The 57,671-nt window shown below is 59.8% G+C and carries 50 protein-coding genes, 2 tRNA genes and 1 pseudogene (1 of these 53 running past the window's edge); 23 read left to right on the forward strand and 30 right to left on the reverse strand.

What is annotated here, in order from left to right:
* Positions 1-280, forward strand: a pseudogene (locus H6F58_RS17995) (IS481 family transposase); the annotation flags it as partial.
* A gap of 48 nt (positions 281-328) precedes the next feature.
* On the opposite strand, the gene H6F58_RS12755 reads toward H6F58_RS17995, so the two are convergent.
* The 4 genes from H6F58_RS12755 to H6F58_RS18425 form a co-directional block, all read right to left on the reverse strand.
* A tRNA-Met gene (locus tag H6F58_RS12755) sits at positions 329-402 on the reverse strand.
* A gap of 309 nt (positions 403-711) precedes the next feature.
* Positions 712-785, reverse strand: a tRNA-Met gene (locus tag H6F58_RS12760).
* A 60-nt stretch (positions 786-845) separates the two neighbouring features.
* Positions 846-3,797 carry a UPF0182 family protein gene (locus H6F58_RS12765; protein WP_257745295.1) on the reverse strand — a complete coding sequence of 984 codons (2,952 nt, stop codon included), beginning with the start codon at positions 3,795-3,797 and terminating at the stop codon, positions 846-848.
* A 210-nt stretch (positions 3,798-4,007) separates the two neighbouring features.
* Entirely contained in the window at positions 4,008-5,126 is a 1,119-nt protein-coding gene (locus tag H6F58_RS18425) for a S16 family serine protease (RefSeq protein WP_195181901.1), read from the reverse strand.
* 181 nt (positions 5,127-5,307) lie between these two features.
* Here H6F58_RS18425 and H6F58_RS12775 point away from each other — a divergent pair, with 181 nt between their 5' ends.
* Positions 5,308-6,750: a zinc-dependent metalloprotease gene (locus H6F58_RS12775; protein ID WP_195181902.1), complete on the forward strand. Its 1,443-nt coding sequence runs from the start codon at positions 5,308-5,310 to the stop codon at positions 6,748-6,750.
* Positions 6,751-6,815: 65 nt separating this feature from the next.
* Here H6F58_RS12775 and H6F58_RS12780 read toward each other — a convergent pair whose 3' ends face one another.
* The 3 genes from H6F58_RS12780 to nudC all read right to left on the reverse strand — a co-directional run bounded on the left by H6F58_RS12780 (position 6,816) and on the right by nudC (position 10,484).
* A complete protein-coding gene (locus H6F58_RS12780; RefSeq protein ID WP_195181903.1) occupies positions 6,816-7,424 on the reverse strand; it encodes a M48 family metallopeptidase in 609 nt (202 codons plus the stop codon).
* A gap of 127 nt (positions 7,425-7,551) precedes the next feature.
* Positions 7,552-9,675: an ATP-dependent DNA helicase UvrD2 gene (locus H6F58_RS12785; RefSeq protein ID WP_146275469.1), complete on the reverse strand. Its 2,124-nt coding sequence runs from the start codon at positions 9,673-9,675 to the stop codon at positions 7,552-7,554.
* Positions 9,672-10,484 carry an NAD(+) diphosphatase gene (gene nudC / locus H6F58_RS12790; protein ID WP_171919910.1) on the reverse strand — a complete coding sequence of 271 codons (813 nt, stop codon included), beginning with the start codon at positions 10,482-10,484 and terminating at the stop codon, positions 9,672-9,674. Before nudC ends, H6F58_RS12785 begins: the two co-directional genes overlap by 4 nt.
* Before the next feature lie 298 nt (positions 10,485-10,782).
* On the opposite strand from nudC, the gene H6F58_RS12795 reads away from it, so the two are divergent.
* Positions 10,783-12,123 (forward strand): phosphotransferase, encoded by a 1,341-nt coding sequence (locus H6F58_RS12795; RefSeq protein WP_244652587.1) that lies wholly within the window; start codon positions 10,783-10,785, stop codon positions 12,121-12,123.
* 31 nt (positions 12,124-12,154) lie between these two features.
* Here the strand turns inward: H6F58_RS12795 and H6F58_RS12800 are convergent, their stop codons facing one another.
* The 3 genes from H6F58_RS12800 to H6F58_RS12810 are packed head-to-tail and all read right to left on the reverse strand — an operon-like array spanning position 12,155 to position 19,064.
* Entirely contained in the window at positions 12,155-15,469 is a 3,315-nt protein-coding gene (locus H6F58_RS12800) for an ATP-dependent DNA helicase (protein ID WP_195181904.1), read from the reverse strand.
* The gene (locus H6F58_RS12805) at positions 15,466-18,672 is read right to left on the reverse strand and encodes an ATP-dependent DNA helicase (protein WP_206693684.1); all 3,207 of its coding nucleotides are present in this window, start codon (positions 18,670-18,672) and stop codon (positions 15,466-15,468) included. The genes H6F58_RS12800 and H6F58_RS12805 overlap by 4 nt, the downstream gene beginning before the upstream one ends.
* A 2-nt stretch (positions 18,673-18,674) precedes the next feature.
* Positions 18,675-19,064, reverse strand: a complete 390-nt coding sequence (locus H6F58_RS12810; protein ID WP_146275477.1) for an MGMT family protein — start codon at positions 19,062-19,064, stop codon at positions 18,675-18,677.
* An 88-nt stretch (positions 19,065-19,152) separates the two neighbouring features.
* Between H6F58_RS12810 and H6F58_RS12815 the strand changes: the two genes are divergently transcribed.
* The 4 genes from H6F58_RS12815 (at position 19,153) to H6F58_RS12830 (ending at position 22,703) form a co-directional block, all read left to right on the forward strand.
* Complete coding sequence (locus tag H6F58_RS12815; protein ID WP_146275479.1) at positions 19,153-19,836, forward strand: 3'-5' exonuclease; 684 nt, start codon at positions 19,153-19,155, stop codon at positions 19,834-19,836.
* A 244-nt stretch (positions 19,837-20,080) separates the two neighbouring features.
* Entirely contained in the window at positions 20,081-21,073 is a 993-nt protein-coding gene (locus H6F58_RS12820) for an ATP-binding cassette domain-containing protein (protein ID WP_060702034.1), read from the forward strand.
* Between the two features lie 3 nt (positions 21,074-21,076).
* On the forward strand, positions 21,077-21,742 hold the full coding sequence (locus tag H6F58_RS12825) for a methionine ABC transporter permease (protein ID WP_060702035.1): 666 nt from the start codon (positions 21,077-21,079) through the stop codon (positions 21,740-21,742).
* Positions 21,743-21,854: 112 nt separating this feature from the next.
* Positions 21,855-22,703 carry a MetQ/NlpA family ABC transporter substrate-binding protein gene (locus tag H6F58_RS12830; RefSeq protein ID WP_171919419.1) on the forward strand — a complete coding sequence of 283 codons (849 nt, stop codon included), beginning with the start codon at positions 21,855-21,857 and terminating at the stop codon, positions 22,701-22,703.
* 170 nt (positions 22,704-22,873) lie between these two features.
* On the opposite strand, the gene hemL is transcribed toward H6F58_RS12830, so the two are convergent.
* The 8 genes from hemL to hemE form a co-directional block, all read right to left on the reverse strand.
* A complete protein-coding gene (hemL, locus tag H6F58_RS12835) occupies positions 22,874-24,181 on the reverse strand; it encodes a glutamate-1-semialdehyde 2,1-aminomutase (protein WP_060702037.1) in 1,308 nt (435 codons plus the stop codon).
* 5 nt (positions 24,182-24,186) lie between these two features.
* Positions 24,187-25,170: a porphobilinogen synthase gene (gene hemB / locus H6F58_RS12840; protein ID WP_060702038.1), complete on the reverse strand. Its 984-nt coding sequence runs from the start codon at positions 25,168-25,170 to the stop codon at positions 24,187-24,189.
* 20 nt (positions 25,171-25,190) lie between these two features.
* Positions 25,191-26,009: a uroporphyrinogen-III synthase gene (locus H6F58_RS12845; RefSeq protein WP_060702039.1), complete on the reverse strand. Its 819-nt coding sequence runs from the start codon at positions 26,007-26,009 to the stop codon at positions 25,191-25,193.
* Between the two features lie 11 nt (positions 26,010-26,020).
* Complete coding sequence (hemC, locus tag H6F58_RS12850) at positions 26,021-26,995, reverse strand: hydroxymethylbilane synthase (RefSeq protein ID WP_060702040.1); 975 nt, start codon at positions 26,993-26,995, stop codon at positions 26,021-26,023.
* Positions 26,992-28,197 (reverse strand): ferrochelatase, encoded by a 1,206-nt coding sequence (locus H6F58_RS12855; RefSeq protein WP_348536397.1) that lies wholly within the window; start codon positions 28,195-28,197, stop codon positions 26,992-26,994. The genes hemC and H6F58_RS12855 overlap by 4 nt, the downstream gene beginning before the upstream one ends.
* Positions 28,194-28,880, reverse strand: coding sequence for a hydrogen peroxide-dependent heme synthase (hemQ, locus tag H6F58_RS12860; RefSeq protein WP_060703421.1), 687 nt, complete (start codon positions 28,878-28,880; stop codon positions 28,194-28,196). The genes H6F58_RS12855 and hemQ overlap by 4 nt, the downstream gene beginning before the upstream one ends.
* 99 nt (positions 28,881-28,979) lie before the next feature.
* Complete coding sequence (gene hemG, locus H6F58_RS12865) at positions 28,980-30,536, reverse strand: protoporphyrinogen oxidase (RefSeq protein ID WP_195181905.1); 1,557 nt, start codon at positions 30,534-30,536, stop codon at positions 28,980-28,982.
* 98 nt (positions 30,537-30,634) lie between these two features.
* Positions 30,635-31,690, reverse strand: a complete 1,056-nt coding sequence (hemE, locus tag H6F58_RS12870; RefSeq protein WP_195181906.1) for a uroporphyrinogen decarboxylase — start codon at positions 31,688-31,690, stop codon at positions 30,635-30,637.
* Between the two features lie 148 nt (positions 31,691-31,838).
* Between hemE and H6F58_RS12875 the strand changes: the two genes are divergently transcribed.
* From H6F58_RS12875 to H6F58_RS12900, 6 genes are all read left to right on the forward strand, one after another.
* On the forward strand, positions 31,839-33,179 hold the full coding sequence (locus H6F58_RS12875) for a glutamyl-tRNA reductase (RefSeq protein WP_060702042.1): 1,341 nt from the start codon (positions 31,839-31,841) through the stop codon (positions 33,177-33,179).
* A gap of 138 nt (positions 33,180-33,317) precedes the next feature.
* Positions 33,318-33,941, forward strand: coding sequence for a TetR/AcrR family transcriptional regulator (locus H6F58_RS12880; protein WP_060702043.1), 624 nt, complete (start codon positions 33,318-33,320; stop codon positions 33,939-33,941).
* A gap of 64 nt (positions 33,942-34,005) precedes the next feature.
* Positions 34,006-34,227 carry a DUF3107 domain-containing protein gene (locus H6F58_RS12885; protein WP_022873951.1) on the forward strand — a complete coding sequence of 74 codons (222 nt, stop codon included), beginning with the start codon at positions 34,006-34,008 and terminating at the stop codon, positions 34,225-34,227.
* A gap of 121 nt (positions 34,228-34,348) precedes the next feature.
* Positions 34,349-35,800, forward strand: coding sequence for an RNB domain-containing ribonuclease (locus tag H6F58_RS12890; RefSeq protein WP_195181907.1), 1,452 nt, complete (start codon positions 34,349-34,351; stop codon positions 35,798-35,800).
* Positions 35,801-36,050: 250 nt separating this feature from the next.
* The gene (locus tag H6F58_RS12895; RefSeq protein ID WP_195181908.1) at positions 36,051-37,676 is read left to right on the forward strand and encodes a DEAD/DEAH box helicase; all 1,626 of its coding nucleotides are present in this window, start codon (positions 36,051-36,053) and stop codon (positions 37,674-37,676) included.
* Positions 37,677-37,813: 137 nt separating this feature from the next.
* Complete coding sequence (locus tag H6F58_RS12900; RefSeq protein ID WP_236995325.1) at positions 37,814-38,638, forward strand: DNA methyltransferase; 825 nt, start codon at positions 37,814-37,816, stop codon at positions 38,636-38,638.
* On the opposite strand, the gene H6F58_RS12905 is transcribed toward H6F58_RS12900, so the two are convergent.
* Positions 38,623-39,468: a PHP domain-containing protein gene (locus H6F58_RS12905; RefSeq protein ID WP_060702046.1), complete on the reverse strand. Its 846-nt coding sequence runs from the start codon at positions 39,466-39,468 to the stop codon at positions 38,623-38,625. The two genes, H6F58_RS12900 and H6F58_RS12905, sit on opposite strands and share 16 nt — an antisense overlap.
* Before the next feature lie 65 nt (positions 39,469-39,533).
* Between H6F58_RS12905 and H6F58_RS12910 the strand changes: the two genes are divergently transcribed.
* The gene (locus H6F58_RS12910) at positions 39,534-41,081 is read left to right on the forward strand and encodes an aminopeptidase P family protein (protein ID WP_060702047.1); all 1,548 of its coding nucleotides are present in this window, start codon (positions 39,534-39,536) and stop codon (positions 41,079-41,081) included.
* 87 nt (positions 41,082-41,168) lie between these two features.
* Here the strand turns inward: H6F58_RS12910 and H6F58_RS12915 are convergent, their stop codons facing one another.
* Positions 41,169-42,044 carry a general stress protein gene (locus H6F58_RS12915; RefSeq protein WP_195181909.1) on the reverse strand — a complete coding sequence of 292 codons (876 nt, stop codon included), beginning with the start codon at positions 42,042-42,044 and terminating at the stop codon, positions 41,169-41,171.
* A gap of 132 nt (positions 42,045-42,176) precedes the next feature.
* Here H6F58_RS12915 and H6F58_RS12920 point away from each other — a divergent pair, with 132 nt between their 5' ends.
* Genes H6F58_RS12920 through H6F58_RS12930 form a run of 3 tightly spaced genes read left to right on the forward strand, consistent with a single transcriptional unit; the run spans position 42,177 to position 45,175 of the window.
* Positions 42,177-43,427: a CBS domain-containing protein gene (locus tag H6F58_RS12920; protein WP_146275504.1), complete on the forward strand. Its 1,251-nt coding sequence runs from the start codon at positions 42,177-42,179 to the stop codon at positions 43,425-43,427.
* Positions 43,428-43,469: 42 nt separating this feature from the next.
* On the forward strand, positions 43,470-44,075 hold the full coding sequence (locus tag H6F58_RS12925; RefSeq protein WP_060702050.1) for a DUF1003 domain-containing protein: 606 nt from the start codon (positions 43,470-43,472) through the stop codon (positions 44,073-44,075).
* Positions 44,072-45,175, forward strand: coding sequence for an Mrp/NBP35 family ATP-binding protein (locus tag H6F58_RS12930; protein ID WP_146275506.1), 1,104 nt, complete (start codon positions 44,072-44,074; stop codon positions 45,173-45,175). Before H6F58_RS12925 ends, H6F58_RS12930 begins: the two co-directional genes overlap by 4 nt.
* 10 nt (positions 45,176-45,185) lie before the next feature.
* Here the strand turns inward: H6F58_RS12930 and H6F58_RS12935 are convergent, their stop codons facing one another.
* Positions 45,186-45,584, reverse strand: a complete 399-nt coding sequence (locus H6F58_RS12935; RefSeq protein WP_060702052.1) for a sec-independent translocase — start codon at positions 45,582-45,584, stop codon at positions 45,186-45,188.
* A 79-nt stretch (positions 45,585-45,663) separates the two neighbouring features.
* A complete protein-coding gene (gene sigE, locus H6F58_RS12940; protein ID WP_060702053.1) occupies positions 45,664-46,281 on the reverse strand; it encodes an RNA polymerase sigma factor SigE in 618 nt (205 codons plus the stop codon).
* A gap of 140 nt (positions 46,282-46,421) precedes the next feature.
* On the opposite strand from sigE, the gene H6F58_RS12945 reads away from it, so the two are divergent.
* Entirely contained in the window at positions 46,422-47,087 is a 666-nt protein-coding gene (locus H6F58_RS12945; protein WP_195181910.1) for a class I SAM-dependent methyltransferase, read from the forward strand.
* 66 nt (positions 47,088-47,153) lie between these two features.
* Here the strand turns inward: H6F58_RS12945 and H6F58_RS12950 are convergent, their stop codons facing one another.
* The 3 genes from H6F58_RS12950 to H6F58_RS12960 form a co-directional block, all read right to left on the reverse strand.
* Positions 47,154-47,321: a DUF3117 domain-containing protein gene (locus H6F58_RS12950; RefSeq protein ID WP_074439749.1), complete on the reverse strand. Its 168-nt coding sequence runs from the start codon at positions 47,319-47,321 to the stop codon at positions 47,154-47,156.
* A 123-nt stretch (positions 47,322-47,444) separates the two neighbouring features.
* Positions 47,445-47,789 (reverse strand): DivIVA domain-containing protein, encoded by a 345-nt coding sequence (locus H6F58_RS12955; RefSeq protein ID WP_060702055.1) that lies wholly within the window; start codon positions 47,787-47,789, stop codon positions 47,445-47,447.
* A 9-nt stretch (positions 47,790-47,798) separates the two neighbouring features.
* Complete coding sequence (locus H6F58_RS12960; RefSeq protein WP_060702056.1) at positions 47,799-48,572, reverse strand: TIGR00730 family Rossman fold protein; 774 nt, start codon at positions 48,570-48,572, stop codon at positions 47,799-47,801.
* A gap of 177 nt (positions 48,573-48,749) precedes the next feature.
* Here H6F58_RS12960 and H6F58_RS12965 point away from each other — a divergent pair, with 177 nt between their 5' ends.
* The 4 genes from H6F58_RS12965 to H6F58_RS12980 all read left to right on the forward strand — a co-directional run bounded on the left by H6F58_RS12965 (position 48,750) and on the right by H6F58_RS12980 (position 52,048).
* Positions 48,750-49,481, forward strand: a complete 732-nt coding sequence (locus H6F58_RS12965) for an amino acid ABC transporter ATP-binding protein (protein ID WP_171919658.1) — start codon at positions 48,750-48,752, stop codon at positions 49,479-49,481.
* A 31-nt stretch (positions 49,482-49,512) separates the two neighbouring features.
* Positions 49,513-50,340: a glutamate ABC transporter substrate-binding protein gene (locus H6F58_RS12970; RefSeq protein ID WP_195181911.1), complete on the forward strand. Its 828-nt coding sequence runs from the start codon at positions 49,513-49,515 to the stop codon at positions 50,338-50,340.
* A 137-nt stretch (positions 50,341-50,477) separates the two neighbouring features.
* Positions 50,478-51,155 carry an amino acid ABC transporter permease gene (locus tag H6F58_RS12975; RefSeq protein ID WP_060702059.1) on the forward strand — a complete coding sequence of 226 codons (678 nt, stop codon included), beginning with the start codon at positions 50,478-50,480 and terminating at the stop codon, positions 51,153-51,155.
* Positions 51,152-52,048 carry an amino acid ABC transporter permease gene (locus H6F58_RS12980; protein ID WP_060702060.1) on the forward strand — a complete coding sequence of 299 codons (897 nt, stop codon included), beginning with the start codon at positions 51,152-51,154 and terminating at the stop codon, positions 52,046-52,048. Before H6F58_RS12975 ends, H6F58_RS12980 begins: the two co-directional genes overlap by 4 nt.
* Positions 52,049-52,147: 99 nt before the next feature.
* On the opposite strand, the gene dapE is transcribed toward H6F58_RS12980, so the two are convergent.
* The gene (gene dapE / locus H6F58_RS12985; protein WP_060702061.1) at positions 52,148-53,233 is read right to left on the reverse strand and encodes a succinyl-diaminopimelate desuccinylase; all 1,086 of its coding nucleotides are present in this window, start codon (positions 53,231-53,233) and stop codon (positions 52,148-52,150) included.
* Positions 53,234-53,306: 73 nt separating this feature from the next.
* Here dapE and dapD point away from each other — a divergent pair, with 73 nt between their 5' ends.
* Positions 53,307-54,263, forward strand: coding sequence for a 2,3,4,5-tetrahydropyridine-2,6-dicarboxylate N-succinyltransferase (gene dapD / locus H6F58_RS12990; protein ID WP_146275516.1), 957 nt, complete (start codon positions 53,307-53,309; stop codon positions 54,261-54,263).
* Between the two features lie 54 nt (positions 54,264-54,317).
* Here dapD and H6F58_RS12995 read toward each other — a convergent pair whose 3' ends face one another.
* The 4 genes from H6F58_RS12995 to fdxA all read right to left on the reverse strand — a co-directional run.
* Positions 54,318-54,866, reverse strand: a complete 549-nt coding sequence (locus H6F58_RS12995) for a hypothetical protein (protein ID WP_146275518.1) — start codon at positions 54,864-54,866, stop codon at positions 54,318-54,320.
* Between the two features lie 203 nt (positions 54,867-55,069).
* Positions 55,070-56,350 (reverse strand): citrate synthase, encoded by a 1,281-nt coding sequence (locus H6F58_RS13000; RefSeq protein ID WP_022873974.1) that lies wholly within the window; start codon positions 56,348-56,350, stop codon positions 55,070-55,072.
* A gap of 98 nt (positions 56,351-56,448) precedes the next feature.
* Positions 56,449-57,564: a succinyldiaminopimelate transaminase gene (dapC, locus tag H6F58_RS13005; RefSeq protein ID WP_146275520.1), complete on the reverse strand. Its 1,116-nt coding sequence runs from the start codon at positions 57,562-57,564 to the stop codon at positions 56,449-56,451.
* A gap of 11 nt (positions 57,565-57,575) precedes the next feature.
* Positions 57,576-57,671, reverse strand: partial view of a ferredoxin gene (gene fdxA / locus H6F58_RS13010; protein ID WP_060703425.1) — the end only. 228 nt of this gene lie beyond the right edge of the window; the window shows 96 of its 324 coding nt (coding positions 229-324); its start codon lies off the right edge, out of view; its stop codon occupies positions 57,576-57,578.

Consider the following 57,671-nt stretch of genomic DNA (forward strand, 5'->3'; position numbering starts at 1 on the left):
CATCACTCGTGACCGCGAGTTCCGCATCCGGCATGACCGGATCGACAGCGACGGACAAGTAACGCTGAGGCACGACGGAAGACTGCGTCACGTAGGTGCGCGGAAAATACACAGGAGAAAGAAAAACGTGATGCTCATCGACACCGAAGAAGTGACGGTGATGGACGCAGAAACCTCAGAAGTGCTCAGCCGCCACGTTATCGATCCCAGCAAATTCTATTGGCCCGACAAACAGAAATCCCCCGGCCGATGGCCGAGGGAATCTGATAACTATTTGTAAAGCATGTCGTAACTCATCTGTAGATGATGTTACGACCCTTCACTTTTGTGGCGGGGAGAGGATTTGAACCTCTGACCTCCGGGTTATGAGCCCGGCGAGCTACCGAACTGCTCCACCCCGCGTCGGTAAATACAACATTACCAACTGATGAACTCAATAGCCAATCGAGCCAAGTGACCTTGATCGCAGGCCGCATTCGACCTTGGCTCGAAGGAACCCTCCACCCCAGATCCGAAACCGACTTAGGAATTCATCGCCCCTCGCGACAAAATTAATCTCGACAAACCCAGGCAGATTAAAACCGTCAATTACCGGTGGCAATCGACCACAATTCAATTCCGGACCGAGGCCGCAATTTGGTCCAGATATACAAAATTTGGTCCAGATATACAAAAATGGAGACCCTCGCGGATCTCCATTTTCGACTTTCGTGGCGGGGAGAGGATTTGAACCTCTGACCTCCGGGTTATGAGCCCGGCGAGCTACCGAACTGCTCCACCCCGCGATGACTAGACAATTCTTGCATCATCGCGGAGCGAAAGCAAATCGAGAGCCCCGTTCCCTGTTACCCCTCGGAGCCTTCGCTGGGTGCCGAAGGCTGTGGAGTCTCAGAGGAGCCGCTATCGTCCAGCTTCACTTCCCCGTCAACTTCGGTCCCGTTGATCGCCGCGTCGGCTTCCACAGCACGGTCCAAGGCATTCTGCAGCTGCTTCTGAGCCTCGCCGTAAGCTGCGAAGTCACCCTTGGCCAGCGCTTCCTGACCCTTCTTGATGGCCGCGTTAGCATCAGAAAGGGCAGTGGACAGCTTCTGTTCGTTGGACTGGCTTGGTGCCTTTTCCCCCTCTGGGCTGTCACCCGGTGAAACACCTTCTGTTTCACCGGTTACAGCACCCGAGTTGCCGCCAAATACTTCGTCCAGTGCTTCAGCCAATGTATCGGCGAAGCCAACCTGGTCACCGAAGGACACCAGAACCTTGCGCAGGGTCGGGTAGCTGGTCTGGCCTGAGGACTGGACGTAGACAGGCTGGACGTAAAGGATACCGCCTCCAACAGGCAAGGACAGCAAGTTGCCGTTCTTGACCTCGGAGGCGCCCTGGCGCAGCAGGTTCAGCTCCTGCGTGACGCGTGTATTCGTGTCGAAGTTCTGCTGGGCCTGGCCTGGGCCTGGAACTGCTGTGTCTCGTGGCAGTTCCAGCAGCCTGAGCTTGCCGTAGTCTTCGGACTTCACGCCGGCTTTTGAACCAGCGTCAGCTGATGCCGATAGGAAACCGAACAAGACGTTGCGCTGTTGCCCGTTGGAAGCTGCGGCGGGAATGAATGTCGAGGTCAGGGAGAAGCTGGCTTCGTCCTGGGTCGGCATCTTGAGCGACATGAAATATGGTGGCTGCTTGACTCCGGCGGTCGACGAGGTCGGGTCGTCAGGGACGGCCCAGGCGTCATTCGACTCGTAGAAAGCATCCGGGTTATCCACGTGGTACGTCGTAAGCACTTCACGCTGCACCTTGAACAGGTCCTCTGGGTAGCGGACGTGCTCAATCAGATCAGCGGACATATCCGTCAACGGCTTGTACGAGGTCGGGAAGACCTTCTGCCACGACTTCAAAATCGGATCCTCGGTGTCCCAGGCGTACAACTTCACCGATCCGTCATAGGCGTCAACTGTCGCCTTAACCGAGTTCCTCAAGTAGTTGACCCGACCGGTCATGGACAGGTCCTGGGCATTAGTCAGAGAGTCGGTAACGGCCGAGTCCAACTGCTTTTGCTGCGAATACGGAAAGTCGTTGGAGGTAGTGTAGCCATCGACGATCCATTGCACACGGCCATCAACGATCGCTGGGTATGCGCTGGAGTCCAGAGTCAGGTATGGAGCTACCTTGCTAACGCGGTCCCGGGGGTCACGGTCGTAGAGAATCTGCGATTCGGAATTGACCTGCTGGGAGAGCAGAAGGTCAGTTGAAGCGAACTTCAAGGCGTAGACCAAGCGGTTGAACATGTTGCCAACGTTGGGTCCGCCCTCACCGGTAAAGGTGTAGCGCGTGTCCTGGTTCTCGCCGCCGGTACCGGGACGGTCAAGCTCCTGGTCCGTCCAGCCTTCATCCGGCCCACCAACAACAGAGTACTCCGGTGAGTTCTCGCCAAAGTAAATGCGTGGCTCGTAGTCCTTGTCGCTGATCAAGTCACCTGAGGTTGGAATACCGCCCAACATGAAATCAGGTCGGCCGCCAGCGGCAACTCGATTGCCGTAGGCAGCGACAAGTCCATAACCGTGCGTGTAGTTGATGTGCTGGTTGACCCAGGTATCGGACGGGTCGACGTTCACTTCACGTGCCGCGATCACGGTGTCTTCTACCTTGCCGTCGATTTTGTAGCGGTCGACGTTCAAGTTCTTGGGGAACGTATAGTACCCGCGGAACTGCTGAAGCTGCGCGAAGGCGGTGGAGACCAGGTTCGGGTCCAACAAGCGAATATTGGCAGTGGTTGCGGTTTCCTCGGCCAGGGCATTTTTCTCGGTGGAGATCTTGGCGTCGTAGTCGGTGACTTCAACATCATCCAGGCCATAGGCCAAGCGAGTCATTTCGATGTTTCGATCGATATAGTCTCGTTCAAGTTCTCGCTGCGAAGGCACTACCTGGTACTGCTGCACCAGGAATGGGTAGACACCGCTGACCACGATCATCGTGACGACCAGCATCGCCGTACCGATCAGGGGAATCCTCCAGCGCCCATTGAACGCGGCAATGGCAAAGGTGATTGCGATCAGGATGGCGATAATGGCCAGAATCATCCGTGCAGGGATGACTGCGTGGACATCCTTGTAAAGGGCGCCTGCAACACGTCCAGACTGGTCGGTCAGCGTCTCATACTGGCCGATCCAGAAGTTGGCTGCCTGCAGAAGCAGGAAGACCGCAACGACGATAGCGGTATGAACCCGGGCTGCCTTGCCCACGGTGATGCCGCCACGTTCTTCGACACGAATGCCGCCGTAGAGGTAATGGGTCAGCAATCCGGCAACTCCGCTCAAGAGCACCACTGAAACGAGGAACCCGATAATGAGCGCGATAAACGGCAACGAGAAGATGAAGAAGCTCAAGTCCAAGTTGAACTGGGGGTCGTTATTCCCGAAAGGCGTCTGGTTGAAGAACAGCAGGACGGTCTGCCACTGGCCGGCAACTGCCACGGCGGCAAAGATTCCGACAACCAGCGGAATGCCCACCATGAGGAAACGGCGAATAGGCTCCAGCTGAGATTGGTAGCGGGACATGGAATCTTGCTGATTCGCATTCGGCGCGTATACCGGCCGGTGCTTGTAGGCGCTGCGCATCGAGAACCACATAGGCACAGCCATCAACACCAAGGCAATGGCGAAGATGATTAATTTGGCGACGCGTTCAGTCCAGTAGACCTGCGAGAATCCCAGCTGGTTAAACCAGAGGATATCTGCATAAAAGTTAGACAAGAAAACGAAGACCGCGACCAAAATAACCACCGCAAAGATGGTCAATGTCAGTGGCGACACCTTCTTGCCAGATGGGCTGGCAGGCCTCTGCGGTTCACGAGGCCTTGGCGGGCCTCCGAACGGACTATCCGATCCGTATGACACTATCTATTCCTTACCTTGGGTTCTCTCCGCTGTTGCCATCGGAGGAACTCGTGTACCTAATTCTTAGACGAGCGAGTACAAGCTTTGATTGCTGCGTCACATTCTTCCCCTGACGCTGGGCTAAATCTATTCACATGTCGAGAAGTCCGCTGGGCTTTCTCCGTCCGCGATTTTTGTCAGCGCTGTCCGAGCTTGTGAGAGCGTTGATATCTTCAGGACGTTCAACCCTTCGGGGACTCTTCCCACGACCTCGTTGCAGTTGTCCGCAGGTGCCAGGAAAATGGTCGCGCCCGCATTTTTCGCGGCAACCATTTTCTGGGCTATGCCTCCGATCGGACCAACATTCCCTTCAGCCGAGATCTCCCCCGTGCCTGCAACATGGTGATTTCCTGCCAACGAGCCTTCGGTCAGCCGATCAATAATGCCCAAGGCAAACATCATTCCCGCGCTGGGCCCGCCCACATTCTGCAGCCCAAATTGAACGTCTATGGGAAACTTGTGTTCGGTACTCAGGTAGATGCCCAGCTGGCGTTCGCCGTCGGCTTCGCCGGTTGTCACTGGGACAACGACTTCCTTGTAGTTGCCTTGCTTGTCCTTGCGGCCAACGGTGAGTTCTGCTGGCTTCTCCCCATTGGCATTGAGCGACTTCTTCAGCTCGTCCAGGGAGACGATTTCTTTTCCGTTGTATTTCAGAAGGCGATCGCCCTTTTCCAACGACTTGCTGTTGGCATCAGACGAAAAGTCCGCGACGGTAAGCCAAGTTTTGAAGTCATAGCCGAGTTCTGTAAGTGCCGCGGCAATTGCCAGATCCTGGGATGAGGTCATCATCTGATCGTTCTGCTCATTTTGTTGCTGCGTTGACGTGTTGCGAGAAATGATCGTCTCTTCAGGCACAACGTCCTTGGCAGGATTGAGCAATGCTTCAAGAACTACCGGAATCGTGACCCGGTTCTGCCCTCCGCCTTGGACATAAATGGTCAAGAGGTCTAATTCGCTCTGCGAGGGGTACGTCTTGTCCCCCTCAATCGAAATGACGTCTTTCCCGTTGTCCTCGTCTTTGCCCAGGGTGTTGAAGACTGGGCCGGGAGAACGAATCATGAAGTTTGTCGGCAGGAACAGCATGACGCCAATGAGCAGCAGTGCGAGAACGCCAGCACTGGTTCGTTTAATGGCTTTGGAACCTTGGGGTGCTCGGCCAAATTCGCCGACCACTTTCATCGAGTCCTGTGGTTCCCGTTCGTGCACTGATCTTGCTCCCGCCAACTATCAAAAAAGATGCGGATCCGTCCTTGCGAACTTCACCACTCTTAGCCTACTGAAGCTTGAGCTCTAAAGGCATCAGCAAGAAGGCGTATTCAGTGTGCCGAAAGCGAACTGTCGCCCAGATTCATGGGAACTAATTGCAAGGCACGGTAGTTTTAAAGGCATGGCACAGAACCCCCCGAATAACCGCCCCAACGGCGACGACGACGATAACAATCAGCAGGATCCTTTTTCTGCCATGTTTGGTCAGCTCTTCGGTGGCGGATTTGATCCCAACAATCTTCCTCCGCAACTTCGCGATGCGCTAGGCGCCCAGGGTGACCCCGAAGCGATGCAAAAGATAATGCAGCAGGCACAAGCAATGATGTCGGCCATGATGAGCAACAATGCTTCATCGGGTCCGGTGAACTGGAAGCTTGCCTCCGATACCGCGCTTCAGGCGTACGCCAGCGACGATCCAGCCGTGTCAGAATCACGTCAGAGCGCAATCAACGACGCTTCGAACCTGGCCGACCTTTGGCTGAATAACTCAACGTCTTTCGAATCCAATGGCTTGGTGACCGAAGCGTGGACGCGCAAGCGCTGGTACGACAAGACCTTGGCAACCTGGAAACAGGTCACCGAGCCAGTTGCCGAATCAGTGGCAACAGCGATCACCGCCGCCATGAAAGAACAAATCCCTGAAGAGATGAAGGGAATGCTCGGCAATTCCGATGGCATGTTCCGCAATCTGGGTGCCAGCATGTTCGGCATGCAACTGGGCACCGCCCTTGGCGGATTGGCAACGGATGTTCTTGGTGGCACCGACATTGGCCTTCCGTTGGCCGGCAGCACCCCCGGAATCATCGCCACCAACGTGGCGAAGTTTGGCGAGGGCCTGGAAATCCCAGAGCAGGAAGTGCTGCTCTATGTCATCCTTCGAGAGAATGCACATGCACGACTGTTCAATCGTGTTCCGTGGCTGAGTTCAAAGCTTATCGGCGCTGTTGAATCCTATGCTCGCGGCATTCACATCGACATGTCTCGAATTGAAGAAGCCGTTCGCGACATCGACCCTTCAAATCCTGAAGCCCTGCAGTCCATGCTGGGTGAAGGACTATTCGCCCCGCAGCGCACGCCGGAACAAGATAAGGCGCTCGAGAACCTTGAGCTAACCCTTGCTCTCATTGAAGGCTGGGTCGACCACGTAGTGTCCCTGGCAGCGGCGAATCTTCCGTTTGCCGAGCACCTGCGGGAGACCATGCGTCGGCGCAGAGCATCGGGCGGGCCCGCAGAGTCAGCTTTTGCCTCGCTAGTCGGCTTGGAGCTACGCCCTCGAAAGCTGCGTGAAGCAGCAGCCCTCTGGCAACACCTTAACGACGAGCGCGGCATCGATGGACGCGACGCCGTCTGGGATCACCCGGATCTCATGCCAACGCATGAAGATCTCAAAGATCCGACGACTTTCACTCAGCGTCGCGAGTTGGCGGATACCGAATTCGACGACTTTGATGTTGCCTTGGGAAAATTGCTGTCCGGTGGGTTCGACAATGTTGATCCCGAGAATGACGGCGCGGACCCGGAAAAGCCGACGGATCCGAATTCATCTGGAGACCCAGAGAAATAATCACCAGATCCAAGCAGTGGGGAGGAACGCAGTTGCGTTCCTCCCCACCGCTGTTTCAATTGCCACTATTCGGCGTCTTCGCCAAAACCATCGAGCTCGTCTATTGGCCCGCCTAGCTCCTTGGCATGAGAGTTGTAGCCAACGTGGAAAGCCTCAAGATACAAATCCGCTTCCGAACGCCGCGGAAATCTGTTGAGCAATTTCTGAAATTCAGGCCCATGTCCCGAACGTGGCGCTACCAGATGGGCCAATTCATGAACCAGGACATAGTCGCGGACCCATGAGGGCATTTGCTGGAGCTTTGACGAGAGCCTAATGCTTCTCTGCTGGTAGGAAGCTGATCCCCACCGCTTATTTTGGTTGGTAACCCATCGCACCGTTGTTGGCGAAGCCGAGCCGTCAAAGAAGTGCTGGTCCAGTTCGTGGGCCCTGCGTCCTAGCTCGGTGTCGGTATGCCCGGCATTTCGTCGTTGTCGACTTTGCCGGAATTTTTTGAGCATCTCATCAACGAACGAACGCTCAGTTTTCTCATCAAGCGCGGCTGGAACCTGGATAATCAAGGTTTCGTCGCGCCACTGCGAAGAGATGGTCTTTCGGCGCTTGGTGGAACGCACGACCCGCACCGGAATATCGTCATGGGCGACGAATTCAAAAATACTCGGTGAAACAGGCATTGAGCTGTACTCCTCACACACATGGTCAGTCGGATTCATGCTGCTTGCTGGCGCTTGAGCAGCTAGCCCCACGTTAAGGCTGAGGTGTCGGCAAGCAGCCCACCTCAACGCGGCATGTGAACAACTTCTATCCCCGGTGGGATTCAAGAACAGCTAGTACCGCTTCCCCATAGCGTTCGAGCTTGCTGCGCCCGACTCCCGCAATTTTCGATAGCCCCTGTTTGGAGCCAGGTTGATGTTCAGCAATGGACATCAGAGTGGCGTCAGTGAAAATGACGAAAGCCGGGACCGAATTTGAGCGGGCCACTTCGGATCGCCAGGTGCGCAAGGTATCGAACAAGGCCTCATCATAGGCAGCTGGGCAGGACGCGCAGCGCTTCAGCTTGCGTTCTTTTGCACTAGCCAAGAACGAACCGCAGTTGGAACAAACGGCCGGAATTAGCTTGTGTTCACGTTTCTTATAGGTAGTTTGCTGTCGGCTGCTAGCCTGGCGAACTGACTTGATCCCATCCAGGAAGCGAGAGGGGTAGCGATGCGCCCTTCCGCCCGGAGTGCGCGCTAGCGACCAAGACAGGAATAGATGCTTCCGAGCACGGGTAATGCCCACATAGAGCAGGCGGCGTTCTTCGTCAAAACCAGCCTGGTCCTTGGCATAGGAAATGGGTACCAGTCCCTCGCTGAGTCCAACGAGGAACACAGCATCCCATTCCAGGCCCTTGGCTGCGTGGAATGAAGCCAAAGTGACGCCATCCAGCGTGGGCGCATGCTGGATCGCTGCGCGATCTTCAAGTTCCTTAACCACGTCGTGCAAGGTCGCTTCAGTGCCCTGCTCAATTTTGAATGCAACGACTTCATCAGCCAGGCGCACCAGAGCGGACAATGATTCCCACCGTTGCCGGACGGCGCCGGTACCTCCGCTGGGAGCATTCGCCGAATAGCCATGCGAGGAAAGCACGTCTCGAACTAATTGCGGCACCGAGGTTTCGGCAGCAACGCTCAAGGCCGCCCGCAGGGCCAGCATTCCTTCTTTGACTTCTCGGCGGGAGAAGAACCGCTCTGCACCGCGCATGACATACGGAATCGAATGTGCGGCGAGCGCTTGTTCGAAAGCCTGAGACTGCCCGTTTGTGCGGTAGAGAATGGCAATCTCAGAGATGTCTTGCCCCTCTCCCCGCAGCTTCTTGATGCGCTGGGCAACTTCCTCTGCCTCGTTCTCATCGTCCCTGGCTTCAAAGAAATCCGGGTTTGGACCATGGTCGCGTTGTGCAATCAATTCCAGGGGCTCAGGCCAAGTGACGTTTCGATCCGGAACGGAGGACTCAATTCGCCGAGTCGAAAGCACCTTGTTGGCGAGGTTCACGACTTCGGGGGTGGAGCGGTAGTCCCGGACGAGCTTGACCACCTTGGCTTCCGGAAAACGCGTACCAAAGTTCAGCAGGAAGTCAGGGCGCGCACCGGTGAACGAGTAAATCGTCTGCGAAGCATCACCAACAACGCACAATTCATTTCGTTGCCCCAACCACAGATCGAGCAGCCGTTGTTGCAATGGAGAAACATCCTGGTATTCGTCCACAACGAAGTGACGATATTGCTGGCGGACATGTGCAGCTACCTTCTCGTTGTCTTCGAGAATGGCAATGGTCAGCAGGAGCACGTCTTCGAAATCGATAACCCCTCGGTCATCTTTGAGTTCTTCGTAGGTTTGGAAAATCCTCGCCATGCTTACCGGCTCCAGGCCATTGGGCATCTCACGAGTTGGGGCGATTTTCGCATAGCTTTCCGGGGTGTGCATCGACACCTTGGCCCATTCAATTTCTGCCGCGAGATCACGCACCATGGCGCGGTCGCTGGAAATACGCAGTCGGCGGGCAGCCTCTGCAATCAACGGGGCCTTATGCTCAACCAGATTTGGCAAAGTACCGCCAATGGCCTGCGGCCAAAAGTACTGCAGCTGGCGCAGCGCGGCCGCGTGGAAGGTTCTGGTCTGAACACCCGGCGCACCGAGCTGGCGTAAACGGGTCCGCATTTCTGCGGCAGCACGGGTCGTAAAGGTCAATGCAAGAACACTCGAGGGATTGTAAATACCCGTGTGCACTCCGTGCGCAATACGGTGGGTAATGGCCCGGGTTTTACCCGTGCCTGCGCCGGCCAGAATACACAATGGACCGCTGAGCGTTTCAGCTGCTTGCCGTTGTTCAGCGTCCAGTCCCGCCAGCAAATCCTGTACTGGTGGAGCATCGTGTTCTGTCACTTGTTTAGGGCCTCCGGAAGGGGTTCTCCGTACCAACTACGGATCAACGCATGTGCTATTGAAACGCCACGCGGTATGTCTATTGTTCCTGATTCCAGGGCAAGACGCAGATCCTCTCGGCTGAACCAGCGCAGATCCTTGATCTCGGCCCCATCAGGAATCAATTCTTCGCTGATAGCTTCAGCCGCAAAACCGAGCATCAGGGAACGCGGCAATGGCCAAGGCTGGGAGCCGCGGTAGGCCACGTCGCCTACATGGACACCAGATTCTTCAAAGATTTCTCGCCGAACCGCTGATTCCAGCGACTCCCCTGCTTCGACGAAGCCGGCGAGCACCGAATACATGTGCGTTCTAAAAGTGGCGTTGGCACCCAGCAATATGCGGTCGTGGCGGTCAATCACCGATGCGATAATCGCAGGATCGGTCCGGGGAAATAGCTCATGGTCATTCAAAACGCAGCGCTGTCCCCACCCAAAGGTTGAGGACCGGACCTCCGAACCACACTGCGGGCAGAATCGTTCAGAGCGGATCCAGTTGGAGATTGCCTGTGCTTCAACCAACAGCTCGGCTTGGACTTCGGAGAGGAACGTGAAGGCCTCACGCAGAGAAATCCAGCGCTCAATATCCGCATTCGAATAGTTTTCTGCGTCGACAATGGCCAAAACGTAATCGCTCGAGCCGGATGTGCCGAGATAAACCAGGCGATCAGAATCATGGGCCACGTAACTGGGCCCGTCCACAAAGTACAGTTCCATGCCGCAGGCGGCAGCGCCAAGATCGGAAATCAGCATGACCTTGGTGGAATTCATGGAAAGTTTCTCGCCAAGCAACTCCGGGTTCGGCCGTTCAGTGAGCGGACGCGAAATAAGCGACTGCGCAAAAGGTAGTCCCGTGATTGGAGTTTGATAGTTCTCTGCCAAAGCCATACTTCTAACTTAGTGCACTTGCCCCATCGCTCTCCTGTTTCAAACCGGGTGTGGATAGCCACGTTCGGCGAATTTTCACGTCAAGCCTGAACATTGCCGGTGAATCCCACCATATTCTGTGCGTCATTCAGCCTCTAAGGTCACGATCTCGCATACGGTGGAACATGTGAAACGCTCTGCCATGGAACTCGCCGCAATTGCCACCGCCGCCGTACCCGGATTAGCTCCGGTTGGTTTTGCGGCATTGTCAGACGACGCAGAAGATTTTGATTCAGCACTAATTGTCGACGCCCTCAAGCACCGGTGGCGTGTTCGCTCGCCGCGGCACGATGAGGCAAGCATGCGATTGGAAGCGGAGCTTTCCGCCCTGCGCGCGTTCTCGGCCAAAGTTCGGGCCTCGCTGCCATTTGCTCTTCCTTCGGTAGCGGGAACTGTCCGCCAGGGCTCACTGCGTACCTTCGTGTACAAGGACATGCCAGGACACGTTCCTGCCTTGGATGAGCTGGTTGACGAGGGCAGCAACTTGGCCAAGGCGCTGGGCCAGTGCATGGCGGCCATTCACCAGATCCCAGATGAAGCTGTGGAAGTGGCCGGCCTGCCGACCTACACCGCAGATGAAGTACGCCAGCGCAAGCTCAATGAACTCGATACCGCGGCGGCTACCGGCAAGGTGCCCAGCAGGCTGTTGCGCCGCTGGGAGCACGCCATGGAAGATGTTGCGCTGTGGCGGTTTAACGCATCCGTAGTGCACGGCGACTTCGATGAAGAGCAGCTGCAAATTTCTCACTCAAGCATTACTGCTGTTAAGGGATGGACCGACTTGCATGTTGGCGACCCGGCAGATGATTTTGCCTGGCTCTCGTCTATCGAAGACCAGAAGTTCACGGACCGTGTTTTTGAATCGTATGTCGAAGCCCGCGGCAAGGCCGCCGATCCACACATCATGCGCCGTGCCGCGCTGGCCGCAGAATTCGCTCTGGCGCAGTGGCTCGTCAAGTCGCTTGACTCCAAGGATCCACAGCGCATCGCCGAAGCTGATGAGATGCTCCAAGAGCTTGACCACAATATTGCCGAGTTCGGCGGGCAGCCTCTGTCAGTCGTCGAGGCGCCACGTCCCCTGGCTCCGCAGAGCAGCGCACCAGGGCCCAAGCCATCCGACGCGGACAAGGAAACTCCCGTAGCACCGAAGCCCGCCCCGCTTCCATCGGCGGGTTCGACCGCACCCCGGATTAATACGGCAAAGGTCACTGCCTTGTCGGACCAGGCAACGGATTCGGGCAATTCGCCATCTGCTGTGGCTGCGGGCCCCGAAGCGCCAGCCAAGGGCTCGGACGATGACGTGGAGCCTTCGCTGGCTCCGCATGCAGGCAAGGGCGCAGAAGACACCAAGCCCAAGGTCGAGTCGAATATCGAGTCCGGCGAAAAGCCGCCCGCGCCCAAGCCTCAAGAAGAGCCGAGTGCCTCGAAGACTGAAGCCGGCACAGCGAAACGCAAGGAAGACCAGGACGGCGCCGCAAAGTAACCCTCCGGGTTGCTTTGCGGCGCCAGCTGCCTCAGCCTTCCAGCTGTTCGAAGGCGCTCGATATCATCTGCTCCAGCTCGGCTTCATCCGACAGGTGCTCCGCACGCACCGTCACGCCGGCAGCAACATAATAGAAAGCTGCCTTGATGTCTTCCAGCGCAATTGAGTGCAGCCGGGACCATCCCAACCGGTACACCGCAAGCTGGACAAGCTTGCTCTTCAAGTCCTTGCCATGAGGGACTCTTCCAGTCTTCCAGTCAAGCAGCAGCCATGTGCCATCGTCCATCTGGAAGACTGCATCGATCCTGCCTCGCACTGCCACCGGGCCGACGCGCGTTTCCAACGGAACTTCCACATAGGCTGGTTGCAACTGGGCCCATTCGCTGGCCAGGAATGCTTCCTTCATTGATTCCAGGTCCAAGGCTTCATCAAGATAGCTGTCGGCCGGCTCGACAAGATCGCCCAGATCCAGCATCGAGGTCTTTTCGTAGAATTCCTCAATCCACGCGTGGAAGGCCGTGCCGCGTCGCGCAGCAAGTCCAGGCCGCCTTGGCACCGGACGGCGAAGATTCTCCAGTACCGACACCGGGTCCTCAGCCAATTCGACAAACAGCGAAGCACGCACATGTTCTGGTGCTTCAACGGCTCGTTCGCGATTGCCGAGGAAGGCACGCTGAGCGAGAAGCTTGTGCGCTTCTTCCGCCCATTGCTGGCCTTCGGTGGTTATCGGCTGGCTGCCGGGGTCTGCGCTGAGCACATCGTCGGCGATTTCCTGGATCACTGCGCGTCGCGAATACGCAAGTTCCTTGTTTTTGATTGCTCCAGTGATCCGAGGGCCTTCCAGCGGGTCGTAGGGCCACAAGGCTTCCAGAGGAGTCAGCCGGTTGGGGTTCTGCTCTGGCGCCTCGTCGTCCTCTACCCAGAGTCCAATTTCAGCTTTTGCCCCAGGGCCCTGGGCCAGCGGCAGCAGCGCGGAGAAGAACTCGGACGCTTCGGTGGGTTTGCTTCGCGTTGCGGTCCAGATGCTGCTGCTGCAAATGAGCAGCGATTTGGCACGCGTGACCGCAACGTACGCCAATCGGCGTTCCTCTGCAATGTGGTGGTCCTCGACGTGATCCTTGAACAGGGATTCAGCTTCCAATAGCTCCTTGAGCGCTGGCTGGTCGGTGTCCCACTGTGGCAGATCTTTGGCGTCGCCGCGCAAAGGCCAAGGCAGGGCCTTGTCGCCGCTGGTCCATCGGTCGGACTGCGAGCCGGGGAATACCCCGTCGTTTAATGACATGACGGCGACGGTGTCCCACTCCAGGCCCTTTGAAGCGTGGACCGTCAGCAGCTGCACGGCTTCTGGATCAGCATCCTCGCTGGGAAGCGGCAAGCCCTTTTCCTTTTCGGCCGCTTGCTCCAGCCACATCAGGAAGCCGGCCAGCTCAACGCGCGGAGCGTTGCGGCAGTACTCGCGGGCGACGTCGGCAAAGGCATCAAGGTTGGCTCGCGAGGCATCGCGGTCCACCCAGGGTCGAACAGCAACCTCGATATCGAGATTCATGGACCGTTCAACTTCGCGGATCAGCGTTTCCAGATCATCATTGGCCATGAGCCGCAGGCTGGCCAGCTCGTCTTTGAGCGCTGTGAGCCGGCGCCGGGCCTCTGCACTCAAGCTTCGGCCATCGGAGCTGCTCCAGCCCTCGGATGGCAAGAAGTCCAGTGCTTCAATAAGGCTGGCCGCATCATTGAGTTCTGCTCGGGCCGATTCGACAACTTCAGCGTCAAGGCCGCCATCGGCCGCGGCTGCCTTGGAATTCAGCCCATGGGAGCGACGCCGTTCGAGCTGGCGTGACCAGTCGGCGAATGCCGCGAGATCGGCAGTGCCGATGCGCCATCGTGCTCCGGAGAGCAGGCGCATCAGCTTGTCTGATCGAAGTGGATCCACCAGCACGTGCAGGCAAGCAACAAGATCGGCCACCTCCGCAGTGCTCAGCAGCCCGGATAGGCCCACCAGCTGGTAGCGCATGCCGCGCTCGGAAAGAACCTCGCCCATGATGCTCAACTGGCTGCGGTTGCGCGAGAGCACGGCGCTGGTTTTCGCGGCCTGCGGATCGTTCCGCTGCTCGGCGGCAATCAAGTCAGCGATGGCCTCGGCTTCCTGGCGAACCGTGGCACAGCGGTTGAGCACCACGCGCCCCGGCTGGGCAAAGGCGGAAGGTTCCAGTGGCTTAACGGTGACCGGCCCCGAATGGGCCGCTCCCCCGGCAGTGATCTGGTTGGCAGCGGCAAGCACGTTCACGGTATTGCGCCAGGCTATCGTCAGGTGCTTAACGTGGGCGATCTCGCGCTGTTCGCCGCGGACGATGGGAAAGGTTTCCGGGAACCTGAACAGCTGGCCTGCACTGGCCCCGCGGAACCCGTAGATCGATTGATTCGGATCGCCAACCGCGGTCACCGGATGGCCTTGGCCATAGAGCTGCGAGAACAACACCATCTGGGCATGGGAGGTGTCTTGGAATTCGTCGAGCAAGACCACCTGGTGGCTGGCGCGTTCGGCGAGCGCGGCCGCAGGGACTTCCTGTGCGATCCTCGCGGCGTGGGCGACGAGGTCGCCGTAGTCCATGACTCCCAATCGCTTTTTCTCGCGCCCGTATTCCTCGGCAAGTTCGGCGATGGTTGCCCTCGAGGCAAGCTTGTCGATGAGTTTCAGCGCTGCTTGCGTGGGAGCCTTGTCCTTCTCCGCATCCATGGGCAGTGCCCGCAATTTCAGGACCAGGTCGTCGATCCATTGATGTGCTTCGGGGACAACGGCCAGGTGCTCGGATGCTTCGGAACTGAAGGAGACGATGGCGTCGATGAGGGTGCTGCTCGCGCTGTTGAGGTGCTGGTAGTCCCCGGTGTATTTCTCCAGTACCGAATGCCCCAGCTGCCACGATTGGGCCGCGCCGAGCAAGGCGCTGTCTTCCTCCAGGCCGAGCCGAAGCCCGTAGTCCTGGACCAGGGTGTTGGCATAGGAGTGATAGGTGGACACCGCTGGGTCGAGGAAGTCGCGGGTATCCTCTTCGCTCAGCAGCCCGGTGGCCACCAGTTGTGCGATCTTGGCCCGGATTCGCAGCGACAGCTCCCCGGCGGCCTTGCGGGTAAAGGTCACGCCGAGGATCTGCTCGGGGCGCACCAGCTGGTTGGCTACCAGCCAGACGACCTTGTCCGCCATGGTTTTGGTTTTGCCAGAGCCGGCGCCGGCGATTACGAGCATCGGCTCGAGTGGAGCGGCAACAATCTCGGCTTGCTGCTCGGTGGGCGGGAACTTCTCGCCCAGGGCTATCGAGAGTTCTTGCGGGCTGTATTTGATGCTGCTCATGGTTCGGTGACCTGTCGTCCTTCGGCGCAAAGTGGGCAGATTTCCGGCAAGGTGCAGTTGCCCAGAATCCCCGAGGAACCGGCAACGTGGCGGGTAATGAATTCGCTATGCCCCATGAGGCTGGCAGCCTCCAGAATGAGGGTTTTCGCCCAGTCGTCCTCGGCCAGGGACGGTTGCTCCCTGATCGTGGGGCTTTTGGTATTGGTGCCAACGTAGACCAGCGATGCCCCGGCGGGCTGATCGGAAAGTCCGGCGGTGTCCGGGTTCTCCTGCAGCGCCCCTAGCTGGATGGCTGTTTGGTAGACGCCCAGCTGGGGGTGCTCCAGCGTGTCGCTTTTGCTTGGCGCCATGGAACCTGTTTTGAGGTCCACCACGGTGACCCTGCCGTTGGCGTCGGCCTCGACCCGGTCAATAATGCCTCGCAGCTGGACCTGCGTTCCATCAGGGGTGGGAACCTCGATTTGGAAGGGCATTTCACGGGCAACCAGTTCGCGGCCTTCTTGCCTCATGGCGATGCAGTATTGGGCGAACTTCTTGAGCATCAGGGTCGCCCGGTCAAAGTCGCGCTGCCCTTCCCAGTTATCCAATTTCTCCAGTTCCGGCCAGCGCTGCTCCAGGATCCGCTGGTACTCGGAACCGCTGGCTTCAGGGTGCTCTTCTGCTATGGAGTGAATCAGTGTGCCCAAGGACGCTGCAAAGTCATGCGCGGCCGTGCCACCGGCGCTTTGCACAAACCAATTCAGCGGGGACTTGACCAGCGTCTCGACCTTTGACGGTGAAACTCGTCGTGGCTGGTCCTCGGGAACCACCGGTGCGGTAGAAGACAACGGGAGCAAACCCCACCACTGCTCCGGATGGGCACCGCGCACCGGTTGCTGTGACGTGGCCAGCCGGGCCAGGACATTGACCGCGTCGCGATACTGCCCGACGGGGTCGGATCCCTCGGCAACCGGGATGGCGCCAAGCAGCGCGGCTTTGCTTGATTCGGCGGTATTGCGCAGCTGCGCCACAAGAGTTGGCAAGGAGCGTATGCGCGGCACCGCAGTAGTTGCCCGGCCCTCGGGCCCGGGCGGATCAACTAGATCCAGGAATGACGAGGGCTGGCTGTCTTCATTATCAACTGCGGTGCAGATCAGCTGTTCGGAAGCTCGCGACACCGCGTTGCTGAAACTGCGCAGCTCGTCGTTCCTGATCTGGCGCACCAGATGAGTTGGCGTGCGCGTGGCCAGGAATCCGATGCCGTGCTCGACAACGTCAGCTAGCGCGTTGGAGCCCAGCAGTTCGCCGCGCAAGCGCAGATTGGGCCACGATCCCTCTTGCAAACCGGGAATGAACACGATGGGCCATTCCTTGCCTGCGGCAGCTGCCGTGGTCAGCACGGTCACCATATGCCCGCCAGCGGCACGGGTGGCCAGGGAGTCCATCGGCAAGTCCTGACTCAGAATGTGCTCGATGAATTGGGGCACGCTGGCACCTGGCAGCTGGTCAACAAAGCGTTCAGCCGCTTGGAACAGCGAGAGCACCGCATCCAAGTCATGATCGGCCCGGCGCGCAGACGTTCCGGCGCCTAGCGCTTCCTCGCGCCAGGCTTGGGCCCGGCCGGAGGCTTCCCACATGGCCCAGAGCGCGGTCTCGGGGGTAGCAGTGCCACTGGCAAGCTCGGCATTCAGGGCTCCATACATTTTCAGCAGGCGTTGCAGCCCAAAGGCCGGCTTGCCAAGGTCTTGAGCCAGCTCGGGTTCCCGCAGGCAAGTTTCAAGAAGTTCCTGGCTGGAGCGGCGGCCGCCCTGGGCCGCCTCATGCTGGCGCAAAAGCTGGCGCAAGCGCCGGATTTCCAGTGCTGTGCTCATGCCGTAGCGGGATAGGAGCAGATTCTGCATCAGCAGCGGGTCATCAGCTGCCGAGTTGTTGAAAGCCAATTCCAGAAGGTCCAGCAGCGGGCGAACGGCTCCCTCGTCTTTGAGCGGGATTTCAGCCGGTGGCACTTGCACGGCGATCCCCTGCCCTTCAAGGAATCGGCTATAGGAACGAACCTGCGATCCGTTGCGAACCACGATGGCTATATCTGAAAGGCTCCGGTTTTCAAAGAGGCTCAACTGGACGATGCGCTGGGCGATGAATCGTTCTTCTAGCGTTGAATTCTCAAAAGCGAGTGCCTGGCATGCGTCATCATTGCCCGCCTGCCGCGGCTCAAGTGTTCTTCCCCGCAGTCCCGCGGCCAAAGGAACTCGTTGCACGATCCGTTCCCACGCCTTGGTGATCTGTGGCGGCATCCGGTAGCCATGGGCCAGTTCAAGCAATGTGGCTTCGGTGGTGCTCGTGTAATTCTGGGCGAAGCGATGCAGTTCGTCGGTACGGGCACCTCGGAATCCCTGAACCACGCTATCCGGTGCGGCGAAAGCCACCATGGGCCGGTCTTTGGCCAAGAGAGCCAAGAGCCGGTGTTGTGACAGCGTTGCTTCTTGAAGATCATCAACGAGGACCAGGGCTAGACGGTCCTGTTCGGCGTGGAGGAAGTCCGGGTGCTCTTCAAGCAATTCGGCGGCACGGGTAATGAGCCCGGCAGGGTCAAAGGCTTCCGCGCTGCCAAGGTCCAGCAGGTCGCGGTACTCCTGGTAGAAATGGGCGGCGGCAACCCATTCAGGCCTGGCAGCTTCTTCTCCACGCTGCTCGATATCGGCTGGTTCCAGTCCCAGCTCGGAAACACGGTCAAAGAATTCTCGGATCTCCTTGCGGAAACCACGAGTTTCTATAGCCAATTCCAATTCGCTGGGCCACTGCGGACCAGTGGTCAGGCCCGTGGCGTGCCCTTCGAGCAGGTTCCCGATGAGCGTGTCTTGCTCCGGCCCGGACAGCAGCCGCGGCGGCCTTTCCAGGAACGGCAAGAGCCCTTCTACGCGAGCTCGGCGGATGAGGTCAAAAGCGTAGGCGGACCAGGTGCGCACGACGGGCTCGGTGAAAGTTCGTTCGGCGCGGCGGCTCAAGTCATCGCGAATGGAAGCGGCGGTCAAGCGCGTGGGGGCAATAATCAACAGCGACTGCGGATCCAGTCCGGCGTCCAGGTGCGCGACGGCCGTGTTGATGAGGGCATTCGTCTTGCCGGTTCCTGGCGCACCGGCAACAAGCACCGGGCCACTTATCGTCCGAAGCTGATCCACGATGTCCTGCGCATCCGACCGTGCCTCATATCGCGTTTCATCCATGGTTATAGTTCATCATCCAATTCGGACATTTTGGGGTTGCCCAGTGACAGCCTGAGGATATCGATTTTCTCCCACTGCGACGGCGTGGGGTTCCAGCGGAGCTTCTTCATGTCTACTCGTCGACCCGGTTGTGCGAGTTGTTCGCTATCCCAGTGCTCGCTGGCTCTTGGACGGAGCGGTTCAGCAATATTTCCGTCGGCCCGCAACACGCGCCACCAGGGAGTTCCGCTGGGTGCAGCGGACATGGCTTTGCCTACCTGGCGTGGTCCGCCGCTGCCCAGGAGCTCGGCGATGTCGCCATAGCTGAGCACGGCACCTGGTGGAATCAGCTGGGCAAGTTGATATACGGCCTGAACGTAATCGAGCTGGCTTGGCGCTGCAGCATCTGTCATGGTCCTATTCTGCCAAGGAGCAGGCCTTGATCCACAACGGGCGCGTCTGGCCGTGGCAGTATCTTGATCTGCCTGTAGCGTTGTACCCATGAATGAATGGCACAAGGGCCTCGCAATTGGCTTTGACTTGGAAACTACCGGCGTCGACACCACCACTGCACGTATCGTGACCGCATCAGTTGTGCTGCTTGACGAACAAGGCAATGTGGTTAATCGCCGCGAGTGGCTGGTCAATCCGGAAGTTGAGATTCCTGAGGCGGCTACCGCAGTGCACGGGATCTCCACCGAGAAGGCCAGAGCAGAGGGCGCCCCGGCCAAGCAGTCGGTTCAAGAAATTCTGCAGCTGCTGATGTTCGCTTCTGAGCAATCGCCCATCGTGGCTTTTAACGCATCCTACGATTTTTCAGTGCTCTATCACGAGGCACTCAGGTACGACCTGCCGCCGTTCTTCCCGGGCAATGTCATTGATCCCTTCATCATCGACAAGCAGGTCGACAAGTTCCGCAAAGGCAAGCGCACCTTGGCGGCGGCGTGCGAGTTCTATGGCGTCGTCCTAGAAAACGCGCATACTTCCTTGGCCGATGCCATCGCCTGCGTGGCCGTCGCTCGGCAAATCGGAGAGCGCTACCCGCAGTTGCAGGTGGATCCTCAAGTACTTCATGGTTGGCAGATTGGCTGGGCGCGCGAGCAGGCTGAAAGCTTCCAAACTTACCTTCGGAAAACGAAACCAGATGCCGTTGTTGACGGCGCATGGCCGATCATGGAGGCGTAAGTCACAGGCACGCAAGACTCTGTGCCTGATATCACAACTTGGCTGGTCCCCGATGCGAGATTCCGCGGAAGTCAATAGTTCATGTTCTGTCACAAATCGAAGAATAATCTTCGAGCCGGACAGCTTGATGACTCCCAGCTAAGAATTTTAACCCGGTTTTCACACCCATTCGGGCGATTTTGTTCGATAATGGTTCAATGGAGGGTACTCTCTGTACCCAATGAGAACTAAAGGAACACGCCTAGTGATCACAGTCAGTGACCTGCGCAAGGTCTACCAGCAGGGCAGCAAGGATGTTGTTGCTCTTGATGGTGTCAGTCTTGAAGTCCCCACCGGGAAAATTCATGGCATCGTCGGACATTCCGGGGCTGGCAAGTCCACCCTTGTTCGTTGCTTGACCTTGCTTGACCAACCGACTTCCGGCACCGTATCCGTCAACGGAAAAGAACTGACTAATGTCAGCTCCGAGGAGCTGCGCAACGCTCGTCGTCGCATCGGCATGGTGTTCCAGCACGCTAATCTTTTTGATTCGCGTACGACCGAGCAGAACGTTGCCTACCCGTTGGAATTGGTTGGCACCCCGAAGGACCAGGTTGCCAGCAAGGTCGCCGAGCTATTGGAACTAGTCGGCCTCTCACAGTTCGCCAAGGCGTACCCTTCACAGCTTTCCGGCGGTCAGCGTCAACGTGTTGGCATCGCCCGCGCACTGACCACCGATCCGGATGTTTTGCTGTGCGATGAGCCAACCAGTGCTCTCGATCCGAAAACCACGGACGAAATTCTTGAACTGGTCAAGAAGCTGCGTGATCGCCTGAACATCACGGTGCTGATCATCACCCACGAAATGCACGTGGTGAAGCAGGCCTGCGACTCCGTTTCCCTGCTGGAAGGCGGAAAGATCGTCGAGCATGGCGACATCGAAGCCGTCATTACCAACGCTTCGGGACGCTTGGCTTCGACTTTGCTTCCGCTTCCTGGCGACGCGCCCCGCGCTGAAGGCTCAGGCCCGATCCTTGATCTGCTCTACACCGGCCAGCAGGCAACCGAGCCAGTGATATCCTCCTTGGCCCGCAAGTTCAACACTGATGTCAACGTCCTGGCCGGATCCGTCGAACAACTAGGTGAGCAGCAGTATGCACACCTGCGTCTGCAACTGACCGCGGACGCTGATTTGGAAGCTATCGTGAATCACTTGTCCTCCACCGGAATCGCAGTGACCGTGAAGGGAGCCAAGTAGATCATGGATTTCTTCACTCCAACAGTTCTCAAGGCCATGGGCACCGCCACAGTTGAAACCCTGCAGATGGTAGTCATCTCTGGAATTATCACTGTTGTCATCGGCTTGATCCTGGGCATCCTGCTGCACGTCACCGACAAGGGCGGGCTGACACCCATCCGCTGGCTCAACGTCGTGCTTTCAGCAATCATCGTCAACATCACCCGTTCGATACCGTTCGCCATTCTGATGGTGGCCCTGATCCCGTTCTCCGCGATGGTGGTTGGAGCTTCGCTGGGGCCCATTGCGGCCTCGGTCTCGCTGACCATCGGCACCATCCCGTTCTTCGCCCGCCTCGTTGAGACCGCACTGCGCGATGTCTCCACTGGCAAGGTTGATGCGGCATTGGTCATGGGTTCCACCAAGATGCAGACCATCCGCAAGGTGCTCGTGCCCGAGGCCATGCCCGGCATCATTGCCGCCGTTACCACCACCGTGGTGACGCTGATCGGCTATTCCGCGATGGCCGGCCTGGTGGGTGGTGGCGGCCTGGGCCGCATGGCCTACACCTACGGCTACACCCGCTACAACATGCCGATCATGCTCGCGACGATCATCATCATTGTCGTATTGGTGCAACTGGTCCAGATCATCGGCGATGCCATCGCCCGCAAGGTCGACCACCGCTAAGGCAACTCTAGATTTCCACCGGTCCTGCCGGTGGAGCCGTGGAATATGTCATGACACGGCAAACCTCACTCGCAACCGTGCCCCACGGCTCGAAACCAAAGGAAGACAAGCTATGCGCAAAAAGCTCGCACTTGCAATCACCGGCATCGCCACTGCGTTCGCGCTGACCGCCTGCGGCAGCAGCGACCCATCGGCAGACGCCACTGCAACTTTGGACCCGGCAAACCCGGTCACCATCAAGGTCGGCGCCAGCCCCGTCCCGCAGTCCGACATCCTGAACTACATTGACGAGAACCTGGCCAAGGATGCCGGTATCGACCTGGACGTCGTGGAAATCGACGACTATGTCACCCCGAACACCTCGCTCAATGAGGGCACCCTGGACGCCAACTACTTCCAGACCGAGGCCTACCTGAAGACCGAAACCGAGGAAAAGGGCTACAAGTTCGCGCACGGCGCTGGTATCCACGTGGAGCCAATGACCGCCTTCTCGAAGACCTTCAAGGATCCAAAGGACGTCGCCGAGGGCACCACGGTTCTGCTGAACAACGACCCAGTGAATCAGATCCGCGGCATGCGCGTTCTGGAAGCCGCTGGCCTGCTGAAGAACATTGCCGACGATGATTCCATCCTCACCGTCCAGGACGACAAGGAAAAGAACCCTCTGTCCCTGAAGCTCAAGGATGCCAACGCAGAGCAGGTAGTCCAGTACTACAAGAGCGACGACTCCATCGGCGTGGCCGTGATCAACGGCAATTTCATCGTCCAGGCCAAGCTGAACAAGGACGAAATCCTGGCTCAGGAATCTGGCGACAACAACCCTAACGCCAACTTCCTGACCTGGCGCGAGGGCGAAGAGACCCCAGCAATCAAGAAGCTTGACGAGCTGCTGCACTCGGATGAGGTTCGCGCCTACATCGAGAAGACCTGGACCGACGGAAGCGTCATCCCAGCGTTCTAATCCTGTCAGTCCTCCCAGGGCCACGACTGTCAACTGCCCGAGATCCATATGGATCTCGGGCAGTTTCGTTTGGTGCCGGGTTGTACATCGGTGGATGCAAGGCATAAAAAAACCGGGGGCAGTGGGCACCATGATCAGTTGGTGCCCACCGCCCCCGGGCGTAATGGCGCTTAGGCCTTGGCAGCAGCTGCGGCCTTGGCGGCTGCAGGCAGTGCGGCGAAGATCTTCTCCATCGCGGCATCATCGTGCGCTGCAGAGACGAACCATGCCTCGAATACGCTCGGTGGCAGGTAAATGCCGGAGTCAAGCATGGAGTGGAAGAACGGAGCGTAGCGGAACCCTTCCTGCGCCTGCGCATCGGCGTAGTTGTGCACGCCCTTCGCGGAGGTGCCGAAGGCCACCGAGAACAAGGTGCCAGCACGCTGGATGGAGTGGTCCAGGCCTGCTGCGTTGAAGGACTCGGTGATCGCTGCCTGCAATGCCTCGGACTGCTTCCCCAGGTGGGCGTAGACGTCTTCGGTAGCATGGGTCAGCTGGGCGATACCGGCAGCCATCGCTACCGGGTTGCCGGACAGGGTACCAGCCTGGTAAACCGGGCCCAGTGGCGCCAGGTAATCCATGACCTCTGCGCGGCCGCCCAGGGCAGCCGTTGGCAGGCCGCCGCCAATCACCTTGCCGAAGGTGTACAAATCTGCGGTCCAGTCCTCGACCTTGCCAGTCAGGCCCCAGTAGCCGGAGGATGATGCACGGAAGCCGGTGAGCACCTCATCGAGGATCAGCAGCGCGCCGTGCTTGCTGGTCGTCTCCTTCAAGAACTTGTTAAAGCCCTCTTCTGGAGTGACTACGCCCATGTTGCACGGGGCCGACTCGGTGATCACTGCGGCAATGTTGGCACCATGCTCGGCGAAGGCGGCCTCGATGGCTGCACGGTCGTTGTACGGCAGCACCAAGGTCTCGGCGGCCGTGGCCGCGGTGACGCCTGCAGAACCAGGCAATGCCAGGGTGGCAACACCCGAACCGGCATCAGCCAGCAGCCCATCAAGGTGGCCGTGGTAGCAGCCGGAGAACTTGATGATCAGGTCGCGGCCGGTGTAGCCGCGAGCCAAGCGCACAGCGGTCATGGTGGCTTCGGTACCGGTGGAGACCATGCGGACTCGATCCACACCGCCCATGCGGGATTTGATCAGCTGGCCGAGCTTGGCCTCATCCGGCGTGGAAGCTCCGAAGGACAGGCCGCGATCTACCGCGGCATGCACGGCAGCCTGGATTTCCGGGTGGGCATGGCCCAGCAGCGCCGGACCCCAGGAGCAGACCAGATCGACATATTCCTTGCCGTCGGCATCGGTCAGGTAGGCGCCCTTGGCCCCCACCATGAATGGCGGAACGCCGCCGACAGAACCGAAGGCGCGTACCGGGGAGTTAACGCCGCCGGGCATGACCTCGCGGGCCTCGGCAAAGAGCTGTTCAGAGTTCGACATCAGTCTTACTTACCTTCCTTGAGCCAGCCGGCAACTTCGGCTGCGTAGTATGTGAGGATTTGCTGGGCACCGGCCCGCTTGATGGACAACAGCGATTCAAGGACGGAGGACCTGCGGTCAATCCATCCGTTGGCGCTGGCCGCTTCGATCATCGAGTACTCGCCGGAAATCTGGTAGGCGGACACCGGTACCGGGGAGAACTCGGCCATGTCCCGCACGATGTCCAGGTAGCTCATTGCCGGCTTCACCATGATCATGTCGGCGCCCTCGGAAATATCCAATTCGGCTTCGATCACCGCTTCGCTGCGGTTGGCCGCATCCATCTGGTAGGTCCGGCGGTCCCCCTGCAGCTGGGAATCCACGGCTTCGCGGAATGGGCCGTAGAACGCGCTGGCGTACTTGGCGCTGTAGGCCAGCAGCGAAACGTCCTGGCGTCCTGCGGCATCCAGCGCCTGGCGGATGACACCGATCTGGCCATCCATCATGCCCGAGGGGCCGAGCATGTGGGCCCCGGCTTCAGCCTGGGCCACGGCCATCTGGCCGTAGATTTCCAGGGTCGCGTCATTATCCACGGCGCCGTTGGCATCGAGCACGCCGCAGTGCCCGTGGGAAGTGAATTCGTCCAGGCACACGTCGGACATGACGACCAGTTCATCGCCAACCTCTTCGCGCACGGCTTTGATCCCCTGGTTCAGGATGCCTTGCGGGTCCAGGCCGGCGGAACCGGTTTCGTCGCGTTCCTCGGGAATGCCAAAGAGCATGATGCCGCCCAGGCCGCGTTGCGCAGCATCATTGGCAGCGGCCTTGAGCGAGTCCATGGAGTGCTGGAAGACCCCTGGCATGGAGGTGATCTCGTTGGGCCGGCTCAGCCCCTCGCGCACGAAGGCGGGAAGGATCAGCTGGCGTGCCGACAGCTCATTTTCTGCGACCAGGCGGCGGATAGCTGGATTCTGCCGCAACCGGCGTGGTCGATGCTGGGGGAAACCCATGGCTCTTCTTTCTCTCGTGACTACTTGGTCTCTTCAGCTGCGGCAATGCCGTCGAGCTGAAGCAAATCCTTGGCCGCGCGGGCCAGGCCCTGCGGGGTTGGTTCTGCGGCGATCGCATGCACCGGCAGGCCTACTTCTGCCATGGCCTTGGCAGTGGGCGCACCGATCGCGATGGTGTGCACGCTGGGCGGCAGCCGGTCGCCGGCCAGCTGGGTAAAGCGCCGGGCTACGCTGGGCGCCGAGAAGACGACCAGGTCCATCTCAACCAGTTTCCCGCCAATGGCCCCGGGCGGCAGGATGTTCAGTGCCCCCTTGGCCGTGGAGCCATCCAGCACAGTGCCGGATGCGGGGGCATTGACATTCTGGTAGGCGATCACTTCATCCACCGTGACCGGCTGCCTGGCCAGCCCGTCAGCCAAGGCGGGACTGGCCAGGTCGCCATGCGGATAGCAAATGCGCGCGCCCGGCTCGGGATGCCACTGCTGCAGCATTCCGGCGGCCGATTGCAGTTGCGGCTGGACATCGGCCTTCCGGCCCAGCGTGGCGGCAATGGCCTGGCTGGTTTTTTCACCCACCGAGGCGATGCGCAACTGCGGTGGCAGAGGCCGTCCGGTCAGTAGCTGCCCGAGCACCTGCACGGTGCTCACCGAGGTCAGCACCAGCCACGAGTACTGCCCGCCGACAAGCCGGGTTGCCATGCGATCCAGGGCTTCGCGGTCCCGCGGCCAGATGGTTTCGATCAGCTGGGCACACCACGAAGTGATGCCCAGCTTGCCGAACTCGTGCACGGTGGCCTCAGCTCGCGCCGGGTTGCGCAGGATCAATGCGTGATAGGCCATGGTCAAATGATCTAGGCCAATCCGGCGATCACGGCCGCGCCATCGGCGATCATGGCACGAGCCAGGTCGCGGCCCAATTGCTGGGCGGAGGCGATGCCGGCGGCGGCAGTGCGCGCGCTTCGGCGCATGGTCTGGGAGCCATCGGGATTGCACGCCACGGCTTCCAGCACCAGCTCTCCCCCATCCAGGTGCGCCAAGGCGCCGATCGGTGCCGCACAGCCTGCCTCCAGGGTGGAGAGCAGCGAGCGCTCGGCCACCACCTGCAGGCGCGTAGCCTCATCGTCGAAGGCCGCCAGCGCCTGGTCCAGTGCTCCATGGCCGGAGCCCGCGGTGCGAGTTTCCAGCGCCAGGGCGCCTTGGCCCGGCGCCGGGAGCATGATCGAGGGATCGAGGTATTCGGTGATGTACTTTTCCAGGCCCAGCCGGCGCATTCCGGCCGCGGCAAGGATGACGGCGTCCAGGTCCCCCTGGGTGCCGCGTCCGACGCTGCCGTCATCCAGGGTTTCGCCGATCCCCTTGACCCGGCCCAGCCTGGTAGGCACATTGCCCCGGATATCCACGATCTGCAGGTCCGGGCGATGAGCCAGCAGCTGTGCCCCGCGGCGCGGCGAGCCGGTGCCCACCTTGGCGCCCTGCGGCAATTCATCGAGGCCAAGCCCGTCGTGCGAGCACAGCGCGTCGCGCACATCTTCACGCGCGGGGATGCAGGAAAGCACCAAGCCCTCGGGCTGCGCGGTCGGCAGGTCCTTCAGGGAATGGACCGCCAAATCGCAGCCTGAGTCCAGAAGGTGCTGGCGCAGCGCCGCGGCAAAGACGCCGGTCCCGCCGAGGCTGGCCAGCGATCCGGTGACCACATCGCCTTCGGTTTTCACCAGTACGGTTTCCACGCCCAGCCCGGAAATTTCGGACAGCTTCTGGGCTGCCCAGCCGGTTTGCGTGGTGGCCAGCGCGCTGCCGCGGGTTCCCACCTTGAAAGTTGCGCTCATGGCTGGGGCACTCCCACTTCCGAGTCGACAGCTGCAATAGTTGGCCGCAGCGTTCCGTCCAGGGCCCGCTTTTCGCAGCATCCCGGTCGGCACACATCGAACCACGGCCCGCCTTCGACAACGGATTGGCGCCCCTCGCGCAGTGCCTTGCCGTCGGCGCCGAGCAGGCGTTCCTCGATCAAATCAACCAGGCCGGAGACGAAGGCCGCATGCGTGCCAGGGGTTGCCACCCGGTCAAAGGCCAGGCCCAGTTCCGCGCAGCTGTCCTTGGCTTCGGTATCCAGGTCCCACAGCACTTCCATGTGATCGGAGATGAAGCCAATGGGCACCACCACAACGCCGGCCACGCCAGCGGCGGCATCGGCTTCCAGGGCGTCGTTGATATCCGGTTCCAGCCAAGGAGTGTGCGGCGCGCCCGAACGCGACTGGTACACCAGCGAATGCTCCAGTCCGGCAGCTTCATCCACCTGGGACAGGATGTATCGGGCCACCGCGCGGTGCTGGGCGGTGTAGAGGTTTTCGCCCAGGGTCTCGCGGATCTCCTGCGGACCGGCGGCGTTGGCATCGCCCAGCGGGATCGAGTGGGTGACAAAAACGATCTTGATCGCGCCCCCTGCCTTGCCGGCCTGCTCGAGCTGGGCGCGAACTGTGGCCAGGGAGCTGCGAAGCCCCTCGACAAACGGCTGGACAAAGGCCGGGGTGTCAAAGAACTGGCGCAGCTTGTCGACTTCGACTTCGCGGTCCAGGCCGGTGGCCAGAAGGCCCATGCCCAAGTCTTCGCGGTATTGGCGGCAGGCAGAATAGCCGGAGTAGGCACCGGTGCCCAGCATCAGCACCTTGCGGTGGCCATCGTCGGCCAGCTGCTGCAGGGTGTCATTGACGAAGGGGTGCCAGTTGCGGTTGCCCCAGTAGATCGGCAAGTTGATGCCGCGTGCTGCCAATTCGGTTTCCAGCGCGGACTTCAGCTCGCGATTCTGCTCATTGATTGGCGAGACGCCGCCATTCTTGCGGTAGTGCACCGCGACCTCTTCGAGGCGTTCATCGGGGATGCCGCGTCCGCCGGTGACATTGCGCAGGAAGGGCAGGACGTCGTCCTGTCCTTCAGGGCCGCCAAATGAGGCCAGCAGCAGGGCATCGTACGCCTTGGGGGCCATCCGGCCGTTCTGGTCGTAGCCCTCGCGCGGATCGAAGGACTGGCTCACTTCAGTACCTCAAGCGCCTCGGCGGCCGAAATGCGGCGTCCGGTGTAGAACGGGGTTTCTTCGCGCACGTGGTGGCGGGCCTCGGTGTAGCGCAGGTGGCGCATCATGTCGACCAGGTCGATCATGTCGTCAGCCTCCAGGCAGATCTGCCACTCGTAGTCGCCGAAGGAGAAGGCGGCCACGGTATTGGCCAAGACGTTCGGGAACTCGCGGCCCAGGATGCCGTGGTCGCGAAGCATCTTTCCGCGCTCCGCAGGATCCATGGTGTACCAGTCGGTGGAGCGGACGAACGGGTAGACGGTCATCCATTCCTTGGCGCGGATGCCCCGGGCGAAGGCCGGCGAGTGGTTCTTGGCGAACTCGGCTTCGCGGTGCACCGCCATGGTCGAGTAGGCGATCTGGGTGCCTTCCAGCAGCGCCGAACGGCGGATCTGGCGCATCGAGGCCTGCAGCAGCTGCGCCGAAGGCCCGTGGACCCACACCATGATGTCGGCATCCTCGCGCATGGCCGAGACATCATAGATGCCGCGCACGGTGGCGCCCTCGGCGGCCAGCTGCTCGATCAGGGCGTCGAACTCGGTGGCGGCCTCTTCGCTGCGATCGATCATTTCGGAGCGCTTGAAAATGGTCCAGAGCGTGTAGAAGAAGGTCGGGTTCTCCCCGGCATTCGCCCGTTCATTCATAACCGGCGAATTGTGCTCAGGTGCGTTGCTCACGTGATGTTCTCCTTGATCTGGGAATCTGAAATTGGATGTGGACATCCACAGTTGTTTGCTAAGTTCTCAGCGGGCGCTGATGGCCACGGCGCGGCGTGCCTGGCCGATCACCCGCGCCAGGCCGGTGCCCGAAATCCAGGCGCCAACCACATCAAGCCCGTCAAAGGGGGCAAGCGCCTGTTCCAGTTGCTTCCGGCGTTCCATGGCGGCTTCGCCTTGCAGCGGCACCATATCGCTGAAGCGCGAGACGGCGCTGCCCAGGACATCATCCCGATGCAATTGAACACCGAGAATCTTTGAAGCGTCTTTGATTGCCAATTCGATCAGCTGCTGGTCATCACCGGAATCCACCACGGGATCCTGCTCGCCGATCCGTCCGAAGGACAGGCGCAGGACGTGGGTTCCGGGTCCTGCCTCATCGGCCAGCCATGGCCACTTCGCCGTGGAGTGGGTCAGCGCCTTGGCGGCCAGCGGCGCCTGCTTGGAGACCAGCACGCCCGAGCCGCGCGGCGCGTCGTCCAGCTCCGGCTTGTCCACCACCAAGATGGCCAGGGCAATGGCGTTCGGCGCGTTATCGCTGCTGATCCGCGCCTTGTCTGCCAGCAGCGGGTTGAGCAGTTCCAGGGCCCCGGCCGCCGGGGTGGCGATCACCACGCGGTCGGCGCGGATCTCCTGGCCGAGGCTGCTGAGCGCATAGGGAACCTGGGCCTGCGCGTCGTAGCTGATCGCGGTGACCGGCGAGTTCCGGACCAGTGCGGCCCCGTCCTCCTCCAGCTGCTGCACCAGCGCCTGGACCATGGTGTACATGCCGCCGTCGAGCCCGCCAACGCGCGAGCCAGCCGGAGCGGAAGCCTGCAGCGCGGCCACCGCCTTGGCCAGCGATCCAGTTTCCTGCATGGCCTGGCGCAGCCCCGGGGCCGCGGCATCAATTGAAATCTTCGCCGGGTCGGTGGAGTAGACGCCATTGACCACCGGGGCCACCAGCTGGTCCAGGACCGCCTGCCCCATGCGGGTGCGAACCACCTCGGCCACGGAAAGCTTTTCGGTGGCCCACTTCTTGTTCATTGGCGTAATCAGGTCGGCTGCGGCACGCACCGTGGCGGCACGGCCGACAATATTGCGCACCTCGTCGCTGCGGACATCAGCGGGGATGCCCATCAGGGCCGTTGCCGGCATCGGATGCGCGAGAATCCCGTCCTGGCCGTCCTGGATCATCCATGCTGGCTTGCCAGAAGTCTTGGCAATCCGCGGTGACAGATCCAGCTCATCGAGGTAGCTGGCCACGGTCCCCTGGCGCAGGGCAAAGGATTCGGCACCAGCATCTACCGTCAAGCCGGCCACTTCGGTAGTGCGCAGGCATCCGCCAAAGCTGTTGCCAGCTTCCAGGACGGTTACTTCATGACCGCTCTGGCGCAGATCCCGGGCCGCGACCAGCCCGGCAATGCCGCCGCCAACGATGACCGCGTGCGGGGCTTGGGCCGGCTTTTCGCCGTGGTGGACCTGCTTGGCGTGCCGGGCTTCGCTGGCCTTGCGCACCTTTTCGAGCAAGCGCAAAGCATGGGCCGGCGCTTCTGCCGCCTTGTCCCGACGCGCAGCTGCTGCGGGCGTTGATTCCTTGCTCACGTACTTAGCACCTTTACCTTCACACTTTGCGGCCGGAGTCTTGGGCAGGGCGTTGACAGGCTCGCCCAAGGCATTGCTTCCAGCTTAGACCCGATGAATTACAGCGAGTGAATGAGCTCGACCACTTTGGTCAGCACCGTCGGATCCGTGGTCGGAGGAACACCATGTCCCAGATTCACCACATGTCCGCGAGCGTGCTTGCCAGCCTCAACCACTTCACGCACATGGGCTTCGAGGACCTCCCATGGTGCGGTGAGCAGCGCCGGGTCGATGTTGCCCTGCACCGACACCTCCTGGCCAAGCCGGCCGATGGCGGTCTGCAGCGGAATGCGGTAGTCCACGCCCACGGTGTCCACGCCGATATCGCGCATGGCGCTCAGCAGTTCCCCGGTCCCGGTGCCAAAGTGGATCATCGGCACTCCCAGGTCCCGCACGTGGTCCAGTGCCAGGGAAGAATAGGGGGCAACATATTTTTCGTAGTCCGGCAGCGACAGCGAGCCAGCCCAGGAGTCGAAGAGCTGGGCGGCGGAAGCACCGGCTTCTACCTGCGCGCGCAGGAACAGTCCCGAGGCCTTGGCGGCCCATTTCATCAGCCCATCCCACACTTCGGGCTCGCTGTGCATCATGGTGCGCGGGCCCAGGTGGTCGCGGCTTGGCTTGCCTTCGACCATGTAGGCGGCCACGGTAAACGGCGCGCCGGCGAAGCCGATCAATGGGGTCTTTCCCAGTTCGGCGACGGTGAGCTTCACCGCTTCGCGGATTGGTTCCAGCGACGCGTCGGTGAGCTCTGGCAGGGCCGCCACCTGTTCTGCGGTGCGAATCGGGGTGTCAAGCACCGGCCCCACACCGGGAACGATGTCCACGCCGATCCCTGCCAAGCGCAGGGGGATGACAATGTCGGAGAAGAAGATCCCGGCATCAACCTTGTGGCGGCGCACCGGCTGCAAGGTGATTTCGCTGGCCATGGCGGGATCCAGGCAGGAATCCAGCATGCTCACGCCTTCGCGCAGCTTCATGTACTCAGGCAGTGAACGGCCAGCCTGGCGCATGAACCACACGGGGTGATGCGACGGCGTTTTGCCGGTCAAGGCCTGGATCAAAGCGGAATCTCGGGTACGTCCATCAAGCATCGGATGGTTCTGCGACAGGGTCATGTTCCAATTCTGCCAACTCTTGAGTTTAAATGCTCATTCAGGACGTTCGCCTGAAGCCGAAGGTGAGCAACCTAACCCAGTGCGGGAGCCCGAATTTAGGCAAACCTGCGTTGTTTGGCTTCCCGATCCGGCTTATTCTAGGGGCACTGTGGTTTTCTTATCTCTTGTCGCTTCGCATTCGCAGCTCGATCTTGAGACCGTCGCGCAAATTAGCGCCTCGGCCGACGGGCTGGCAGCTGCCTCCGTTAACGGCTCGGCGGCCATCAATGGTGCCGTCGTCCTTGCCACCTGCAACCGTTTCGAGGTGTACGCGGATGTCGAGCAAGCCGATGACGCCGCCGATCATCTGGTGGCGACGCTGGCGCAGCACACCGATCTCTCCCCCGACTTCCTGGCTCGCCGGCTGACCACCCTCGAAGGCGAACCAGTCATCGAGCACCTTTTCTCGGTGGGTGCCGGCCTGGATTCGGCAGTGGTCGGAGAACGCGAAATTGCCGGGCAGGTCCGCCGCGCGCTGACCCAGGCACAGCAGGAAAAAACCACCACCAGCAACCTGACCCGCCTCTTCCAGAACGCCACCCGAGCTGCCAAAGACGTCGGCTCGAACACCGACCTGGGAATGCAGGGCAAATCCGTTGTATCGGTCGCTCTCGATCTTGCCGAAGAGCTGATGGCCGGCGACCGCGAGTGGTCCGAACAGGATGTTGTGCTCTTTGGCACCGGCTCCTACGCGGGGGCCACCATGGCACTGCTCAAGGAACGCGGCGTCAAGCGCATTTCTGTGTACTCGCACTCCGGCCGCGCCGCGGACTTCACCGCCAAGCGCGGCGGCTTCCCGCTCTCCGACGAGCTTTTGCCCCAGGCACTGCGTGAAGCAGATGTCATCGTTGGCTGCTCCGGAGGCGGACACCAGCTGTCGCGGGCCGAGCTCGAAGAGCTGCGCGTGAAGAACCACCCGCTGATCGCCATCGACATGGCCTTGACCCACGATTTTGATCCGACTTTGGTTGAATTGCCTGATGCCGAGCTGATCACCCTTGAATCGGTCCGCATGGCGGCACCGACCGAACAGGCCATGGCCGTGCATGCAGCAAGTCGAATCGTCAAGAAGGCCACCGCAGAGTTCGCCGCCGCCCAGCGCGAGCGCGAAGCCGATTTCGCTATTGTTGCCTTGCGCCAGCACACCAAGACGGTACTTGATGCGGAGATCGCCAAGGTGCGTGCGCAACACGGCTGCACCGCAGCCGCGGAAGAAGTCGAACTGGCCATGCGCCGCATGGTCCGCCAGCTCTTGCACGTCCCAACGATACGTGCGCGGGAATTGGCCGGCGAAGGCCGCACCGGTGAATATGTTGCAGCCCTCGAAACCCTCTATGGCTTGGATTTCTCCGAGCCGGCGGCCACGGAACCCGCTGCACTGCCAGTCCAGGAGCACGCCTCGGCCCTGGCAGCCAGCTGCCCGGTGAACTCCGAATCAAAATCCGCGTAACTGGTACACGAGGATTGATTTTCAGTTCCGCATTCCAAGTCAAAGCATGGAATACTACTTTCAACTAGATCGCTTCCCGCAAAGTTCGAGTTGGACGTGGGAGTTGATTGCCTAGCAGGTGGAAAGGCCGGATTCGACATGACGGAACTTGAAAATATCAAAGGTGCCCGTTCACAGCGGATGCCGCGCGAAGCCCGGCGCCGTCAACTCCTGCAAGCCGCGCACCAGGTTTTTGTTGCCCATGGCTACCACCGTGCGTCCATGGATGAAATCGCTGAAGTCGCTCTCGTCTCCAAGCCGGTGCTCTATCAGCACTTCCCCGGCAAGCGTGAACTGTATCTGGCGTTGCTTGACTCGCACCTTGCCGACTTCAGCCGGCAGCTCGATGAAGCGATCGAATCAACCACCGACAACCGCCAGCGCGTCTTTGCCACCATCAACACCTACTACAGCTACATCAAGGGCGAATCCCAGGCGTACCGCCTGATTTTTGAATCCGATGTTCTCTCCGATGCCTTGATTGCGGGGCGCATCGAGAAATTCAACAATGCCCTGGCCACCTCCATCGCCCGAGTTGTTGTTCAAGACACCGACATGAGTGAAGCCGAGGGCCTGTTGGCCGGCCGGGCACTAGCCGGGCTGAGCCAGGTTTCGGCACGTTATTGGGCGTCCACCGATGAAGAAGTGGACCAGTCCACAGCCGTTGATCTGATTTCGCGTTTAGCTTGGCGCGGAATTTCGCAGTTCCCCAAAGAAACATAGCTAAATTAGTCTTCAGGGAACCCATACGGGACACCTAATTCTTTCGAGAGGATCAGCGACAATCATGGAAATCCGGATTGGCATTCAGAATGTAGCCCGCGAAGTTGTACTTGAATCCGAGCTCAGCAACGCAGAAGTCAACGATCTGGTTTCAAAGGCCATCGCCGATGGAACAAGCCTGGCGCTCAAGGACCCCAAGGGCCGCGAAGTATTGATTCCATCTGCTGGGATCGCATACGTCGAGATTGGCCCAGAAGAGGTCCGCCGCGTGGGCTTCGCGCAGTAGCATTTGCACCACGGCAGGCTTCCAGTGCCTGCAAGATATGGCTGGCTTCCCTTCAGTGGGAAACCAGCCATTCTTTGTCTCAATGGTGATTTGGTTCACGCAACTGTGGTAGTGCTAAAGGGTGACCGATCGACGAATCCGCAGCCCCCGCCCAGTACCAGCCAGCGACTTGGCCCAGCTCCTGCTGGGACTCGAAAAAGAATTCGAGGTGCCCGCGCCCTTCGACGAGGCAACCCTTGCTGCGGCCGAGGCCGCGGTGGCGAATCTGGTCTTGCCCGCCGAAGATGCCACGGGGATCCCGTTTTTCACTATTGATCCAGAAGGCGCCACCGATTTGGATCAGGCGATGTATCTGGAAAAGACCGGCGATGGCTACATCGTCAACTATGCGATCGCCGATGTGCCGGCCTTTGTTGAACTCGGTGGTGCACTGGACCAGGTAGCCCGCGACCGAGGACAAACCTACTACCTCCCGCATCGCAAGATCACCCTTCACCCGCCGTTGATCTCGGAGGACCAAGGTTCCCTGCTGCCCGAACAGATCCGTCCGGCCTTCCACTGGAAAATCTCCCTTGACCAGCAGGGCGCGCTAGGCGCCGTGGAGCTGAAGCGCGTGCGGATCAAGTCTCGCGCCCAGCTGGACTACGCCACGGCGCAGCGACAGCTCGATGGCGGATCCAAAGATGAACAGCTTGCACTGCTGGCCGAAATCGGCGCATTGCGAATTGAGCAGGAAAGGCTGCGTGGCGGAGCCTCGCTGAATCTTCCAGACCAGGAAATCGAGCCAGACGGCGACGGCTATCGGCTGGTCAGCCGGGTGCCCCTGCCGCTGGAAGATCATAATGCCCAGATCTCCCTGCTCACCGGAATTGCCGCGGCACGCCTGATGCTCGACTCCGGGGTGGGAATCCTTCGGACCATGCCGCAGCCCGAAGAGCAAAGCCTGCAGGAGTTCCGTGCTCAAACGCAGCTGCTGGGGCAACCATGGGATGAAGGGATCAGCTACGGCCAGTATCTTCATGCCTTGGATGTCAGCGATCCAAAGCAACTGGTCATCATGCATCGCGCCGCTTCCTTGTTCCGCGGGGCCGACTACCACGTCATCAATGGACAGCCCGAGGCGGAAATGATCCAGGCCGCGCTGGCCGCACCCTACGCGCACACCACCGCCCCGCTGCGCCGCCTGGTTGACCGATTCGTGTTGCTCACCTGCCATTTGCTGACCACCGGCGAAAGCATCCCCGATGAGCTGAAATCCGCTTTGGAGCAATTGCCAGCCCTGATGCGCGAAAGCTCCGCCGCCGCTAATCGAGTCAACCGCGCTTCATTGGATCTCATGGAAGCCTATGTCCTGCAAAGCCGAGTCGGCGAGCAGTTCCACGCCATCATCTTGCAAGGACAGGGCAACGGCCAGGGCAAGGCTTCCGAAGGGCAGCTCCAGCTGGTGGATTTGCCCGTGACAGCCAGCTTCACCGGCACAGCCGAACCAGGTTCACTGGCGACCGTGAAGCTCGTTCATGCTGATCCGCAGCGTCGAAGGATTAGCTTCGAAATCGTGGCCCAAAACTCCTAAGCCAAGGTTTTTGGACAAAACCCGTTATGCTTGGGCTATTAGAAAATAGGATGCCCGATCGCAATGGGCTGAGAAATTAAACAGTATCTTGGTGGCTTCCCAGCGGTCACCATTCCCTGGGGCAAAGAAATTCCCTTGAGTGAAAGAAGCGATCGGCTCCGCTGGAATTGCGCGTCACCGAGCCCCTCATGCTCACAGGAGCATGGGATGAGCAGGTGCTGTGCCCACATGAAACGAGAATATTAATATCGTGAGTGACACGACTTTGGCAGCAGAGGCTGTCGAACCACAAGACAATGAAACTGTCGCGGAACCGGTCCAGGAAAGTTTTGCCGATCTGAACGTGCGCGAAGACATTGTGGCTTCGCTCTCCGAAGCAGGGATCCTTTACCCCTTCCCGATCCAGGCGCTGACCCTGCCGGTCGCCCTGGGCGGCAACGACATCATCGGCCAGGCGAAAACCGGTACCGGCAAGACCCTGGGCTTCGGCATCCCCGCCTTGCAGCGCGTGATCCGCGAAGGCGACAAGGGCTACGAGGACCTCGAATTCCCGGGCGCCCCGCAGGCCCTGATCGTGGCCCCGACCCGCGAATTGGCCATCCAGGTCGGAGCCGACCTGGCCCAGGCCTCGAAGCATTCGAACATCTCGATCACCACCATTTACGGCGGCCGCCCCTATGAAGAGCAGATCAACGCGCTCAAGGCCGGCACCGACGTCATCGTCGGCACCCCGGGACGCCTGATCGACCTGAACCGCCAGCGCGTGCTGAACCTCAAGCAGGTCAAGACCGTGGTCCTCGACGAGGCCGACGAGATGCTGGACCTGGGCTTCCTGCCCGACGTCGAGCGCATCCTGGCCGCCCTGCCGCCAGTGCGCCAGGCGATGCTGTTCTCCGCCACCATGCCCGGCGCCGTGATCACCATGGCCCGCCGCTACATGACCCGCCCGACGCACATCCGTGCCCAGGATCCAGGCGACGACGATTCGCTGACCAAGCGCAACATCCGCCAGCTGGTCTACCGCGCGCACAACATGGACAAGGACGAGATGGTCGCCCGGCTGCTGCAGGCCGAGGGCCGCGGCAAGACCATCATCTTCACCCAGACCAAGCGTTCGGCCGCCAAGCTCTCCGATGAGCTGGTCGACCGCGGCTTCAACGCCGGATCGCTGCACGGCGACCTGGGCCAGGGAGCCCGCGAACAGGCGTTGAAGGCCTTCCGTTCCGGCAAGGTCGATATTCTGGTCGCCACCGATGTCGCAGCCCGCGGCATCGACGTGGACGACGTGACCCACGTGGTCAACCTGCAGTGCCCGGATGACGAGAACACCTACCTGCACCGCGTGGGCCGCACCGGCCGTGCCGGCAATACCGGTACCGCGGTCACCTTCGTGGACTGGGATTCGGTGCCTCGCTGGTCGCTGATCAACAAGGCCCTGGGCTTGAACGTGCCTGAGCCTGTGGAAACCTACTCCTCCTCGCCGCACTTCTTCGCCGACCTTGATATCCCCAAGGGCACCAAGGGGCGCCTGCCGCGGGCGAAGAAGGCCAGCAGCGCCGAGGGCGAAGGTTCCGGACGCGCTTCTGATTCCCCGCGCACACCACGCCGCCGAAGCAATTCGCGCTCGCGCACTCGCACCGTCAACGGCCAGCGCACCGAAAAGCCTGCCGTCCAGGGCGAGGCTGCAGAGACGGAGAGCTCGCGCCACGGCCACTCCAAGGGCAAGCAGGATCGTCCGGCACGGGAGAACGAGCGCCATCGCGAGACTCACAAGCCTGGCGCCGACGCTGAAGAGAACTCGAACACTGCCTCGCAGGCTCGCCGTCGCCGTCCGCGCCGCCGCACCCGCAGCACCGATGAAGGCGGCCAGGACTAGTTCCCGTTCCCCTCGTCAGTTCGTTTTTCCGAAAGGAACCTAAGCCAGCGGTGCTTGCTCAACCCGAAGAATCAGCAATACCTGAAACCGGACCTTCTGGCGCCGACGCGCCAGCGGGTCCGGCGACAGCCAATACCGTGTACCACGGGGATAACCTCAGTGCGCTCTCGGCCTTGCCGGAACAGAGCTTCACGTTGATCTATGTGGACCCACCGTTCAATACCGGGCGGAAGCAAACCCGCGCCCAGCGCACCATGGTGCGTGCCACCGAGGGCGAAGGCGATCGCACCGGGTTCCAGGGCCGCGCCTATAACACCGAGCTGGGTACGGCACGGTCCTACCATGACACCTTCGATGACTATCTCAGCTTCATTGAGCCGCGGTTGCGCCAAGCGCATCGGTTGCTCGCTGAAGATGGCACCTTGTATGTGCACCTTGATTACCGCGAGGTGCACTACGTGAAGGTTCTCCTCGACGAGATTTTTGGCCGCGAATGCTTCCTCAATGAGCTGATTTGGGCTTATGACTATGGGGCTCGCGCCAAGAACCGGTGGCCTGCCAAGCACGACACGATCCTGGTGTATGTGAAGGATCCAAAGCGCTATCACTTTGATTCCACCGAGGTGGACCGCGAACCGTATATGGCTCCCGGCCTGGTGACCCCGGAGAAGCGCGCCCTAGGCAAGCTGCCCACCGATGTGTGGTGGCATACGATTGTTTCGCCCACCGGCAAGGAAAAGACCGGCTACCCCACGCAGAAGCCTGAAGGGATTTTGCGCCGGATCATTTCGGCGTCATCCCGCCCGGGCGACTGGGTGCTGGACTTCTTTGCAGGCTCTGGAACTACCGGCGCCGTGGCAGCCAAGCTGGGCCGCCAGTTTGTCCTGGTAGACCAGAATCCTGAAGCAATCGACGTGATGCGTTCACGGCTTCCCGAGTCAACGACCTACATCAAGGCCTGAGATCCGGTGCCTTCCTGAATAATACGTTGCAGCATTTCCGGCTCGGTGAGATTCTCACCGAGCCGGTTCAGTTTTCCGGTTCCGTGATAGTCGGAAGAGCCGGTGACGATCAAATCGTGTTCGGCGGCGAGTTCCAGCAGCCAGCCTTTGCCTTCCTCGCTGTTATCCCGGTGATGCACTTCCACTCCGCCCAGGCCCGCATCAATCATGTCGTGGAAGGTCGAATCAGCTACGACACGTCCGCGCTTTGATGCTTTGGGATGGGCAAAGACTGGAACTCCACCTGCTTCACGAACCAATTGCACCGCCTTGGACGGGTCCACGGCCGGGTGGGCGACATAGTAGCGCGAACGGTACGAAAGCACGTTGGCGAAAGCCTCATTGCGGTTTTCCACGACTCCGGCCGTTACCAGCGCATCGGCGATATGGGGCCGCCCCACAGTGGAGCCAGGCTGGCAATGGTTGCGCACCAGGTCCCAAGTAATCGGGTAGTCCTCGGCCAGGCGTTCAACGATGCGCTGCGCGCGAATGATGCGGGCATTCAATGCGAGGTCCAGTTCGTCAAGCAGCGGTTGATAGTTGGGATCGTGGAGGTAGCTCAGCAAGTGAACGCTGATGCCATTGGGGTCCTGGCAGGTGATCTCCATGCCGGGGATGAACCCGAGGCCGATTTCTTTTGCGGCCGCTGCCGCCGGCGCCCAACCGGTGGTCTGGTCATGATCGGTCAGCGCCACCACATCCAGCCCAGCGGCAGCCGCGGAGCGTATCAGCTCGGACGGGGTTTCCGTTCCGTCGGACACATTGGAGTGGGTGTGCAGGTCAATTCGCATAAGCCTAGATTATCCCCTGCGCTGATTCTTTGCTGGGATACCGCCGAGGGTGACACACTTGGACTATGACCAATCAAGATTCAACTGCACAAAGCGCAGATCAGCCGTTGGAAGACCGAGTGAACAACCGTTCCCAGCGTCCAACGTCCAAAGCATTCCAGGAATTCATGGCCTCATCGTGGGCTACCGATACCTCTGCATTGCCCGAACAGGATGCGGCGGCAGGCTTTGCAGCGGCTCGTCGCGCAAAGCTCTCGGAGAATTTTGCTGGCGAACGCCTTGTGATTCCGGCCGGTCCGTTGAAGGTCCGCTCCAACGACACCGACTACCGCTTCCGTCCGCACTCGGCCTTCGCGCACCTCACCGGCCTCGGTGTGGACCATGAACCAGATGCCGTGCTGGTTATGGAGCCGACCGACGATGGCGCCGGCGAAAAAGGCAGCAACCACGTTTCCACCCTGTACTTCGCTCCCATGGCTGGTCGCGACAGCAGCGATTTCTACCTGAATTCGCGTTCTGGCGAATTCTGGGTTGGCCCGCGCCCAACATTGTCGTCGTTGGCTGCCCGCACCGGCCTGCCGACCGATTCGCTGGATCAGCTGGAAATGGCAATCACCAAGAATTCCGGTCCCCAGGCTTTGGGCGGCATTCGCATCCGCCTGGTGCGCGACGTGGACCTGAATATGGACGCCCTGGTGGATACCTCGCGCATCAACACCGGGCAGGATCTGGAAGCCAGCGACGCGATGGACACCGAGCTTTCGGAGTTCGTCTCGGAAATCCGCTTGGTGAAGGACGAGTACGAAATCGCAGAATTGCGCAAGTCTGTGGCCGCCACCATCAATGGCTTCGAGGACGTGGTGCGCAACCTGGACAAGGCCATGGCCCATCAGCGGGGTGAACGCGTCGTCGAAGGAGCATTCTTTGCCCGGGCGCGCTTGGAAGGCAACGAGCTGGGCTACGACACCATCGCTGCTTCCGGCAACAACGCAACCATCTTGCATTGGATCCGCAACACCGGTTCCGTCAACGACGGCGAGGTGCTGTTGCTCGACGCTGGTGTCGAAGCTGACTCGCTGTACACCGCCGACATCACCCGCTCATTGCCAGTCTCCGGCACGTACACCGACGTGCAGCGCAAGGTGTACCAGGCGGTCCTCGATGCTGCTGATGCCGCGTTCGCTGCAGTGAAGCCGGGACTCAAGTTCCGCGACTTGCACCTGATCGCTACCCGGGTACTGGCCGAGCGCCTATCCGAATGGGGCATCCTGCCAGTCTCGGTCGACGAAGCCATGAGCCAGGAGGGCCAGCACCACCGCCGTTGGATGCCGCATGGCACCAGCCACCACCTGGGCCTGGATGTACACGACTGCGCGCAGGCGCGTGCCGAGTTGTACTTGGATGCAGAGTTGAAGGAAGGCATGGTTTTCACCATCGAGCCTGGCCTGTACTTCAAGGATGAGGATCTGGCGATTCCGGAAGAGTACCGCGGCCTGGGTGTGCGCATCGAGGATGACATTCTTGTCACCGCTGATGGCGCCGAAAACCTGAGCGCAGCCTTGCCGCGCAACCCGGATGAGGTTGAAGCGTGGATGGCCAAGCTTCGCGGCTAAGAACGGAGCCTGAAGCTTAAAAACCGAGGGTCCTAGTTCAACTGCTCAACGCAGCTGAACTAGGACCCTCAAGGCTTTAATTCTGCTTTATGCCCCGGACTCGTTGTCCTTGGACTGGGTCGCAGGAGAGTTCTCCGGGTTCACCTTCGGCTCAACCGAGGAAAGGTCCTTCTCCGGCTGGGAGCCAGCCGAGCTGTCCTGCGCAACTGGCTTCTCCTGCTCTGGCTTCGGCGCATCCTCAGCCTGTTCCGGCAGGCTTGCGGACGGTTCTGCTGCGGGCTGTGAATCATTGACTCGCACGCCGTAACGCGGACGTCCATCAGGCAAGTCGGGGAACTGGCCACGAGGTGGATCGCTGGACTCGGCGGGCTCCGCAGAACCCTGAGGCTGAGCCGGTGCCTGCACCGGAGCTGCTGGTGCGGCTGGTGCTTGTTGCTGCACCGGGGCCGGAGCCGACTGCGCTGCAGCTGGATGCGGGCGCATCGGCAGTTTTGCCGCCAGGGTTCGGGCTGCCTGGGCATGTTCAAAATCGACAACCACATCAAAGCTGGTGGCCACGAATTGGCTCGAGGATGCGAAGTCGCGCTTTCCGCGGCGGGTCGAATAGCTCACCACGCCGGCAATCATCCAGATAGCCATGCCCAAGCCAATAGACGACAGGATCTGGTACAGGCCGTTGCCGCCACCGCCAAAGAGCGAGAGCAGCAGGCCAACAAACAGGCCCATCATGCCACCCTGGGCTGCGCCAGACAGAGCCACCTTCGGGTAGGAAAGTTTCGCCGTGACTCGCTCAACCGTGCGCACATCATTGCCGACAATGCTTACCGAGGCGACGGGAAAGTCATTGTCTGCCAGGTAGTCAACGAGCTTCTGCGCGTCGAGGTAGCTGGTGTAGCGTCCAAGCAGTTCTCCGCGAGGCAAACCGTTGGGGCTGATCGAATTTACTCCATGAGGCGAGGTCATATCTATATTGTGCACAGGTTTACTGTGAGCCTGCCTAGTTGTGAACTAACTATCGCTGAGGGTGAAAGAAACAGTTGAGAGCTTGTGGCTTTGCACACCGCAATGATCAATGGGACACGATAGTCTAGAGGTGTGAGCGCACAAGTGTCTAAAATCTTCGTCGCCCGGCTTCTCGGGCTTGATGTCTTCGACCCCTTGGGCGACCGCCTGGGCCGTTTGCGCGATGTAGTTGTTGTCTCTCGCGGCCCTCAGAAGCCTGCCGCTTGTGTGGGTCTGGTGGTCGAGGTCCCCGGCAAGCGACGGGTATTCGTGCCGATGACCCGTATCCAATCCATGGAAGCCAACCAGGTCATCTGCTCGGGCTTGGTCAACATGCGCCGCTTCCAGCAGCGTGGCCAGGAGATCCTTGTTGTTGCCGAAATGTTCGACCGCACCATCACCTTTGTCGACGGCTCGGGCCGAGGCGTCATTGAAGACGTGGGCTTGACCCAGACCCGTCGTGGCGACTGGGAAATCAACGAATACTACGTGCAACGCGGCGTCCCCACGTCCTCCCTCCTGGGCTTGCGCTCGCGCCGACGCGACAAGGTGCTGGTGTCCTGGCAGGACATTCGCCACGGCTCCCAGAACGAGCCCCAGTCCGCTGATACCTTCGTGGCTACGCACGATGAGATGAAGCCGGCCGACTTTGCCGACGCGCTGCATGAAATGAATGAAAAGCGCCGTCTGGAAATTGCCGCCCACCTGCAAGATGAGCGCCTGGCTGATGTGCTTCAGGAACTTCCAGACCGCGAACAGGTTGAAATTCTCTCGGCGCTGGGCCTGGAACGCGCCGCGGATGTGCTCGAAGAAATGGATCCGGACGATGCGGCGGACCTCTTGGCCGGCATAGGCGAGGAAACCAAGCACCAGCTGCTGGATTTGATGAACGAGGACGAGGCCAAGGACGTTCGCCGCCTGCTCGCCTATCCCGAGGGCACTGCCGGTTCGGTGATGACCCCGGTGCCGGTGATTCTCACGCCGGAATCAACGGTGGCAGAGGCGCTCGCCTCGGTGCGCCTGGAAGAACTGAGCCCGGCACTGGCTTCCACCGTCTACGTGGTTCGACCTCCTTTGGAAACGCCCACCGGCCGTTACCTTGGCCAGGTTCATATCCAGGCGCTGTTGCGCGCCGCTCCCCCCGAACCGCTGGGCGACATTCTTGATACCGAACTGGAGTCCATGTCGGATCTTGCCGATATTTCGGACGTTGTCAGGCATCTGGCTACCTACAACCTCACCAGTGTCGGAGTCACCAACAAAGAAGGCCGGCTCGTTGGAGCCATTACCGTCGACGACGTGTTGGACCACATTCTTCCCGATGATTGGCGCTCTCAAGACTAAACGAGCCCCACCAATAGACAGATCAGCAGAGGAGTTCCAGCTATGGCTGAGCAGCGTAAGACTAATGGCCTGGACACCCCACTGGCAGCACGACAACGATTCTGGCCTCGTTTCTCCCCCAACCCGGACCTGTTTGGCTCGGCCACGGAGAAGTTTGCCCGTTTCATGGGTACCCCGCAATTCCTGCTGTACATGACGGTGTTCTGTGCGTTCTGGCTGATCTGGAATTCCGTGGCCCCCCAAGGCTGGCGTTTTGATGATGCCACCATTGGTTTCACCGCCCTGACGCTGATGCTCTCGCTCCAGGCTTCCTACGCTGCGCCATTGCTGCTGCTGGCGCAGAACCGCCAGGATGACCGTGACCGTGTCTCGCTGTCTGAGGACCGCGCCCGCGCCGAGCGCAATCTCTACGACACCGAATATCTGACGCGGGAATTGGCTTCGCTGCGTTTGGCCCTGCGTGATGTGGCGACTCGCGACTATGTCCGCTCCGAATTGCGCAATGTGCTCGAAGAGCTGCTGGAGACCGCAGACGGCGAAGAGCTGAATCTTCGCGCCAAGAAAAAGAACAGCGGCAAGAACTCATCCCCGCAGACCGGAATCATCGAAACGGTTGCACCCCAGCAGCGGAAGAATACCAGCAAGTGAGCAATTCCGAAGTACTGCTTGAAGCACTGAGAACTGTCAACGATCCCGAGCTTCGCCGCCCCATCACCGAGCTGGATATGGTGCAATCCGCCCAGCTCGATGGCCAGAAGGCGCGAGTGACGATCTTGTTGACCATTGCTGGCTGCCCCATGCGCTCGACCATTGAAGCGGAGGTCACCGCTGCTTTGCTGGGTGTTGCCGAAGTAGAAGATGTCGATGTCACCCTTGGCGTGATGGATCCCCAGCAGCGGGCCGCATTGCGCGAGCGGCTAGCCAGCCGGCGCACGCCGTTCTCCGATCCGCAGTCCCTGACGCGTGTTATCGCGGTGGCCAGCGGCAAGGGCGGGGTGGGCAAGTCCTCGATCACCGCGAACCTCGCCGCGCATCTTGCCTCGCAAGGGCTGAAGGTCGGCCTGATTGATGCCGATGTGCACGGCTTTTCCATCCCGTCGCTGATGGGCATTACGCAGAATCCCACACGCATGGACGATATGATCCTGCCACCGGTGGCGCATGGCGTGAAGGTCATTTCCATTGGCATGTTCCTGGATTCGAATCAGCCGGTCATTTGGCGCGGGCCGATGCTGCACCGTGCCTTGGAGCAGTTTTTGTCCGATGTCTACTTTGGCGATCTGGACTACCTGTTCCTTGATCTGCCCCCAGGCACCGGAGACATGGCCATCTCGGTATCCCAGCTTTTGCCGAACAGCGAACTTCTGGTGATCACCACCCCGCAGTCCACCGCAACCGAGGTGGCCGAGCGTGCGGGAACGATTGCGCTGCAAACCGATCAGAAGGTCCTCGGCGTGGTGGAAAATATGAGTTTCCTGCAATTGCCCGATGGCACGCGCATGGAGGTCTTCGGTTCCGGCGGCGGAGAGAACCTCAGCGAATCATTGACCCGCCAACTGGGGTATGAGGTCAACTTGTTATCCCAGATCCCGTTGGAAGAATCCGTGCGCGTTGGTTCGGACCAGGGCACTCCGGTGGTTCTTGGCGCCGCGCAGTCGCCAGCAGCCCTGGCACTGCAGGAATTGGCGGAGAAACTAGTACAGCGACCGCGCGGACTAGCCGGGCGATCGCTGCCAATGTCGTTCTAAGCCTGTTGTTCTAGGTAGCTTCGGAATCAAAAGGAGCGGCTTCATTGGCCGCGAGCGGTGGCTGCTTCTGGGTTTCTGTAGCAATCGCCGTGCGGACCGGAGCCGCCGCGGCATTCGGAGCGCTCTTGGCAGCATTGATGGCATCATCAAATTCGTCGACCAGCGCTTCCTTGATGATGCGGCGTGGATCGTACTGCCGGGGATCGAGTTTTCGCCAGTCGATGTCGGCGACTTCATCGCCGACCTCGTCGCGCAACTGCTCCTTGGCCCCATTAGCCATGCGCCGCACTTCTTTGACGAGGTTGGCTAGCTTTTTGGCGTATTCAGGCAGCTTTTCGGGGCCGAGTATGACGACCGCGAGCACCGCGAGAACAATGAACTCGCTACCGTTAATTCCAAAAAGATCCACGTAAAAAGATTACCCTGTCCCAAGCGAACTCACGAAGTCACCGCGCCACAATGCCGGCCCGGGCATCGCTGATTACCTGTTAATTGGCGGCCCGCAGCCCCAGAGGAATTCGCGGCAACGACATGGTTTTCGCCGGGCGATTGGCCGGATTGCGGTGCGCGAGGGCATCACGAAGCATGGCGCGGCCTCGGTGGATTCGCGACCGAACCGTTCCGAGCTTCACATTGAGGATCCGGGAAACTTCCTCATAGGAGAAACCTTCCATATCGCACAATACAATGGCGGCACGGAACTCCGGAGACAATGCCCGCAGGGCTTCTTGCACGTCCACATCCAAGTTGTTGAATTCGAAGTAGCGCTCGGGGGTGATCACGTTGCCCGGCAGGCGCTCTTCAGCTCCATCGGCAAATCCATCAAAGCGGATCTTGCTCTTGCGTCGAGCCTGGTCCAGGAAGAGGTTGGTGGTGATGCGATGCAGCCAGCCGCCCATGGTTCCAGGAGTGTAGCCGTCCAGGGCTTTGAAGGCGCGAACGAATGCTTCTTGGGAGAGATCCTCCGCGTCGTGGCGGTTGCCAGTTAAGCGGTAAGCCAGCCTGAATACCTGTTCGCCGTGCTCATGGACCATTTGCTCCCATGTCGGCGTCGTGGTTTCTGGGGCCGCAACGGCCGAAACTGATTCACTTGGTACATTGTTCACTTTTCAAGTATGAGTTCGGAAGCTGAGCTGAAGCTAAGAATCCCCTACGGGTGAACTATCAAGTTGAACAATTTCGCTTCTCGCGCTGGGTACGATTGATACTGGCCGTCAACTGACAACGTTATTGAGGATCCCTGCCCATGCCTTCGATGAATCCAGAACTCTTCGCGAGCTGGACCTACACCCAGAACCACATCAGCGAGCCCGAGCATGTTGCCCCGGTACGCGAACGTGCGGAGGACCTGGGCGTACGATGCATCGATCCAGCCGGCCGGTCCATGCTGCAGCTGCTGTGCACCTTGCGCCGCCCGCGCAACGCGGTAGAAATCGGCTCGGGAGTCGGTGTTGCTTCCCTGGCCATGCTGGAAGCCGTTGGCCCCTCACTGACCTTGACAGCAATCGAATCCGACCTGGAACATGCCAACGCCATGCGCCAGGGGTTGCGCGAGTCCGGAATTCCTTCGGCCCGCGCCAGGATCATCACCGAACGCGCCGAAAACGTGCTCTCGCGCCTGGCTGATCACGCCTATGACCTGGTGCTGATCGATGCCGGCGCTGACCTGCTGCTGGAATATGTTGCCGAAGCCAAGCGCCTTGTGGGCGTTGGCGGAGTGATTATCGTGAACAATGCCTTTGACGAGCACCGCTTGGCCAAACCGGCCGTGCGAAAGACATCCACCGTCATGACCCGTGATGCGTTGCGGATGCTGCGCGAGGACCCGCGACTGCAGACCCACCTGTTCCCCACCGAGCAAGGATTATTCGTAGCCGCTGTCTTGCCGCCGGCAGCTCCAAAGCCTAGGTAGGCAGGCAAAAAGGACCGACGTGGTTGTCGGTCCTTTATTACTATCGCGTGGTGCGATCAAGCTGAATCAGTCGGTGACCTTTAGAAGGCAGTCGCGCAGTTCGGTCGCTTCAGCGTCATTCAACTCGACGACCAGCCGTCCACCGCCGTCGATTGGCAGGCGCAGGATCAGGCTCCGGCCCTCTTTAACGACTTCCATTGGCCCATCACCAGTACGTGGCTTCATAGCAGCCATTAAGCTGTTCCCTTCGTCTGTGGCTAACGCGCGCAACAATTTTTGCGTTACGCACAACCGAATGCCTTGTCCAACATCTGCCCAGATTCCCGGCTGAGTTGGGACTCTTATCTTCTATTATTACTAATTTTCTCTCGTGTCGCTAATCACACGCCGTGACTCCAGGTCACGAATAGTATTTTCCAGAGTCGTGATTTCGGCTGCAAGCAGGTCCAGCACGTCATCAACCTGATCGCAGCGGTAACCTCGCAGCCCCAGGGAAAAACGCACTTTGTCGATATGTTCTGCGCGCGGATTCTCAGGGAGCAATACTGGCGGCAAAGACGCCTGGTGCTCCACCAATCCGACGATCGGCTCGTGAGGCGACTCGAAGTGCCGGCCCACGCCCAGTTTTTTGCGCTGCCCAGAGAGCAGCAACGCGACGGCCCCCACCAGGAGCAGCGCGATCAAGATCAGCAAGAATGGCATCGGCTTCCCCTACACCGCTTGTTCCGGGGCAGGCTGCTTATCGGCCATGCCCAGGACCAGGTCCACGGCTTCATCCGGATCATCGGTCACCGTAAACAAGTTCAAGTCCTTCGCAGAGATGGCCCGTTCCGCGGCGACGGTATTGGTCAGCCAGTCCACCAGCCCGCCCCAGTAGGATTTGCCGACAAGGACAATTGGGAAGCTCGTGATCTTCTGGGTTTGCACCAAGGTCAAGGCCTCGAAAAGCTCATCCAGCGTGCCAAAGCCGCCAGGAAGAACGATGAAGCCTTGCGAGTACTTGACGAACATGGTCTTGCGGACGAAGAAGTACCGGAAGTTCAAGCCCTTGTTCACGGACGCATTCAATCCGGTTTCGAAAGGCAGCTCAATGCCCAGCCCCACCGAAATGCCGTCATTCTCGGCCGCGCCCTTGTTGGCGGCTTCCATGGCGCCTGGCCCGCCACCGGTGATGGTGGTGATTCCGGCTTCAGCCAAACGGCTTCCGATGCGGTGGGCCATCTGGTAGTACGGGCTTTGCGGATCAGTCCGAGCAGATCCGAACACCGCAATCGCCGGGCCGGTGCCCGCAAGAGTGCCAAACCCGTTGACGAATTCAGATTGGATCCGCAGGACACGCCACACGTCGGTGTGGGTCACGTCTTCCTGCGGGCTCTCCAATAAGTAGTGGTCGAGCTGGTCTTCTGGACGCTTGCCTGGCCAATTCGCTTCGACGTGACGTTGCCCCGCACGAGCGTTCTCTTCGCTCTTTCGCTGATGAACCATAACTTCACTCTATCTGTAATTTCACTCCGAGCCGGACTGTGTCGCGACACCATTAAAGTGACAGTTATGTAACAACTAAGTGTGACTTATTCGAAGTAGCGCGTAGCAAGCGTCACATCAAGTAATGTCTATTGCATGAACAGCGATCATCAGGCTCAGGCTTCTACAGCTGGCCCCATCGTCCAACTGACTGGGGTCAATAAGCACTACGGTGCCCTGCATGTACTCAACAACATCAACCTCGAAGTCACCAAGGGCGAGGTAGTTGTGATCTTGGGTCCGTCGGGCTCGGGCAAGTCCACCTTGTGCCGTGCCATCAACCGACTGGAAACCATCGACGAGGGCACCATCAAGATTGACGGCAATACGCTTCCATCTGAAGGCAAGGCACTTGCCAAGTTGCGCGCCGACGTTGGAATGGTCTTCCAGTCCTTCAACCTCTTCGCGCACAAGTCCATTCTGGAGAACGTGACCCTCGGTCCGATCCGGGTCAAGGGCATGAAGAAGCCAAAGGCCAAGGAATTGGCAATGCAGCTTCTTGAACGAGTCGGAGTGGCGAACCAGGCCGACAAGCTTCCCGCCCAGCTTTCTGGCGGACAGCAGCAGCGTGTGGCCATCGCGCGAGCCCTGGCCATGAAACCCAAGGTCATGCTCTTTGACGAGCCCACCAGCGCGCTGGATCCGGAAATGATCAACGAGGTGCTCGACACCATGGTGGGGCTGGCCAAGGAAGGCATGACCATGCTTGTGGTCACCCACGAGATGGGCTTCGCACGCAAGGCCGCGGACCGCGTGATCTTCATGGCCGACGGGCAAATCGTTGAACAAGCCACTCCGGAAGAATTCTTCACCAATCCGCAATCTGACCGTGCCAAGGACTTCCTCGGCAAGCTCATTACCAACCACTGATTTCATCACCCCGCATCCAACAGGAGGAAACATGCGTAAAACTCGTTTTGGCACCATCGCAGCAATGGCAGCTATCGGGGCAATGGCCCTGACATCATGTGGCGGCTCGGGCAACGAGGCTGACGGCGACAAGATCCGCATCGGCATCAAGTTCGACCAGCCAGGTCTGGGATTCAAGGACGGCGACAACTACACCGGCTTCGATGTGGACGTCGCAAAGTACGTAGCCAACGAGCTGGGCTACCCCGAAGACAAGATCGAATTCGTTTCGGCTCCTTCGGCCAACCGCGAGACCATGCTGCAAAACAACCAGGTCGACATGATCTTCGCAACCTATTCGATCACCGATGAGCGCAACAAGGTCATCGACTTCGCTGGCCCGTACTTTGTCGCTGGCCAGGATCTGCTGGTTGCTTCCGATTCCGACATTGATGGCCCAGAAGCCTTGAACGGCAAGAACCTGTGCTCGGTAACCGGTTCTACCTCGGCCCAGAAGGTCAAGGACAACTACGCTGAGGGAACGAATCTGCAGGAGCTCCCGGGCTACGCAGAGTGCGTCACCCAGATGAGCGGCGGCACCATCGACGCGGTCACCACCGATGACATCATCCTCGCCGGTTTGGCAGCCCAGCCTGCATACAAGGGCAAGTTCAAGGTTGTAGGCAAGCCATTCAGCGAAGAGAATTATGGCGTCGGCCTGCCAGACGGCACCGACAAGTGCAAGGCCATCAACGAAGCGATCACCAAGATGATCGACTCCGGCGATTGGCAGAAGGCGTTGGACAAGAACACCGAGGGCACCGGATACACGCCGAACTCGAAGACCAACCCGCCAAAACTCGCAGATACCTGCGCCTAGCATTTCCTGATGCCGTGGGGGTCAAGGACTGTCCTTGACCCCCGCAGCATTATTGCCTTCTCATTTGAGCAACTTTTTCGCTCATCGTTCCCCTAGCCGCTTGGCCCTCACCATGGCCACCGAGACAGAGGCTTGCAGTGGAGAATTATTTATCCATATTCACTGAGTACGACATCCCAGGGGCATTCTGGGTCAATATCCAACTAACTTTCTGGGCGGCCATCGGCGCGCTGGTGCTGGGCACAATTCTTGCGCTGCTTCGCATCTCCCCAGTGGCCAGCTTCCAGGCCATCGGCACGAGCTACGTTAACCTGGTTCGAAATACGCCACTGACCATCATCATCCTGTTCGCCGTTCTGGCCCTCTACGGCCAGCTTGGTTTCACCCTTGGCGGAGATTTCCACGCGAACTTCTTCCGGCTGTCGGTTTTGGGCCTTGCGGTGTATCACGCGGCATTCGTCTGCGAAGCCATCCGATCGGGTGTCAATACCGTTCCGCTGGGACAAGCCGAGGCGGCACGAGCGATCGGGCTGGGCTTCTTGCCCGCGGCCCGGCTCGTGATTTTGCCCCAGGCGTTTCGCGGCGCAATCGTCCCGCTGGGTAATACGCTGATCGCCTTGATCAAGAACTCCACCGTTGCTGCTGTTGGTTCGGTAGCCACCGAATCCTCGTCGGTGATGAAGACGATGATCGAGTTCCGCTCCGATATCGTCATTCCGATCTTCTTGACCTTTGCCATTGGCTTCGTGATTATTGTGATCCCCGTGGGACTGTTGACCACGTGGCTGTCCAAGAAACTGGCGGTGGCACGATGAGCGCTTCAATTCTTTTTGATACCCCGGGGCCCAAGGCCCGTCGCCGTATTCTCATTATCAATATCGTCGGCGCACTGATTGCCCTGGGCATCGTAGCGTGGATTTTCCTTGGCCTCGCAGCCAAGGGTCAGATGCAGCCGGAGCAGTGGGATGACTTCATCCAAGGAAGCACCTGGAAGAACTATTTGCTTCCCGGCCTGTTGAACACCGTCAAGGCGGCAATCCTGGGAATCATCGGCTCGGTGGTTTTTGGCTTGGTCTTCGGTGTGGGACGCCTCTCGCAGAACAAGCTGGTCAACGGATTCTGCACGGTCATCGTGGAATTCTTCCGCGCCGTCCCAGTGCTGCTGATGATCGTGTTCTTCAACGTGTTCTTCTCGCGCTCCCTTGAGCTGCCAGGAAATACCGCGTTGTGGGCAGTTGTTGCCGCTTTGGTGTTCTACAACGGTTCCGTTGTTGCCGAGCTGGTTCGTTCTGGTGTCCACAACCTGCCTAAGGGACAACGGGAAGCTGGTATCGCCATCGGCCTGACTCGTGGCATGTCCTTGCGGCATATCGAAATCCCGCAGGCGCTTGTGGCGATGCTGCCGGCTTTGATTGGCCAGTTCGTCGTGATCTTGAAGGACTCGGCGCTGGGCTACATCATCAGCTTCAACGAGCTCTTGTTCTTCGCGAGAACCTATTCCTCGCCTAACGGCAACGTCTTGCAGGCTTTGATTGTCACTGCGGTCATCTTCATCTTGATCAACTTCACCTTGAGCAAAATCGCAGAATTGACCTCCAAGCGGTTGAGCAGCCGAGTCAAGAAAGACAAGAATGCTCCAGCAGTAGTCGGTACCACTGCCGTGACCTTTGCCGAGACCGGCCCACAAGATGGTCCCAAGGACCATTAGCCTGTAGAACGGCCTCCATCTGGCCAGCAGCGACAAAAGCGCTCCTTGCATCGTGCAAGGAGCGCTTTTGGTTTTATTGCCCTGATCTTCTCGCCGAGGCTAGCTCAGCCATGCACGCAAGGAGTTCAGGCACGTACGGATATCGTCCTGCGCGACATGCTCGTCATCGCTGTGGGCCAACAATGCGTCGCCAGGACCAAAGTTCACCGCAGAAACGCCAAGGGCCGAGAAGCGGGACACATCGGTCCAGCCGTATTTGGGCTTGGGCTCTTGGCCAAGAATCTTGATGAGGTCAGCTGCGATCTCCTGGTCCAAACCAGGCTTGGCCCCTTCGGCGCCATCGGTTCGCTCGATTTCAAAGCCATCAAAGAGTTCGAAGACGAGGGCTTGTGCTTCAGCCAGCGTCTTGTCCGGAGCAAAACGATAGTTGATTTCGACTTCGCAGTAGTCCGGGATGACGTTTCCGGCGATTCCACCGTTGATGCGCACCGCGTTCATTCCTTCGCGGTAGTCCAGGCCCTCCACGGTAATGGTCTGGGGCTCGTAGTCGGAGAGCCGCTGGAGGATCGGCGCGGCGTCATGGATGGCGTTATGGCCCATCCAGGCGCGTCCTGAGTGCGCTGCCTTGCCCCGGGTGCGAATCACGAATCGGCTAGTGCCATTGCAGCCACCCTCAACCGTTCCGTTGGTTGGCTCAAGCAGGATGGCAAAATCGGCTTCGAGCAGTTCCGGGCTGTTCTTCGCCAAACGTCCCAGACCGGACTTGGCCGCTTCCACTTCCTCGTGGTCATAGAAGACGTAGGTGACATCGTATTTGGCATCGGTCAGCTCGGCAGCCAGGGCCAGCTGCACCGCGACCCCGCCCTTCATGTCGGTCGCCCCGCGTCCATAGAGCACGCCGTCGATCACCTGGGCCGGGACGGTGCCCTTGGCGCCTTGCGTGCGCGGCAATGGAACGGTGTCCAGATGGCCCGCGAGCACGACTCTGCGTTCGCGGCCGAAATTGGTGCGGGCAACGATGGCATCCTGATCGCGATGAACCTGCAGGTGCTCCAGCTTCAGCAAGGCCTGATGCACCTGATCAGCAATTTCTTGTTCATTCCCGGAAACAGATTCAATGTTCATGATCTGTTCGGTCAGCACTGCGACGTCCTGTAGCAGGTCCAATTCGTTCACGGTATTCATCGTCCTACGTCTCTAGCTTCACTAGCCTGTCATCTATCAACGTTACCCGGCGTTTCGAGGATACGATCAGTGTATGACTTCAGAATCTGTGACTTCATCCAGTGACTCAACCGTCCGCTTGGCCTCCGGTCATGGTCTTGCCACGATTGCCGCGGATGGAACCGTCCTCGACGTTTGGTACCCAGCCCCTGTCCTTGGCGAGCTTTCGTCGGCAGACGAGCTTTCCGGCGAGCTAGCGGCAGCTGCCCAAGACGATGCTGCCCGCGGCACCACCCAGAAGGTGGTCTCGCTGACCATCGATCTTGACGTAGCACCGGCTGACACCGCTGATGTGTGGCTGCGATTGCATCTGCTATCCCACCGATTGGCGCAGCCGAACACCATCAATCTTGACGGCATCTTCGGCCACTTGGCCAACGTGGTTTGGACCAACTTCGGCCCGTGCCAGGTTGATGGCTTCGAGGTAACCCGCCTGAAGCTGCGTGCCCGCGGCGCGGTCACCGTATATGGCGTGGACAAGTTCCCGCGCATGGTCGATTACGTCGTTCCGACCGGCGTCCGTATTGCTGATGCTGACCGCGTTCGCCTGGGCGCGCACCTTGCCGAAGGTACCACCGTCATGCACGAAGGCTTCGTGAACTTCAATGCTGGCACCCTGGGCACCTCAATGGTCGAGGGCCGCATCTCGGCTTCGGTGGTTGTGGGCGACGGTTCCGATGTCGGAGGCGGCGCCTCGATCATGGGTACGCTTTCCGGCGGCGGACGCGAGCGCATCGTCATTGGCGAGCGTGTCCTGCTGGGCGCCAACGCTGGTGTTGGCATTTCGGTGGGTGATGACTCGGTGGTCGAAGCCGGGCTCTACGTGACCGCTGGCACACGGGTGCTTTTGGGCGAGAAGCAGGTCAAGGCCCTGGAACTGTCCGGAGTTTCGAACCTGTTGTTCCGCCGTAACTCGATTTCTGGCGCGGTCGAGGCTTTGCCTCGCGCCGGCCAGACCGTGGAGCTGAACAGCGCACTGCACGCCAACTAATGACGTTTAGGGGCTCGCTGGATATTGGAGATATTCAGCGAGCCCCGATTTCTTTTAAGCTCCCGGGAAAATGATGGTGACCATGGGCTGGATGAAGCCGTGGAACGCCTTGGAATCCTGCAGCAAGGATGTACTGGCGACAATCGTCGCTCGGCCGGTGAGCCAGGCACGTGGCTCGTCCAGGGGCATGTCAATAAGCTGGATCTGCTGCTGGGGTGCTGTCGTATCGTGATCTACCCCGTGATCCAACAGGATCCTCTCTAATTCATCGAGGCGCAGCGGCACGTAGTTTATGCTCTTTTCGACAAACTCCTCGGCATGCTGCTGCGCAAACAGCGTTGCCTGGCCGTAATGTGCTTTAGCCAGCTTGGCAAGTGCCGGATAGCCTTCATGGTCCAGCTGCTCGTGCAGTGTCTGCTCAGGAGTGTTCTCGGCCGCGGTCTCCCCCGAGGTCAAAGCTCCCCACCAGGCGCTCCACTCTTGCTTGAACTGCCCATGTGCGGCGTCAGTGCCATGGCGGTTCTTGATCACTGAGTTCAAGCGACAGTTGGGCCCGGCTTCGGCTGGATCCACCCCGCCGAGCTCACGTAAGTACAAGGCCATCAACATCGTCTGATTGGTTTTTACCGCCAAAGACCAATTGTTTCCACGACGAAAGTACATGCATACCACCTGACTTTTAGGCATACCCCCGCAGTCTTAGACTCACAGGATACTCCCGTCCCCGCGCTTAAAACAGACAAGGAGCCATCCACCATTTGAATGGTGGAAAGCTCCTTGTCAGTGAACGCTACTTGCCCTGTGGCTTAGAGGCCTGGGTAGTTGCGAGCGGTCTCACCCATGTACAACTGGCGTGGGCGGCCGATCTTCAGTTCAGGATCCTTAATCATTTCACGCCACTGCGCGATCCAGCCTGGCAGGCGTCCGATAGCGAACAGCACGGTGAACATCTTCTCCGGGAAGCCCATGGCGGTGTAGATCAGGCCGGTGTAGAAGTCCACGTTCGGGTAGAGCTTGCGCGAGATGAAGTACTCATCGTTCAGCGCAGTTTCTTCCAGCTTCATCGCGATCTCAAGCAGCTCGTTCTTGCCCTGCTTGGCCAGCAGGTCGTGAGCGGTCTTCTTGATGATCTTGGCGCGTGGATCGTAGTTCTTGTACACGCGGTGGCCGAAGCCCATCAGGCGTACGCCGTCTTCCTTGTTCTTGACCTTCTGCATGAAGTCTTCCGGGGAGATTCCGGAGGACTGGATCTCGCGCAGCATCTTCAGCACAGCCTCGTTGGCGCCGCCGTGGGCTGGGCCGGACAGGGCGTGGATGCCTGCAGAAACCGATGCGAACATGTTGGCTTCGGAAGAACCAACCAGGCGCACCGTGGAAGTCGAGCAGTTCTGCTCGTGGTCTGCATGCAGGATCAGCAGCAGGTCAAGGGCCTTGACCACATCTGGATCCAGCAGGTATGGCTCGGCAGCGGTGCCGAAGCACAGGCGCAGGAAGTTCTCGACCATGTTCATCGAGTTGTCCGGGTACAGCAGAGCCTGGCCGATGGACTTCTTGTGGGCATAGGCAGCCAGCACTGGCAGCTTTGCCAGCAGGCGCAGGGTGGAGCGTTCCACCTGCTCGTCGTCCTTTGGATCCAGGGAGTCCTGGTACCAGGTGGACAGTGCCGAAACTGCGGAAGACAGAACCGGCATTGGGTGCGCATCGCGCGGGAAGCCGCCGAAGAAGCCCTTGAGCTCTTCGTGCAGCAGGGTGTGGCGGCGCAGCGAGTTGTCGAATTCTGCGAGCTGGTCTGCGGTAGGCAGTTCGCCGTAGATCAGCAGGTAGGTGACCTCGATGAAGCTGGACTTCTCGGCCAGCTGCTCGATGGGGTATCCGCGGTAGCGCAGGATGCCGGCATCGCCGTCGATGTAGGTGATCGCGGATTTGGTGGCCGCGGTGTTCATGAAGCCAGGATCGTAGGTCACGTTCCCAGTGGTCTTCAAAAGTGGGGCTACGCTGAATCCGTCGTTGCCCTCAGCAGCCGGGATAACCGGAAGCTCAAGATTGGATTCTCCAAAGTGTAGCTGTGCAGATGTAGTATCTGTCATTGCTTCTCCTAACCGGAAAGCGTGTAGTTCCGAAAGGTCAGTCGTCACCGTAGAACATACCGCGATTTGACCCTATCCCGCTAATCAGGCTGTCATCTTCACCGGTTGGCGGAAGAATTCAGCCGTTCAACGGCGGCCGCGATCCGTTCATCGGAGGCGGTCAATGCCACGCGGACGTGGCGTTCTCCAGCGGTTCCATAAAAAGCACCCGGGCCGGCAACGATTCCCAGCTCCGCAAGGGCGCCGATGGTCTCGAAGCTTGGCCGACCCTGGGTGCACCACAGGTACAAGCCGGCCACCGAATCTTCAATTCTGAGGCCGAAGTTTTCGAGGGCGGGACGCAAAGCGTCGCGTCGCGCCCGGTACAGTTCGCGCTGCTTGGCTACGTGCTGGTCGTCGTTCAGCGCCACCGCCATGGCGTGCTGGATGGGTCCCGGCACGATCATTCCGGCGTGCTTGCGGCTGTTGACCAGCGTTGGCATGAGGTTTGGCGCTCCGGCAACAAATGCCGCGCGGTAGCCTGCGAGGTTCGATTGCTTGGACAGCGAGTACAAAGCCAGCAGGTTATCGAGATTTCCGCCGTTGACCTCAGGGTCAAGGATGCTCGGCACCTGGCCTTCAAAGTCTTCCCAACCGAGTTCTGCGTAGCACTCGTCGGAGGCCACGACGGCGCCGATATCGCGGGCCCGTTCAACGATTCGCTGCAGCTGCCCAACGCCGGTGACCTTGCCGGTGGGGTTGCCTGGCGAGTTCACCCAGATGAGCTTCACGCGCGAGAGTTCCTCGGTGCCCAGTTCATCAAGGTCATCGGTGGCGATAGGTGTCGCGCCGACAAGTTGGGCGCCAATGTCGTAGGTTGGGTACGCAATTTTTGGACGCACCACGATATCCCCTGCGCCGATTCCCAGGAGCAGCGGCAACCAGGCCACCATTTCCTTTGAGCCCACGGTTGGCATGACGTCGTTGATGCCCAGGCCGGTGACCTGGCGGCGACGTGCGAACCAATCGACAATGGCCTGGCGGACTTCTGCGGTTCCATGCGTGGTGGGATAGCCGTGGGAGTTTGCGCCCTCGGCCAGCGCATCCTGGATGAGCTGCGGGGTGTCATCAACTGGCGTGCCGATGGAAAGGTCCACGACTCCCCCTGGATGCTTCGCTGCCTGCTCGCGGTATGGAGCAAGCTGGTTCCAGGGGTAATCGGGGAGCTCAAGCATAAAAGTAAAACCTAGCCTTGGTTCTGAGGTGGCAAGGCACTGACGAATGGGTGGTCAGTACCGGTGTTACCAATTTTAGCGGCGCCGCCCGGGGAACCAAGTTCATC

Source organism: Glutamicibacter sp. FBE19 (assembly GCF_015524875.1).
GTDB lineage: Bacteria > Actinomycetota > Actinomycetes > Actinomycetales > Micrococcaceae > Glutamicibacter > Glutamicibacter halophytocola.

Coding starts and splice junctions, on each gene's coding strand:
- H6F58_RS12775 (WP_195181902.1), top strand. CDS start 5,308: ATGGCACAGAACCCCCCGAATAACCGCCCCAACGGCGACGACGACGAT.
- H6F58_RS12780 (WP_195181903.1), bottom strand. CDS start 7,424: ATGCCTGTTTCACCGAGTATTTTTGAATTCGTCGCCCATGACGATATT.
- nudC (WP_171919910.1), bottom strand. CDS start 10,484: ATGAATTCCACCAAGGTCATGCTGATTTCCGATCTTGGCGCTGCCGCC.
- H6F58_RS12795 (WP_244652587.1), top strand. CDS start 10,783: ATGGAACTCGCCGCAATTGCCACCGCCGCCGTACCCGGATTAGCTCCG.
- H6F58_RS12800 (WP_195181904.1), bottom strand. CDS start 15,469: ATGAGCAGCATCAAATACAGCCCGCAAGAACTCTCGATAGCCCTGGGC.
- H6F58_RS12805 (WP_206693684.1), bottom strand. CDS start 18,672: ATGGATGAAACGCGATATGAGGCACGGTCGGATGCGCAGGACATCGTG.
- H6F58_RS12810 (WP_146275477.1), bottom strand. CDS start 19,064: ATGACAGATGCTGCAGCGCCAAGCCAGCTCGATTACGTTCAGGCCGTA.
- H6F58_RS12815 (WP_146275479.1), top strand. CDS start 19,153: ATGAATGAATGGCACAAGGGCCTCGCAATTGGCTTTGACTTGGAAACT.
- H6F58_RS12825 (WP_060702035.1), top strand. CDS start 21,077: ATGGATTTCTTCACTCCAACAGTTCTCAAGGCCATGGGCACCGCCACA.
- H6F58_RS12830 (WP_171919419.1), top strand. CDS start 21,855: ATGCGCAAAAAGCTCGCACTTGCAATCACCGGCATCGCCACTGCGTTC.
- hemL (WP_060702037.1), bottom strand. CDS start 24,181: ATGTCGAACTCTGAACAGCTCTTTGCCGAGGCCCGCGAGGTCATGCCC.
- hemB (WP_060702038.1), bottom strand. CDS start 25,170: ATGGGTTTCCCCCAGCATCGACCACGCCGGTTGCGGCAGAATCCAGCT.
- H6F58_RS12845 (WP_060702039.1), bottom strand. CDS start 26,009: ATGGCCTATCACGCATTGATCCTGCGCAACCCGGCGCGAGCTGAGGCC.
- hemC (WP_060702040.1), bottom strand. CDS start 26,995: ATGAGCGCAACTTTCAAGGTGGGAACCCGCGGCAGCGCGCTGGCCACC.
- hemQ (WP_060703421.1), bottom strand. CDS start 28,880: ATGAATGAACGGGCGAATGCCGGGGAGAACCCGACCTTCTTCTACACG.
- hemE (WP_195181906.1), bottom strand. CDS start 31,690: ATGACCCTGTCGCAGAACCATCCGATGCTTGATGGACGTACCCGAGAT.
- H6F58_RS12880 (WP_060702043.1), top strand. CDS start 33,318: ATGACGGAACTTGAAAATATCAAAGGTGCCCGTTCACAGCGGATGCCG.
- H6F58_RS12885 (WP_022873951.1), top strand. CDS start 34,006: ATGGAAATCCGGATTGGCATTCAGAATGTAGCCCGCGAAGTTGTACTT.
- H6F58_RS12905 (WP_060702046.1), bottom strand. CDS start 39,468: ATGCGAATTGACCTGCACACCCACTCCAATGTGTCCGACGGAACGGAA.
- H6F58_RS12910 (WP_060702047.1), top strand. CDS start 39,534: ATGACCAATCAAGATTCAACTGCACAAAGCGCAGATCAGCCGTTGGAA.
- H6F58_RS12915 (WP_195181909.1), bottom strand. CDS start 42,044: ATGACCTCGCCTCATGGAGTAAATTCGATCAGCCCCAACGGTTTGCCT.
- H6F58_RS12925 (WP_060702050.1), top strand. CDS start 43,470: ATGGCTGAGCAGCGTAAGACTAATGGCCTGGACACCCCACTGGCAGCA.
- H6F58_RS12945 (WP_195181910.1), top strand. CDS start 46,422: ATGCCTTCGATGAATCCAGAACTCTTCGCGAGCTGGACCTACACCCAG.
- H6F58_RS12950 (WP_074439749.1), bottom strand. CDS start 47,321: ATGGCTGCTATGAAGCCACGTACTGGTGATGGGCCAATGGAAGTCGTT.
- H6F58_RS12955 (WP_060702055.1), bottom strand. CDS start 47,789: ATGCCATTCTTGCTGATCTTGATCGCGCTGCTCCTGGTGGGGGCCGTC.
- H6F58_RS12960 (WP_060702056.1), bottom strand. CDS start 48,572: ATGGTTCATCAGCGAAAGAGCGAAGAGAACGCTCGTGCGGGGCAACGT.
- H6F58_RS12970 (WP_195181911.1), top strand. CDS start 49,513: ATGCGTAAAACTCGTTTTGGCACCATCGCAGCAATGGCAGCTATCGGG.
- H6F58_RS12980 (WP_060702060.1), top strand. CDS start 51,152: ATGAGCGCTTCAATTCTTTTTGATACCCCGGGGCCCAAGGCCCGTCGC.
- dapE (WP_060702061.1), bottom strand. CDS start 53,233: ATGAATACCGTGAACGAATTGGACCTGCTACAGGACGTCGCAGTGCTG.
- dapD (WP_146275516.1), top strand. CDS start 53,307: ATGACTTCAGAATCTGTGACTTCATCCAGTGACTCAACCGTCCGCTTG.
- H6F58_RS12995 (WP_146275518.1), bottom strand. CDS start 54,866: ATGGCCTTGTACTTACGTGAGCTCGGCGGGGTGGATCCAGCCGAAGCC.
- H6F58_RS13000 (WP_022873974.1), bottom strand. CDS start 56,350: ATGACAGATACTACATCTGCACAGCTACACTTTGGAGAATCCAATCTT.
- dapC (WP_146275520.1), bottom strand. CDS start 57,564: ATGCTTGAGCTCCCCGATTACCCCTGGAACCAGCTTGCTCCATACCGC.